This window comes from Ensifer sp. 22521 (assembly GCF_052044795.1).
Lineage (GTDB): Bacteria > Pseudomonadota > Alphaproteobacteria > Rhizobiales > Rhizobiaceae > Ensifer.
The window spans coordinates 195,971-253,037 of the sequence record NZ_JBQENM010000009.1 but is presented as its reverse complement, the minus strand read 5'-3'; the positions used below and the strand labels follow the sequence as shown (position 1 = coordinate 253,037).

Below are 57,067 nucleotides of genomic sequence, written 5' to 3'. Positions count from 1 at the left end.
CGAGCCTGCGCCTACCTGTCTTCGGCGGAATCCGGGCTGATGACCGGATCGGTGATCTGCTTCGACCAATCGGTCTGGGGCGGCTATGACGGTTCGCCCCATCCGGTGGCGCCGCTCTAGATCACGATGATTTTGGGTCGGATCGATCCAAAATCATAAACGTGATCGGTCCTTAGAAGTTAGAGCGGAATGCGGGCGGAAAACTGCGTGCACTTTTCCTCATCCCGCTCTGACGGGCGCTTGTCTTTCGCTAGTGGCTGTGCCCTTATGACGCCGTCAGGTGCCCGCGCAAGCGGGAGAATCGGGAATCCGGTGTCATTCCGGAACGTGCCCAACGCTGTGACGGGGACAGTCGCCTCTACAAGTGCCTTGAATTGATTCAAGGTTTTGCCACTGGATCTTAAATCGATCTGGGAAGGTGAGGCGACCGGTTGAACCGAAGTCAGAAGACCGGCCTGGCGAGATAGACCGAACCCCGCGCGGACGGCGGGAGGTTTTCGCATTGTTGGGGATCGAACGATGCTGACTGAACCGAAGGGCGGCCTTGCGGCTGCCGGTGCCTTCTCGCTGGATGAGCGGGAGGCTGTCTACCGCGCTATCGAAACACGCCGCGACGTGCGCGACGAATTCTTGGCAGAGCCTCTTCCCGACGATCTGGTGAAACGCCTGCTTACGGCGGCGCACAGTGCACCGTCGGTTGGCTTCATGCAGCCCTGGAATTTCGTACTGGTGCGGGGGGCAGAAACGCGCGAGCGCGTCTGGCAGGCGTTTCGTCGCGCCAATGATGAGGCGGCGCTGATGTTCGAGGTAGAGCAGCAGACCAAATACCGCTCGCTGAAACTCGAAGGCATTCGCAAGGCACCGCTCAGCATTTGCGTCACCTGTGACCGCACGCGCGGCGGCGCCGTCGTTCTCGGCCGCACGCACAATCCGCAGATGGATGTCTATTCGACGGTTTGCGCCGTGCAAAACCTGTGGCTTGCGGCCCGCGCCGAAGGAGTTGGCGTCGGCTGGGTCAGCATCTTTCACGAGGCCGAGATCAAGGCGATCCTCGGCATTCCCGATCATATCGAGATCGTCGCCTGGCTCTGCCTCGGTTATGTCGATCGCCTTTACCAGCAGCCCGAACTGGCGGTGAAGGGATGGCGGCAACGCCTGCCGCTGGAAGAGCTGGTGTTTGAGGAAGGCTGGGGGAACTGCGGCGAGAGTTCCTAAAACCCGTCTCGCAAAAGTGCGCAGCGGTTTTGCGATAACGACGTGCGAAGTATCAAAAACTTAAAGTGCAATGAGCGAATCTAAAAGATCGCGACGCGCTTTAAGGCGGCGCCAGGATCAGTTCTGGACCGGTTGATAGGCCGGTCCCTTCGGGTGCTTCAGGTCGATCGAGGTTTCTTCCTGCGGCAGGAAGGTCGGGCCGACGACGCGCACCTTGCTCTTGGACGGGTCGTAGGGCCGCTCCTCGGCCGGCGCCTTGGCGGTCGTGGTGTCCGCCGGTTTCTTGGTTTCGATCACGACGATGGACGACTGATCGTCGCCGATCTTGGTGCCGGTCGTCTTCGGCGAGGTTGCGGCAGTCTGCGGTATCTGGCAGCCGCACATGCCAGGCTTGCTGATGCCGCGGGTGCGATAGGCAAACGCATTGGGCATTTCGGTATAGGGTAGCCCGGTCACGGTCGAGACCATCTGTTCGCTCTCTTCCGTGTTGATATCGTGGAAGTAGAGTTCCGTTTCGGCGCCAGGGCAGCGCGCCCGGCAGGCCTGTTCGTCACGCGGGAAGTCGGCCGGCGTCGCATCCGAGGAGATCGGGAAGAAGGCGCCGTCGCAGGTGCGCACGCACATGGTCCGCAACGTTCCGCGGTAATAGCCATCCTGCGGCGCATAACTGTCTTCGTTATGCCCGAGCATCGGCCCGTAGGCGTCCTCAGGTGGCAGGTCGGCAATGATGTTGCGGTGCGTTTCGGGCTCTTCGGGCTCGACGCTGGCGAACTCCTCGCTGTCGCTGTAGCAGCCGTTGATTTCAAGCGCGGCAAGGATGCGGCGGCGGTTGTCTTCGCTGCCGCCGGCGAAGATCTGCTCGCGCTCCGACTTCAGCATGCGCAGATTGTCTTCCATCTCGGCGATGAGGCTGTCGAGCTCCCCGCAGCTGTCGGGGTCGCCGCCATCGAAGGTGACGACGCTGCCGCCACCGCAGCCCGCGCGGCGGCGGTCGTTCTTCGCCCGGCGCAGCTCGATATTCTGTCGTGAGATGGCGCTGGCATAGTCCCGGGCATCCGCAGTGGTGGCGACCATGTCGGGCAGTTGCGCAAGCCGGGTATTCAGCCGGTCGCACACGGTCGATGCCAGCGAAGGATCGGCACCGACCAGGGCCAGCGGCACAAGCACCACAGCGACGTGTTTCAAGCGCGGGAACACGGGCGAAGTCTCTTCCTGATGCCGCATGATGCCGGCCTTCTGATATGGGCGGCTGCCAGCGGCAATTCCTGTTTCACCTCCATCATAGAGCTTGTCGGTGATCGTGCAACGACAAGCGGCGGTTTGCGTTAACGGCTCCGGCCGGCGATGGCATTCAAGCGGCGCGGGCGGTTTCGAGCGACATCGGGCGTTCGAGAACGGTGCCTTCGATGGCGGCAATGGCCTTCATGCGCTGAAGCAGGTCGTTAGTCACTTCCCAGGCGACGGCAACGGCGAAGACCGAGCCGATGCGATGGGGTTCGGCAATGCGCTCGCCCGGGCATCCCATGCGGCGGAACATGCGCTCCAGGAACACGTCGGTGACCGTGACGATGTGGCTGATGCCGGAGGCGAGACCGAGTTCGCCGACACCGCACATCAACTCGGCGGCGGCGATCGTCACCTGATTGGAGGCGCGGTCCTGCGAAATCTCGGGCTCGATGCAGAAGCGGCTCGATTCCCACACCGAGGCGCTGCGGATTTCCGGATTGTCGCCGAGCAGGATCGGGAAGGTATCGTCCAGCATGTTGGGGCCGAGCGTCGGCAGCAGCCTCAGCGAGCCACGCAGCCGGCCGTCGGGAGCGTAGGATAGCACGTAGAGCGGGTTCGCCGTGTCGTAGTTGTCGATTTCCCATGCGCCGTCCGTCTGAACGTCCCACTTCAGGAAGTCGTGGAAGACGCGCTTGCGCAGCCGGAACATGTCGTCGACGGCCTGCAGGTGCTGTGCTCGGGTCTTTCCGTTCAGGATCCTGATCATCTTTTTCTCCATCCTTGTCTTGGGATGGGCGGATGCTGTCAGGCTGGCGGCGGTCGCGTAACTGTCGGTAGTGACAGTTTAAATCAGCGATATTTCCCACTAGATTTCGAGGGGTTTTGGGAGGGCCTTGGCGCGAGCTGCGTCAAACGGTGGGGATCAGTGCATGGCGGACGGCTTGGGCGACGGCCTGCGTGTTGGAGACGACATTCAGCTTGCGCCTCGCATTGGTCATGAAGAAGCGCACGGTGCGTTCGGAAATGCCGAGGATAGTGGCGATTTCCCAATAGCTCTTGCCGGCGGCGGCCCAGGTCAAAACCTCGGTTTCGCGACCGGTGAGGCGCATGTCACGCGCCGAAAGGCCGCCGGCCATTGCGCCGTGTTCCAGCATGGCCGCATGGAAGAGATTCGCGGCGAGCTGGAAATCGCGCAGATGTTGGCGCCGATAGGCCGTCCATTCGTCGGCCGGCATGTTGACGTTGATTGCCAGCAGCGCCGTCCGACCTGCGGGTGATGGCAGCGGCAAGGCAACGCCCTCGGTGGAAATGCCGATTTCCTGCGCGGCCTGAAACAAAGGCTCGCATTCCGGGAACCGATGTCGCGCCATCGTCCATTCCACCGGGCGCACGCCGCCAAGCGCGAGCTTCAGGATCGGATCGATTCGGTGAAGGCCGCGCGAACGGTAGATCTCGGCGGCATAGGCGCCGAAGGTGTGATGCAGGCGGCAGATCTTGAGCTCGTCCGCATAGGGCTCGGCTTCGAGGTACAGGAGATGGGCAATGCGGAACGTGCGGCGCATCAGCGTAAAGAAATGAGCGGGCTCGACACAGCCCCCGCCTTCCAGGATTTCCAGCATGTCGAGGACAGCCTGCTGCTCAGTCATGCCACAACACCGAATCTCGTCCGAAGCCACAGCATGGTTAGAGGTTCACCTTTTGTCCAGCGCAAACTTACCCGTTTGGTGTGTGATGCCAATTTTGCAATTTTCGATTGCCGGTTCTTGCGACCGGATCGCGCGAGCGGGCAGCAGAGGATGATTCCGCTGTGATTCTCGGGCGATAGAGCGTCGCGCTCAACAATTGCGCGACGTCTGGATATGGCATTGGGGGCGCCGGTCTGGCGCCTGATAGCTGCGAAGATCGAAGGCGATCTCCGCGGTATCATTTCAGCCCGGATGGCTGGCTTCGACGACCGCGAGGGCCGCCATGTTGACGACACCGCGCGATGTGACCGAAGGCGAAAGGATGTGCGCGGGAAGCGCCGAACCCAGCAGGATTGGACCGACATGCAGGCTGTCGGTCATGGTCTTGACGACGCCGAGCGTGATGTTGGCGGCATCGAGATTGGGGAAGACCAGGAGGTTGGCTTCGCCCGGCAGGCTGCTGTCCGGCATGACGCGTTGGCGCAGCGCTTCCGAGATCGCCGCATCGCCGTGCATTTCGCCGTCGACTTCGAGATCGGGTGCGAGTTCGCGCACGAGCTGAAGCGCCTTGCGCATCTTGGTGGCGCTTTCCGAATCGCGCGAACCGAAGTTCGAATGCGAGACGAGCGCTGCACGCGGCGTGATGCCGAAGCGGCGGATTTCCTGCGCGGCCATGACGGTTGTCTGCGCGATCTCCTCGGCGCTCGGGCAGTAGCTGACATAGGTGTCGGTGAAGAAGGTCGCGCCGCGCTGCGAGATCAGCAGGCTGAGCGCCGAGAAGTCGAGCACGCCTTCACGCTTGCCGATGATCTGCGAAACGTCGCGCATGTGCCTGGAGTACCGGCCTTCGACGCCGCAGATCAGCGCATCGGCTTCGCCGCGCTTGACTGCAAGCGCACCGATCACCGTCGTATTGGTGCGCACGATCGTACGGGCCGCTTCCGGGATGACGCCGAGGCGTCCGACAAGGGCGAAGTAATCCTCGACATAGTCGCGGTAGCGCGGATCGCCTTCGGGGTTCACCACTTCGAAATCGACATCCGGACGGATGCGCAGGCCATAACGGCGCAGGCGCGTCTCGATAATTTGCGGACGCCCGATCAGGATCGGCCGGGCCGTGCTTTCTTCCAGCAGCACCTGGGCGGCGCGAAGCACGCGCTCGTCTTCGCCCTCGGCAAAGATCACGCGGTTTTTCTGGGCGTTCTTCGCGGCGGCAAACACCGGCTTCATGATGAAGCCCGAGCGGAATACGAAGCGGTTCAGCTTGTCGAGATAGGCGTCATAATCCTGGATCGGGCGGGTGGCGACGCCGCTTTCCTCGGCCGCCTTGGCGACGGCCGGCGCGATCCTGAGGATCAGGCGCTGATCGAAGGGCGAGGGGATCAGGTAGTCGGGGCCGAAGACCGGGGTTTCGCCGGAATAGGCGCGGGCGGCAACGTCGGACGGCTCCTCGCGGGCAAGGCCGGCAATGGCGCGGACCGCCGCCATCTTCATTTCTTCGTTGATCGTGCTTGCGCCGCAATCGAGCGCGCCGCGGAAGATGTGCGGGAAGCACAGAACGTTGTTGACCTGGTTCGGGAAGTCCGAGCGGCCGGTGCAGATCATCGCATCCGGGCGGGCGGCACGGGCCTCTTCCGGCATGATTTCCGGCGTCGGGTTGGCAAGCGCCATGATCAGCGGCTTTTCGGCCATCTGAACCAGCAGCTCCGGCTTCAGGACGCCGGCAGCGGAAAGGCCGAGGAAGACGTCTGCGCCGCCGATGCTGTCGGCGAGCACGCGGTTGTCGCTCTCCTGGGCGTAGATGGACTTCCACTCGTCCATCAGCACCTCGCGGCCCTTGTAGACGAGGCCCTCGAGATCGTGCACCCAGATGTTCTCGCGCTTGGCGCCGAGGATGACGAGCAGGTTGAGGCAGGCGAGTGCTGCCGCACCGGCACCCGACGTCACGATCTTCGCCTTGGCGATATCCTTGCCGGCGAGTTCCAGGCCGTTGAGGATGGCGGCGGCGACGATGATCGCGGTTCCGTGCTGGTCGTCATGGAAGACCGGGATCTGCATCTTTTCACGCAGCTGGCGCTCAACCTCGAAACATTCCGGTGCCTTGATGTCTTCAAGGTTGATGCCGCCGAAGGTCGGCTCCAGCGCCGAGATCACGTCGACCATGCGCTCGATGGACGAAGCGTCGATCTCGATGTCGAAGACGTCAATGCCGGCGAACTTCTTGAAAAGGACGGCCTTGCCTTCCATCACCGGCTTGGAGGCGAGCGGCCCGATATTGCCGAGACCGAGCACGGCCGTGCCGTTGGAGATGACCGCGACCAGGTTGGCGCGCGCCGTGTAGTCGGCGGCCGTTTCCGGGTTGTCGCGGATGGCGATGCATGGCGCGGCCACGCCGGGCGAATAGGCGAGTGCCAGATCGCGCTGGTTGCCGAGCGGCTTGGTGGGCTGGATTTCGAGCTTTCCCGGGCGCGGGTAACGGTGGAAGAAAAGGGCCTGCTGGTCGATGTCGCCGCTGGCCGGACCGATGTGGGATTTCGTCTTGTCGCCCGTGTTCATGCTCTCACATTCCTCATTCGTGGTCGTGCCTTTTGGCATGAATTCGGAGCGAGGTACAGTTTTGCCGTGCTGATTTCGGCGGCCAGACCGGCGGCAAGGCGCTCATGTCATCTTCCTGAAACACGAGTCTGGTTTTCACGGGGGCAGGAAGCGTAATTAAAGACGAGGCTGGCATGACGGCGCAGCAAGACAACTCCGTACGAAAGCTCAGGACGTTGTTCATCTCCGACGTCCATCTCGGGTCGAAGGCCGCCAAGACGGACTTCCTGCTCGATTTCCTGCGGCATCACGAAGCGGAGACGATCGTGCTGGTCGGCGACATCGTCGACGGCTGGAGGCTGAAGCGCAGCTGGTACTGGCCGCAGAACTGCAACGACGTCGTCCAGAAGCTCTTGCGCAAGGCCCGCAAGGGCACCCGCATCGTCTACATCCCCGGCAATCACGACGAGTTCCTGCGCGATTTTCCCGGCGTGCACTTCGGCGGCATCGAGGTGGCGCAGCGCTACATGCACGAGGGTGCCGACGGCCGTAACTATCTGGTGCTGCACGGCGACGAATTCGACGTCGTGGTCCGCAATGCCCGCGTACTCGCCTATCTCGGCGACTGGGCCTATGACACGGCGATCGCCATCAACATCGGCCTGGCCGCCATTCGCCGCCGCCTCGGCATGCCCTATTGGTCGTTCTCCTCCTGGGCCAAGCTCCAGGTGAAGCACGCCGTCAACTTCATCGGCGAATTCCAGAAGGTGGTTGCCGAGGAAGCCCGCCGCCACGACGCTCAAGGGGTGATCTGCGGCCACATACACCATGCCGTCATCGAGGACATCGGCGATATCCGCTACATCAATACCGGTGACTGGGTGGAAAGCTGCACGGCGATCGCCGAGCACCATGATGGCACGATGGAACTCATCACCTGGCATCAGATGCGCGGTGGCGCGCTTGAGGGCGAAGCCTCTGGTGAAGCCGACAAGCTGCTTGCCCAATTGCTGACACAGCGCGCTGCGTAACCGGAGAGCGACAGGTCACCTCCTGTCGCGAAAACTAGGTTATGGCGAGGCATGCCAGGGCTGTGCTAGAGATTGAGCACAGCCATCAGGTCAGCCGATGATTCCCTCCTCAGCGCCCGCATCCGTGGGCCCTCCGCCGCGCCATTTCGCGCTTCGCATCGCCTTGCTCTTCTGCGCGCCGTTGATCGTCAACGGCTTCGCGATGCCGTATTTTCCGATGTGGCTCAGCACGCTCTCGATGAGCGACTTCGAGATCGGCGTCGTGCTGGCGCTGCCGATGTTCGTGCGCGTCATCACCGCGCCGATCGCCGGCGTCATCGCCGACCGCCTTGGCGAGCGGACGATCGTGCTGATCTGGTCCGGCTTCCTGTCGCTTGCAACCGCTCTGGTGTTGTTTTACTTTCGCGACTTCTGGCCGGTGCTGGTCATCTACACGCTGCAATCGGCGGTCTATTCGCCCTATGTGCCGATCGTCGAGGCGATCGCGCTTTCCGGCGTCCGCCGCTGGGGCTTCGACTACGCCCACATGCGGCTCTGGGGCTCGGTCGCCTTCATCGGTGCGACAATGCTCGGTGGCTGGATGGTCGGCATATTCGGCAGCGACATGGTGCTGCCGGCGATGGCGATCGGTTTCGGCCTGACAATTGCCATGGCCTATGCGGCGCCGCGCGTGGGAAAGCCGCGCCGGCCATCGCCGATCACTGCACTCACCGAGCCGCCGCCGAAGTCGCTCAAGCAGCTCGACCTGCAGCTGCTCCTGATCGGTGTGACGCTGGTCAATGCCAGCCACGCGATGCTTTTTGCTTTCTCGGCGATCTACTGGCAGCACATCGGCTACAGCGGCACCGAGATCGGCCTGCTCTGGAGCGCGGGCGTGGCCGCCGAAGTGACGATGTTCATCTTCGCCAAGGCGATCAGCCGCCGTTTCAGCGTCTGGGTGATGATCCTGTCGGGCTGTTCGCTCGCCGTGGTGCGCTGGATCATCTTCCCGATGGATCTCGGTTTCAGCGGCTACTTCATCCTCCAGTGCTTCCACGCCTTCACCTATGCGATCATGCACACCGGCATGCAGCACAAGCTCGTCGAGCGGGTGGTGGAATCCCAGGAAGCGTCCGCCCAGGGGCTCTACTTCTTCTACACCGGCATCTTCACCGCGATCTTGACGTTCCTATCGGGCTACTTCTACGCCTGGTACGGGGTGAAGGGGTTCTATTCGATGTCGGTCGTCGCCTTTGCCGGCTGCTGCTTTGCGGTCGCCGCCTGGTATCTTCAGCCCCAGAGGCGCGGCTCCGGCGGGAAGACCAGGGAAGCCTCGTAGCGCAGGCCGGGCGTGCGGTCTTCGGCGAGCAGCAGCGGTCCGTCGAGGTCGACGAAATCGGCGCCCTGGGCCACCAGGATCGCCGGCGCCATCGCCAGCGAACTGCCGACCATGCAGCCGACCATGACCTTAAGGCCGAGGGATACGGCTTCATCACGCATGCGCAACGCCTCGGTGAGGCCGCCGGTCTTGTCGAGCTTGATGTTGACCGCGTCGTAGCGGCCGACGAGCGCGGCGAGGTCCTCGGTCGCGTGCACGCTTTCATCCGCACAAATGGGTACGGGGCGGGCAATCGTCGCCAGTGCCTCGTCGCGCCCGGCGGGCAGCGGTTGTTCGATCAGGTCGATCCGTTCCTCGGCGCAGATTGCGAAGTGATAGGCGAGGGTTTCGGGCGTCCAACCCTCATTGGCATCGAGGATGATGTGGCTCTCAGGCGCGCCGGCCCGTACGGCGCGGATACGCGCGGCATCGTCCGGTGTGCCGACCTTGATCTTGAGGAGTGCGCGGTGGGCATATTTCGCCGCCTGTTCGCGCATGGCGTCTGGCTCGGCGAGCGATAACGTGTAGGCGGTGGTCAGTGCGTCGGGTGAGGCTATGCCCGCAAGCGCATGAACAGGCTTGTTTTTCTGTTTGGCCTCCAGGTCCCACAGTGCACAATCGACGGCATTTCGTGCGGCGCCTGGTTTCATTTGGCGCTGCAGTTCGACACGGGTCAGGCCAGCCTCGATGCGCGGGCGAATGGAAGCGATCTCGGCCAACACTGAATCGATCGTTTCACCGTAGCGGCCGTAGGGCACGCACTCGCCGGAACCGGTGTGGGTGCCGTCACTGATTCGGCAAGTAACGACGCTCGCCGTCGTCTTGGAGCCGCGCGAGATCGTAAAGGTGCCTGCGATCGGGAAATGTTCCACCGCTGCATCGAGAGAAAGTGACATGAAAACGTCTCCGGCCTGCATTCTGAAGGGCTGGTATCGCCACCGGTCGAAGGTTCGGGTGACAGCAACGATACGAGCGGTTATGACGGTGTAAGGATTTACGAATCTTTACGGCGACGTGCGTTGAGATGCGCAAAGTTCGCTGTAACACTTTAGGCCCGCTGCATAAATTTGTCCTGAGACCGACCCCGATCCAGGGAATTATGCAGTAGAAATTCGGGAAAACAGAAGCCACGTGTCGCAACCTGCCCGCAAGATGACCGCTGATGTCGCGCTGGCCGAAAGTGGTGGCGAGCGAAGCTATGTCTTCACCGGCGTCTGGCGGCATGAAACAGCCGAGGCGATGGCGGCGAAGCTGGACCAGCTCGCGCGCAAGGGTGACAGCGCCGCTCAGTTCGACCTGTCCGGCGTGACCGCGATGGATACGGCCGGGGCCTGGATCATCCGCCGCTTCGTGACCCGTGTCGTCGGGCCGTCCAGAGATGACGTTCACTTCGCCGACGGCGGGCAGCGTTATGTCGAGCTGATCGACGCCTTGCCGGCAGAACTGCGTTCGCCCGATGAAGGCAAGGAGCGGGTGCCGCTGTTCCAGCGCATATTCGCGCCGGTCGGCGAGGTCATGATCGCGACCTGGGAAGATATCGTCGCTGCCATGTACATTCTTGGCTCTGCGGTGCGCGGCGCCCAGCTGAAGCTTGGGCGGCACAGCGGTGTCTCGCCGGCGGCGATCGTTCATCAGATCGACCGGATGGGCGTGATGGCAGTGCCGATCATCATGCTGATGTCGTTCCTGATCGGTGCGATCATTGCGCAGCAGGGCGCGTTCCAGCTCCGCTACTTCGGTGCGGAAGTCTTCGTCGTCGATCTCGTCGGCATCCTGCAATTGCGTGAAATCGGCGTTCTTCTCACGGCGATCATGATCGCCGGCCGTTCCGGCAGTGCCATCACCGCCGAAATCGGTTCGATGAAGATGCGCGAGGAAGTGGACGCGCTGAAGGTGATGGGGCTGAGCCCGATCGGCGTTCTCGTCTTTCCGCGCCTCGTCGCGCTCACCGTCGCGCTGCCGCTCTTGACGATCATCGCGAACTTCGCGGCCTTGACCGGTGCCGCTCTGGTTGCCTGGGGCTATTCCGGCATCACTATCCCGACCTTCCTCGCCCGTCTGCAGGAAGCGGTCGATTTTTCGTCCGTCGCCGCCGGCATGATCAAGGCGCCGTTCATGGCGCTGATCATCGGGGTGGTGGCGGCCGTCGAGGGGTTGAAGGTCGGCGGCAGCGCGGAATCGCTTGGCCGCCACGTGACGTCCTCGGTGGTCAAATCGATCTTCGTCGTGATCCTGATCGACGGGCTCTTCGCCATGTTCTACGCGTCAATCGATTTTTGAGGCGGAGAACAGCGTGAACCCATTGGAAAAACAGCACGATGCGTACCAGGCGACCGAGGCGAACGGGCGGGAGTCCGTTCTTTCCGTCCGTGACCTGACGGTGGGCTTCGGCTCCAACATCGTGCTCGACAAGCTGAACCTCGAAATCTACCGCGGCGAGATCCTTGGTTTCGTCGGCGCTTCCGGCACGGGCAAGTCGGTGCTGATGCGCACCGTGCTCAGGTTGCTGGCGAAGCGTTCCGGCAAGATCGAGATCTTGGGCGCCGACTACGACAAGATCACCGAAGCCGAGCGCATCGCGCTCGACATGCGCCTCGGCGTTCTCTTCCAGCATGGCGCGCTCTTTTCGGCGCTGACGGTGCGCGAGAACATCCAGGTGCCGATGCGGGAATATCTCGATCTGCCGCAGAGCCTGATGGACGAACTGGCGCGGGTGAAGATCGAGTTGGTCGGCCTGGAGCCGGAAGCGGCGGAAAAATACCCGTCGGAGCTTTCGGGTGGCATGATCAAGCGCGCGGCTCTCGCACGCGCACTGGCGCTCGATCCCGACCTGGTCTTCCTGGACGAGCCGACCTCGGGCCTCGACCCGATCGGGGCTGCCGAGTTCGACGAGTTGATTGCCAAGCTGCGCGACACGCTGGGATTGACCGTGTATATGGTGACTCACGACCTCGACAGCCTGTTTTCCGTCTGTGACCGCATCGCGGTTCTCGGCAAGAAGAAGGTTCTGGTCGAAGGGACCGTGGAGGACATGCTGGCCTGCGACGACCCCTGGGTGCAGTCCTACTTCAGGGGCAAGCGGGCGCGTTCGATCGTGCGGAACGATCAATGATTCGAGAAGGCGGTTTTGACGCTCACGTGTCGAGATCGGAGCAAGAGCCGGTGAAGCGGCCACGAAGGTAGTCGGTACGAATGGAAACGAAAGCGAATTACGCCATTGTCGGTTTCTTCACGGTGTTCGTGATCGCGGCCGCATTCGGCTTCGTCTACTGGATGTCGCAATATGGCCGCAGCGGCGAGATGGTCGAGCTGGTGGTCAATATTCCGGGTTCCGCCAACGGTCTTTCCGTCGGTTCGCCGGTACGCTTCAACGGTATCCCCGTCGGCACGGTGCGCAATCTTGCGATCGACGCCAATGACCCGCGCTATTCGATTGCCGTCACCGAGGTTTCGATCGATGCGCCGGTACTGAAATCGACCAAGGCGACGCTGGAAGTGCAGGGCCTGACGGGCGCCGCCTATATCGAGCTCAGCGGCGGCCGCAAGGGCGACGAGAACATCCTGAGATCCGCGATCGAAAATGGCACACAGGCGCGCATCCTTGCGGATCAGTCGAGCGTTACCAGCCTGCTGGCGACTGCCGACCAGATCATGGACCGGGCCAACGACGCCATCACCGACATCCAGGGTTTTGTGACCGATGTGCGCGGCCCGCTGACGAAAACAATCGGCAATGCGGAGACGTTCTCGACGGCGCTTGCCAACAATTCCGGCGCGATTGACGATTTCCTCAGAAGCGTGACGGAGCTTTCCGGTTCGGTCAGCGCAGCCTCCAAGAAACTCGATTCGACCCTCGAGGCTGCCGAGACCCTGGTGAAGTCGGTGGATCCGAAGAAGATCGACCACATCGTTTCGAACGTCGAGCAGATCAGCAACGACCTGAAGGCGGCTTCGGGCGGAGTGACGGAGACGCTTGCTGCGCTGCGTCGAACGGTCGAGACCTATGACCAGTTCGGCAAGAACGCCCAGAAGACGCTGGAGCGGGTCGATACGCTGGTGGCCTCGGTGGACAAGGAGAAGGTCGAGCTCGTCGTCAACGACATCACAGCAGCGACCGCAGACGCCCGAAAGACGGTCGCCAACATTTCCGCATTTGCCGAAAAGATCACGGCGCGGCAGCAGGATATCGACCGTACCATCACCGATGTCACCCAGTTGGCAAGCAAGTTGAACGCCTCTGCCAACCGGGTCGACAGCATTCTCGTCAAGGTCGATGGTTTCCTTGGTGATGCGGATGCGCCTTCGCTTTCGGCTGACGCCCGCGCGACGCTCGCGTCATTCCGCAAGATGGCCGACAATCTCAATGCGCAGATCGGCCCGATCGCCGACAACCTCAAGCGCTTCTCGGGCTCGGGCCTGCGCGACGTCGAAGCACTCGTCACCGATACGCGGCGTACGGTCCAGAGCCTGGAGAACACCATCTCCACATTCGACAAGAACCCGCAGCGTCTTCTCTTTGGCGGCGAGACGGTGAAGCAATATGATGGCCGTACCCGGCGCTGATTCGGGGCGGCAGGACCGGTGTGGGGCCAAGCGGTGTGCTTTCGATCAAGGGCGCGCCAAGGTGTGTGGGACAAGGGTATTGGCAGTATGAGTTTTCCGGGGCTGGTGGGTGTGCGAGTAGCAGGAGCATGGCGCTCCGCCCTGATTTTCGTGCTGGCAGCCGGACTTGCCGGCTGCGGTACGAAAGCCGTCAACGACACGTACAGCCTTTCGGCTACACCTCTCGTTGAAGGACGGGCATCGACCGGCAAACAAATCCTGGTGCCCGAGCCGACGGCGCTGAAGGCGCTCGACAGCGACCAGGTCGTCATCCGCCTGTCCGGTTCCGAGCTGCAATTTCTCTCCAAGGCACAATGGAGCGACCGCCTGCCGAAGCTGGTGCAATCGAAGCTCGTGCAGGCCTTCGAAGACACCGGCAAGATCGGCGGCGTCGGCAAGCCGGGCCAGGGCCTTGCGATCGACTACCAGCTCATCACCGAAATCCGCGCCTTCGAGATCTCGACGGAAGGTGCAGATACGGCCGTTGTCGAAATCTTCGCGAAAATCCTCAACGACCGCAATGGCACGGTGCGGGTGCAAAAGGCGTTTCGCGCCACGGCCAGCGTGAAGGGTGCGGGCAACCCGGCCTTCATCAAGGCGATGGACCAGGCCTTTGCCAGCGTTTCCGCCGAGATCGTCAGCTGGACGCTGGGCTCTATCTGACGCCTTCTATTTTGCGCCGGCTATTTCGATCCGGTTGACCACTTCCGCGACGCCTTGCATGTGCCTTGCTGCCTCTTCGGCGCGGGCAACTTCGGCCGCGGTCGCGACGAAGCCGGCAAGGATGATCGTGTTGCCCTTGGCAGTCACCGTGAGATCGGCGGCATCGAGGCCGGGGGCTACCGCCAGAAAATGGGCAACGCGGCGCTCGAGCTCGGCCGGGTGATCCGCGGCCTGCCGCTCCGGCTCGTCGCCGTAGAATGTTCGCTTCTTGAAAATCATGACATCCACCTCGCTCAACGCAGAGGAAACGTTGGATGCCACGCTTTGTTCGCCTGTTTCATTCGAAACAGCGGGAAATCCTCAGTCGTGCCATGTGTCTCCTCAAGCGACGGGATCTGTCGCGGTCACGATCAGCATGCAGGGGACATATCGATGCGCGGCTCTTTTTTCGCCATGGCTCTGGCGATAGCGATGGCACTTGCCTTCGGCATACCGGCGCAGGCCGGGAACTACAGCTATGGCTACAGGCAGAGCTGCGTCGTCAAAACCGTCAAGACCTACGGCGCCTATGGCCGGGTCATCCCTAAGAAGGTGCGGATCTGCAGTTGAGGTGGCGAGAGCGTTCTTGCCTGGCGAAACGCTCTCTGTGCTTGTCTTAGGGCCAGCGCACCACCGGGGGCAGCGACGACAGGATCGACTCCACGTTGCCGCCGGTCTTCAGGCCGAAGATCGTGCCGCGGTCATAGAGCAGGTTGAACTCGACGTAGCGACCGCGCCGCACGAGCTGCTCATCCCGGTCTTCCTCGGTCCAGGGCATGTTGAAGTTGGTGCGGACGATCTTCGGGTAGACGAGGGCAAAGGCCTTGCCCACGTCGCGGGTGAAGGCGAAGTCCGCATCCCAGCCACCCTGTTCCTCCGACGAGCGCAGCCAGTCGTAGAAGATGCCGCCGGTGCCACGCGGCTCGTTGCGGTGCGGCAGGAAGAAGTAGTCATCGCACCACGTCTTGAACTTGGCGTGGTCGGCGACCGCATGGCGGCTGCAGGTGATTTCCATAGCGCGATGGAAGAGCTGCGTGTCCGCATCGGTCATGACGCGACGACGATCGAGCACCGGCGTCAGATCGGCGCCGCCGCCGAACCAGTTGCTCGTCGTCACCACCATGCGGGTGTTCATATGCACGGCGGGCACGTTGGGGTTCACGGGGTGGGCAATCAACGAAATGCCGGAGGCCCAGAAGCGCGGATCCTCGGCAGCACCCGGAATCTGGCCGCGGAATTCAGGCGAGAATTCACCAAAGACGGTCGAGGTGTGGACGCCCACCTTTTCGAAGACGCGGCCTTCCATCATCGACATGCGGCCACCGCCGCCCTTGCCATCGTCGCGGCTCCAATCCTTGGCGACGAACCGCCCTGGCGCGCGATCGGAGAGGGGACCCGTCAGTTCATCCTCGATGCCTTCAAAGGCAGCGCAGATGGTGTCGCGCAGCCCTTCGAACCACGCACGCGCCTCGGCCTTCTTCACTTCGATATCTGCGGGGAGGCCCGGGGGGAGCTGCGGTCGTTCCATGGAAAGTTGCGTCCTGTTGGCGGGTTTCCCGATGAAATGCCGCCGATTCGATTGAAGTCGCCACAGTTCACACTTTCGCGCCGATGGCAACGCCGGTCCAGCACCTCGGGGCGGTCTGTCGCACCAGAGCGCTGATGGGCAGCGCGAGCCTGCCGCAGAACAATCCTCTGGCAAAGCTCAAGCGCCGTCACTATCTTAGTTATCAGAGGTATAGCCCATGGCAAGAATACCTGCAGGCCCGCCGCTCGATGGATTGCGGCGGCAGATCGCCCGGCATCGCCGGGACAAACCGACACGAGGCGATGGCCTTTTCGTGCGGGAAACCTTTCGGCTCGATCGCAGTGCCGCCCGCGCGAAGGCACGGGAATGGTTCGACACCTGGCCGAAGGCCGCCTACTGGACCGAGGTCGAAAGCTGGCGGCAGCTCGATGGCGACGAGATCGAATTCACCATGCGCCGCCTGCCGAGTGCGGATTGACCCATTTCACTGCCCTCACGGGTGGCCATCGTCATCCATGAGCCGCGGTCCGGCGCCTTCCATCGACAGCACGTCGTGCGGGTTGCGCAGCGGACATTCACGCAGCGACAGGCAGCCGCAGCCGATACAGCCCGTCAGGTGATCGCGCAAAGCCATCAGGTTGGCGATGCGTTCGTTCAGCTGTTCGCGCCAATTTTCGGACAATCTGCCCCAATCTTCGACCGTAAGCGGACGATCGTCCGGAAGGACAGACAAAGCGTCCTGGATCTCCGACAGAGGGATGCCGGTGCGCTGGGCCACCTTGATGACGGCGACCCGTCGCAGCACGCTGCGCGGATAACGGCGCTGGTTGCCGCGGGTGCGGTTGCTGCGGATCAGCCCCTTGGCCTCGTAGAAGTGCAGGGTGGAGACGGCGACGCCGCTTCGCTCCGCCACTTCGCCGACCGTCAGTTCGCGGCGCAATTCGCTGCTTTTCACAATTGTCATGATGGCTATTGACCTCAACTATTGTTGAGGTTCTATAGCATTGGCTCCATAACGTCGACAACAGGAGCTTGATCCCATGACTGAGAAAATGACCCTTGCCGTGATCTATGGCAGTGCGCGCCAGGGTCGCTTCTGCGATACGGTCGCCAACTGGCTGATCCGGGAACTTTCGGCTTCTGATGTGTTCACCCTGACGGTCATCGATCCGGCGCGGCTGAGGACGTCACGTGGGCTGGGCGCTGCGGTCAATCCGGGCGAGTGGCTCGAGCGCAAGATCGCCGAGGCCGACGCCTTCATCATCGTCACGCCCGAATACAATCACGGCTATCCGGCGGCGCTCAAGGAACTGATCGATTCGGTCTACGAGCCCTGGCACGCAAAGCCTGTCTCCTTCGTCTCCTATGGCGGCGCCTCGGGCGGCATCCGGGCCGTCGAGCAATTGCGCCAGGTGTTCGGGGAGCTGCATACGGTGACGCTGCGCGATGGCATCACTTTCCCCAAGGCGTGGTCGAAGTTCGACGCTGCCGGCAACCTCTACAAGCCCGAGGAATTGCGTGCGCCGCTGTTCGTGATGATCGACCGGCTGACCTGGTGGGCACGTGTTCTGAAACAGGCGCGCAAGAGCGCACCCTACAACGAGGTGGCGGCGTAACGCGCCGACCACTGACGGTGGCCGGTTCGGCTTGCAGCGCCCCTCGATCGACAGCCAAGGAGGTAGCAATGTTTACACTGTCAGGCTGGAGAAACCTGCCGGATCGCTTCGCCGGCGATCATTGCGGCGGAGATTGCGATGTTCAGCGAGCGCTGGCCCTCCGCCATTGGAATGAGGATTCGGCCGTCGGCACGCTCGTGCACGTGGTCGGGCACGCCGGCGCTCTCCCGTCCGAAGAGCAGGATGTCGTCGGGGCGAAACTCGTAGCGCGTATAGGGCAGGGCAGCCTTGGTAGATGCGAGCACCAGTCGGCGTCCGCTCGCCGCTCGCCACTCTTCGAAGCGCTCCCAGTTGACATGGCGGGTGAGCGCCACCGAGGCGATATAGTCCATGCCGGCGCGCTTCAGGTTGCGGTCGGAGAGGTCGAAGCCAGCCGGTTCGATCACGTCGACGCAAAGCCCGAGGCAGGCGGCAAGGCGCAGGATCGTGCCGGTATTGCCGGGAATGTCGGGCTGGTAGAGGGCGATGCGCAGATTGCTCACGTCAGGTCACTCGTTTCCGGTAGCATCACGCCGCGCGTCAAATTCCGCGGCCAGGATGCCCATCATGATGTCGTCATGCCACTCGCCGTCGATCAGAGCCGACTCACGTTCGCGGCCCTCGATGGAGAAGCCGGACTTGCGATAGGCGGCAATCGCCCGCTCATTGAAGGCGAGAACCCTGAGCGACACCCGATGAAGGGCAAGTTCATCGAAGGCATAGGCCAATACCCGCTTGGTGACCGCCGTGCCAAGCCCCTTGCCGAGGCGTTCCGGATCGAAAATGCCGATGGCGAAGCTCGCACGCCGATCGACGTGATTGAGATTGTCGAGCCTCACTTCGCCGGTGAGGCCGTCCTGATCGATGATCCAGGCCGCCGGGTGTCCGGCAATCCGCGCAACCCTGGCGGCTGCCTCTCCGTAACTGAAGAGGCCGGGAAAGGACCGGCCCGCACCGAACATTCGGTAGATTTCCGGATGGCGGCCGAGCCTCAGGCGCGCATCCACATCACCGTCGCGGGGGCGGCGAAGGACGAAACCGACACCTTGAAGATCAGGAGGCGTATCCGATGAAGCATTCATCCGTGTTCTCCGCTGCGAAAAACTCGGCGCTGCTTGCTTTTGCGGTCGCTGATATTGCCGGCGCTAATCTGTGCCGAAACGGCAACAGATACCCGAACGGTGAAAAAATGTGCAAGAAACAGCCTGCGACAATCTGGCATGCCGGCGCGAATAAGGGTAGAGATCGAACCTCTTCAACGCGAACCGACGGAGGCAAACATGAATGTATTGATGTTGACACGCCTTCCTGGAGTAGTGGGCCACCGTTTGGCCTGACCGGTTCCGCGACCTATCTTTTAAAAGAGATCGACGCGCTTCCGGGACTCCGGAAGACGAAGCCCTCTTTCGGGCTGCATTTCCGGACTGACCTTTTCATCATAAGAATGCGGGGAAACCCCGCTTTCCTTCAAAATACTCTGAAGGAGCAATGCAATGTTCGGCTGGTTTGAATCCCGCCTCAATCCCTATCCGGCGGAGGAGCCGACGCTCCCGCCGAAAAGCCTTTTCGGCTTCTGCTGGCATTATTCCAAGCCGGCCGTGCCGTGGCTGCTCATCATGTCCGTCTGCACGATGCTGATCGCCGTCGGCGAAGTGGCGCTGTTCCAGTTCCTCGGCAACATGGTCGACTGGCTGTCGAGCGCCAACCGCGACACGTTCCTGGAAGCCGAGGGCGGCAGGCTCTTCTGGATGGGCGCGCTCGTCCTCATCGGCCTGCCTGGCCTGGTGGCGATCGACTCGCTGATCATGCACCAGGTGCTGCTCGGCAACTATCCGATGATCGCCCGCTGGCAGATGCACCGCTACCTGCTGCGTCAGAGCATGACCTTCTTTGCCAACGAGTTCGCTGGACGCGTGGCGACGAAGGTGATGCAGACGTCGCTTGCGGTGCGCGAAACGGTGATGAAGATCCTCGACGTCTTCGTCTATGTCGTCAGCTACTTCGTCACCATGCTCGCGGTCGTGGCGACAGCCGACTGGCGCCTCGTTATCCCGCTCACCATCTGGCTCGCGATCTACATCTGCATCGTCAGCTATTTCGTGCCGCGCCTGCAGAAGATCTCCAAGGAGCAGGCCGACGCGCGCTCGATGATGACGGGCCGGATCGTCGACAGCTACACCAATATCGGCACGGTCAAGCTGTTCTCCCATGCCGGCCGCGAGGAAGGCTATGCGCGTGACGGCATGGACGGTTTCCTCGACACCGTACATCGCCAGATGCGCAAGGTGACGCTGTTCCACATCCTCGTTTATGCCAACAACAGCATCGCACTCTTTGCCATCGCCACGCTTGGCATCCATCTCTGGCTGACGAGTGCCATCTCGGTCGGCGCGATCGCGATTGCGGTCGGTCTGGCGATGCGCATCAACGGTATGTCGCAGTGGATCATGTGGGAAGTCTCGGCGCTCTTCGAGAACATCGGTACGGTCTATGACGGCATCGGCATGATGACAAAGGCACACGATATCGTCGATGAACCGGATGCCAAGGCGCTGAAGGCGGACAAGGGGGCGATTGCCTTCGACAACATCCGCTTCCACTACGGCAAGGCCAAGGGCGTCATCGATCACCTGTCGCTCGACATCGAGCCGGGCGAGAAGATCGGTCTCGTTGGTCGCTCAGGCGCCGGCAAGACGACGCTGATGAACCTGCTATTGCGCTTCTACGATCTCGAGGACGGCGCAATTCGGATCGACGGCAAGGATATCTCCACCGTCACGCAGGACAGCCTGCGCGCCCAAATCGGCGTCGTCACGCAGGACACCTCGCTGCTGCACCGCTCCATTCGCGATAATATCGCCTATGGACATCCGGAGGCGGACGACGAGGCGATCATTACCGCGGCGAAGAAGGCGAACGCCTGGGACTTCATCCAGGGGCTCGAGGACAACCAGGGCCGCAAGGCGCTGGACGCCCAGGTCGGCGAACGTGGCGTCAAGCTTTCCGGCGGCCAGCGGCAGCGCGTCGCGATCGCGCGCGTTTTCCTCAAGGACGCGCCGATCCTGATCCTCGACGAGGCGACCTCGGCGCTCGATTCCGAAGTCGAAGCGGCGATCCAGGAAAACCTCTTCGCGCTGATGTCCGGCAAGACGGTGATCGCGATCGCCCACCGCCTGTCGACGCTGACGGAGATGGACCGGCTGGTGATCCTCGAAGCGGGCCGGATCGTCGAGACCGGCTCGCACGGCGAACTCGTCGCCAAGGGCGGCCTTTATGCCGACCTCTGGTCGCGCCAGTCCGGCGGCTTCATCGCCGACGACGTCGAGAAGGAAGAGGCGGCGGAGTAAGATGCTGTCGGCCCGCCGTTCGAAAGAGCGGTGGGCCGCTCTCTTAGACGTTACGCATTTGTAATCTGCAATTGTGCGGAAACCGATTGCTGTTCCCGCCGAACCGCCTATATCGGAACCATGCTCAGCGCCATCGTCCGCCTCTTCGAGAACTGGATCAAGCCGTTCGCGCCGCGCGAGCGCCTGCAGCCGCCCAAATCGCTCTGGGGTTTCGCCTGGTTCTACGCCAGACAGGCGAAGGGACCGTTCATCGCGATGGCCGTGCTAGGCGGTCTCGTCGCCATGCTCGAAGCCGGGCTGTTCTATTTCGTCGGGCGACTGGTCGACGTTCTCGACACGGTGAAGCCGGAAGCCGGCTGGAGCGGTCTCATCGCCGCGAACGGCCCCGAACTTTTGTTCATGCTGCTGACGGTGATGGTGTTCCGCTTTGTTGCGGTGTCGCTGGCAGCGCTCGTCGAAGAACAATCGATCATCACCGGCTTTCTCAATCTGGTGCGCTGGCAGTCCTATGTGCATGTGGCACGCCAGTCGCTGACTTTCTTCCAGAACGATTTCTCCGGCCGCATCGTCACCAAGGTCTGGGCAGGCGCCCAGGCGACGAGCGATCTGATCGTCTCGCTGCTGCAGGTCGTCTGGTTCATCGTCATCTATACGGCGTCCACCATGGCGCTGGTGGCGCAACTCGACTGGCGTCTGGCGGCGATGGTCGCCTTCTGGATCGTCGTCTTCCTGACGCTCGCCCGCTACTTCGTACCGCGCATCCGCAAGCATGCCCGCGATACGGCCGAGATGGCCTCGATGCTGAATGGCCGCATGGTCGATGCCTATTCCAATATCCAGACGCTGAAGCTCTTCGGTCGCGACGACGAGAACGACCGCTATATCCGCTCCGGCTTCGATCGGTTCCAGCACGCGGTCATTCCGTTCACGCGGCTTCTGACGGCTGTGCGCGCTTCGCTGGCGCTGCTTTCCGGCATGATGATCACGGCCATCGCCATCTATGCGATCCATCTCTGGCTCGGCGGCGCGATCAGTTCCGGCGCCGTCGCGTTCACGCTGGCGCTGGTGCTCCGACTCAACATGCTGCTCGGCCGCATGATGACCCAGTTCAATTCGATCATGCGCAACATCGGCACGATCCAGAACTCGGCCGAACTCGTGTCGCAGCCGATCGGTCTCGTCGATCGGCCCGATGCCGCAGAGCTCGCCGTCAGCCAGCCGGAAATCCGCTTCGAACACGTCCGTTTCCACTACGGCAAGGGCGAGCGCGTCATCGACGATTTCTCGCTGATCGTTCGCCCGGGTGAGAAGGTGGGCATCGTCGGCCGTTCCGGGGCCGGCAAGTCGACGCTCGTCAATCTGCTGCTGCGCTTCTATGACCTCGAGGGCGGCCGGATCCGTATCGACGGGCAGGATATCGCGTCCGTCACGCAGGAGTCACTGCGCGCCCAGGTGGGCATGGTCAGCCAGGATACCTCGCTGCTGCACCGCTCGATCCGGGACAACATCCTCTTCGGCCGGCCGGATGCGAGCGAGGAGCAACTGATTGCCGCCGCGCGCAAGGCCGAAGCCTACGACTTCATCCTCGGCCTGCAGGACCAGCGCGGCCGCAAGGGGTTCGATGCCCATGTCGGCGAGCGCGGCGTCAAGCTTTCGGGCGGTCAGCGCCAGCGCATCGCCATTGCCCGGGTGATGCTGAAGGATGCGCCGATCCTCGTGCTCGACGAGGCGACCTCGGCGCTCGATTCTGAGGTCGAAGCGGCGATCCAGTCCAATCTCGACCGGCTGATGCAGGGCAAGACGGTGCTTGCGATCGCGCACCGGCTGTCGACGATCGCGGCGCTCGACCGGCTCGTGGTGATGGACAAGGGGCGGATCGTCGAGGAGGGAACCCACGCGGAGCTCGTCGCCCGCGGCGGACTTTACGCCGGGCTCTGGTCGCGTCAGTCGGGCGGATTTCTCGCCCGCGAGGAAGCGGCGGAGTAGGGCGGTACAAGACTGCTTCAACGCCCGCTCGACCGGCCCGAATTCAGCCTAACTGGCGACCGTCAAGTCCTTGTGCCGATTGGCCGCGCTTTTCCCCGCGACAATCTGCCCACATCCCCTTGTCAAGGCTGGACATAATTTGCGATCAAGCATAGAACGCGCCGGATTGACGGGGAATCTGTGTGCCGTGGGTGCGCAGAATTTTTTTCGGATTCTGGTGCCGATGTCGTGTTTGCAGGCGCAAAACGGCGGGGGCGTTAGCACTATGAATAGGGCGTGGTTCCTTGACCTGGATCAAACCGCAAGGGGCAGGAATTTCGCCGGGGGCGGATGCGGTTTCCGCAACATTGCGTGAGAGGATGGTTTAGCCGTGAGCGAACACGACACTTCAAGCGAGGCCTTGGGCGAGCCCACTCGCCGCGATTTCCTTTATCTGGCTACCGGTATGGCAGGCGTCGTCGGCGCCGGTGCTGTCGCTTGGCCGTTCATCGACCAGATGCGTCCGGATGCATCGACGCTCGCGCTCGCCTCGATCGAGGTTGATGTTTCGAGCCTGCAGCCCGGCATGTCGCTGACGGCGAAATGGCGCGGCAAGCCGATCTTCATCCGCAACCGTACTGAGAAGGAAGTCGAAGAGGCAAAGGCCGTCAAGCTCGACGACCTGAAGGATCCGGTTGCGCGCAATGCCAACCTTCCGGCCGACGCATCGGCAAGCGACGTCGATCGCTCTGCCGGCGAAGGCAAGGAAAACTGGATCGTCATGATCGGTTCCTGCACCCATCTCGGCTGCGTGCCGCTTGGTCAGGCCGGTGACTTCGGTGGCTGGTTCTGTCCCTGCCACGGTTCGCACTACGATACGGCCGGCCGCATCCGTAAGGGTCCGGCGCCGGAGAACCTTCACGTGCCGACCTTCACGTTCGTTTCCGACACAGTTATCAAGATCGGTTGAGGGGACTACTGATAATGAGTGCTGAACATTCAACCTACACGCCGACGACTGGCATTGAGAAATGGGTTGATTCCCGTCTGCCGTTGCCGCGTATGATTCACGACAGCTTCATCACCTATCCGGTTCCGCGGAACCTGAACTACGCATACACCTTCGGTGCCATGCTTTCGGTGATGCTGATCGTCCAGATCCTCACCGGTATCGTTCTGGCGATGCACTATGCCGCCGAAACGACCGTTGCGTTCAACTCGGTCGAAAAGATCATGCGCGACGTCAACCAGGGTTGGCTGCTGCGCTACATGCACGCCAACGGCGCATCCTTCTTCTTCATCGCCGTTTACCTGCACATCGCCCGTGGTCTCTACTACGGTTCCTACAAGGCTCCGCGCGAAATCCTCTGGATCCTCGGCGTGGTCATCTACCTGCTGATGATGGCGACCGGCTTCATGGGCTACGTTCTGCCCTGGGGTCAGATGTCCTTCTGGGGCGCGACCGTTATCACCGGCTTCTTCACCGCCTTCCCGCTGGTGGGTGAGTGGATCCAGCAGTTCCTGCTTGGCGGCTTTGCCGTTGACCAGCCGACGCTGAACCGCTTCTTCTCGCTGCACTACCTGCTGCCCTTCATGATCGCCGGCGTTGTCGTGCTGCACATCTGGGCGCTGCACGTCGTCGGCCAGACCAACCCGACCGGCGTTGAAGTGAAGTCCAAGACCGATACCGTTGCCTTCACGCCCTATGCGACGCTGAAGGATGCGCTCGGCGTCTCCGTTTTCCTGCTCGTCTATGCCTGGTTCGTCTTCTACATGCCGAACTTCCTCGGCCACCCGGACAACTACATCCCGGCTGACGCGCTGAAGACGCCCGCTCACATCGTTCCGGAATGGTACTACCTGCCGTTCTACGCGATGCTGCGCGCCATCACCTTCAACATCGGCCCGATCGACTCCAAGCTCGGCGGCGTTCTGGTGATGTTCGGCTCGATCATCGTCCTGTTCTTCCTGCCCTGGCTCGATACGTCCAAGGTCCGTTCGGCCGTCTATCGTCCGTGGTACAAGCTGTTCTTCTGGATCTTCGTCGTCAACGCCATCATGCTCGGCTGGCTCGGCTCGCGCCCTGCAGAAGGCCTCTACGTCGTGATGTCGCAGATCGGCACGCTCTACTACTTCGGCTTCTTCTTCGTCGTCATGCCGGTTCTCGGTCTGATCGAAACGCCGAAGCGCATTCCGAACTCCATCACCGAAGCGGTGCTGGAAAAGCAGAATGCCAAGGCGCAGCCGGCCGCCGCGCGCGCCTGATCAGAACAGCGATTGATAAGGAACCCACAACAATGAAAAAGCTTGTTACAGGCATTCTGTCACTCGCTGTCGTCGCTGGTCTCGGTCTCGGTGCAGCTATCGCCGAAGAGGCGAAGGGCGGCGAGGAGCACGGCGGCGGTACGCCTCACTATCCGATCCACAAGCCGGAACAGCAGGAATGGAGCTTTGCCGGCCCCTTCGGCCACTATGACAAGGGCCAGCTTCAGCGCGGCCTGAAGGTCTACGCCGAAGTCTGTTCGGCCTGCCATTCGATGAACCTGGTGCCCTTCCGTACGCTCGAGGGCCTCGGCTATTCGGAAGCTCAGGTGAAGGCGTTTGCGGCCAACTACGAAGTTCAGGACGGCCCGAATGCCGATGGGGAGATGTTCACCCGCAAGGCTCTGCCGTCCGACCACTTCCCGTCGCCTTACGCGAACAAGGAAGCGGCTGCGGCATCGAACAACGGTGCAGCTCCGCCGGACTTCTCGCTGATCGCCAAGGCACGCGGCATCGAACGCGGCTTCCCGCAGTTCGTCTTCGACATGTTCTGGCCCTACCAGGAAGGCGGCCCGGACTACATCCACGCGCTGCTGACTGGCTACCAGGAGCCGCCGCAGGGCGTCGAAGTCGCCGAAGGCACGCATTACAACCCGTACTTCGCGAACGCTGCCGCTCTGGCAATGGCGCAGCCGATCTCCAACGATCAGGTCACCTACGATGACGGCACGCCGCAGACGGTCGACCAGTACGCCAAGGACGTTGCGTCGTTCCTGATGTGGGCGGCCGAGCCGCACCTCGAAGACCGCAAGCGCACCGGCTTCATGGTCATGGTGTTCCTGCTGATCTTCACCGGCCTCATCTACCTCACGAAGAAGTCGGTCTACGCCAACAAGGAACATTGATCGTCTGCCGGCTTAAGCCGGCTCTGATTAAGATCCAAAGAAAAGGCCCCGGTTCGTCCGGGGCCTTTTGTTTTGGAAGTCCGGCCGCGACGGGATGCAGGCCCTGCAGGGGGCCGGCCTACCTGGCACTGGCCGCAGAGTGCTCGCGCTCGCTGTGGCGCGTGCGGTCAAGCGTCGGACGGGCCCGGCGCCAGCCGGTTTGGGCCGCCCAGCGATCTGCACGATGGATAATTGTCCAGAGTGTTCGGACTTGGCCTCGGTGTAAGGCCACTCGATCATTCTGGTATCGCGCCGCCAAGGCGCGCTTGAGTTCTGCATAGGGCGCGTGCTCTTGGGCGTGGGCACGCATGTAATCCCGGAACAGCAAGGACCATTGCTCGCTCCAGCTTCCGCGCCCGCGCACATGAACATGCGTACGCTCGTTGCCTGGCGCCTCTCGGAAATAGCGCTTGGTCAGGTCAGCATTCGATGGTCGCCACACGTATCCAATGGCCGTCATCCTCTCCCTCAGGACTTCGACGGATTGCAGATCGGCCACCGAAATTTGAATGTCGATGATCGGCTTTGCCGCCAGACCTCGGATCGCCGTCGAGCCAATGTGGTCGATGCGCATAGCGCGCGCGTCCAACACGCTTCGGATGAGCTTTGCCTTGACGGCGAACTGAGTTGGCCATTCGGGACACCAGGCGCAGATTTCAATCGGTTGCATGGTCTTTGTCGGCGCTGTGTTTATTGGCGTTGAGAGATCAAGCTCCTGCAGGGCTCTATGCTGGCGGATTGACTCCGGCTGGTTTGGAGACGACGGCGTAAATAGGTTCGTCGTCCGCAATCGGCAAGCCGGCCAAGGCCGCGGTCCAACGGAGGCCGATCATCTCGCAAGAATGCACAGCGCTTGGTTGTGATTTCGCGCACAAGTCTCTAAATGTGCCCAAGCTCAAACTTCTGCTCCCGAAGGCTCCTTGAACAGGATCGCGCTAATGAAGCTGGTGACCGGTAACTCCAACCGCGCCCTTGCCGAAGCCATTGCCAACCACTTAGATCTTTCCCTCACAGATTGTACGGTCAAGCGCTTCGCCGACCAGGAAATCCACGTTCAACTTCATGAAAATGTACGCGGGGAGGACGTCTATGTTCTCCAGTCGACAAGTGCCCCCGCCGACGGCAATCTTATGGAGTTGCTTCTCCTGGCCGATACGCTGCGCCGCTCATCCGCTCGCCGTATCACCGCCGTTATCCCTTACTTCGGCTATGCCCGTCAGGATCGCCGTGCCACTGGCCGTACACCGATCTCGGCGAAGTTGGTAGCCAATATGATTGCCGCTGCAGGCGTCAACCGCGTGATAACGCTCGATCTCCACACTGACCAGATACAGGGGTTTTTCGATATCCCCACCGATAATCTTTATTCAGCACCCGTGATGACCCGTGACATTGAGCAGCACTACGACATCGAGAACTTAATGGTCGTTTCGCCTGATGTGGGCGGCGTGGCGCGCGCTCGTGCCATCGCCAAGCGCATTGGTACCGATCTTGCGATCGTCGACAAACGGCGACCCCGTGCTGGCGTGTCCGAAGTGATGAACATTATTGGCGATGTTTCCGGGAAGAGATGTCTTCTGGTCGACGACATCGTAGATAGCGGCGGCACGTTGATCAACGCGGCTGAAGCGTTGTTGATGTCTGGCGCCAAGGACGTTTCGGCCTATATCACCCATGGCGTTCTTTCCGAAGGTGCCTGCGAACGCATTGGTGCCAGCCAGCTCAAGGAATTGGTCGTGATCGACTCCATTCACGAAACCGAAGCGCAACGTGAGACCCCCAACATCAGACGCATCACCATCGCGCCGTTGATAGGCGAAGCGCTAGCTCGCACGGCGAGAGAGCAAAGCGTTTCAAGCCTTTTCAACTAAGCCGACACAAGCCGCGACGACCCCGCGACTGAGGATCGCCCCTCCACAAGGGCATCTTCGAAGGAACGTGGCAGCGGAAGCTACCAGCAGGTTTGCTTCGTGATGATCGCGCAAATGAAAACGCCCCCGTCTTGCGACGGGCCGTTGTGTTTTCTAACACCGCCGGCCGCTTTGTTGATCGTAGCGGGCGCCACCCGAGCCTTTCAATCCGCGACAGTCCATTGCGGGTTCCAGGCGATCTCCCAAAGGTGGCCGTCGGGATCCTGGAAGTAGCCGGAATAGCCGCCCCAGAAGCGGTCGTGTGGGCGATCGGTGATGGTCGCGCCGGCGTCTTCGGCCTGTTTCATGACCACATCGACCTCCTCCTTTGATTTGACGATGTGCCCGATCGACACTGCGCCGAGCCGCGTCTGCGTCGCGGTTATTTTTGCATCTTTGGCAAGTGACGGCGCGGGATAGAGCGCCAGTATCAGGTCGTCGCCCATATGGAAGAAGACCACTGCGCCGTCTTCGAACTCCCGGCCGATAATTCCTTTCGTCGGCAGCTCCATGCCGTCGCGATAGAAGGCCAGAGACTTTTCGAGATCGTTTACCGCGAGCGTAAGGACTTTCAACCGTGGTTTCATGTCCGCCTCCTGATCTGAAAACGGAGAGACGCTGCCAGATGGGCCGCGCTGCTTCCAATACATTATAACGGAGGACGCCTGCTTTTTGAGCGGTAGTAATGGCGGTCGGCGTGACGGCCGAGCCCATGCACGAAGGTAGCACTGCCCCTGCTACCGGTCCCGGTTGGTCTTGGCGGGTTTGCATAAGCGAAAACGGCCCCGTCTTGCGACGGGGCCGTTTCTTTATCATATGCCAGCGCCGCTTAGCTGAAGCGGCCGGCGGCGTGGGCGAGCATCGTGTAGACCTTGCCGGTATCCGACGTCAGATAGGTCTGGGTGATGCGCTTGTCCGGATCGTTGCGGGCAACATCGGCGAGCAGCTTCTCGAAGTCGGCGATGTAGCGGTCGACGGCAGTGCGGAACTCCGGTTCGCGATCATACTTGCGCTTGATCTCGTCGAAGGTCTGCTGACCCTTCAGCGTATAGAGGCGACGGGTGAAGACGTCGCGCTCGCCGCGCTGGTAACGGCGCCACAGTTCGACCGAGGCATCGTGATCGATGGCGCGGGCGATGTCGACCGAGAGCGAGTTCAGCGACTCGACGACGTGGCGCGGGTTGCGGCTGTCGCCGGTACGCGCCGCAGGCTGTGCTTCGGCCGGGCGCTGTGGCGTCGGCGAGGGGGCCTCTTCGCGCGATGCCGCACGCAGCAGATCGCGCATCCAGCCACCACCTTCTGCAACCTCGCTGGTCACCGCCTGCGACGGAGCGGGCTGGCGAACGGCCGGCTGTTCGATGCCGAGGCTGCCGCGCAGCGCCGGGGCCGGTTCCTGCCGGCGCGGCTGCTCGATCGGCTGCTGCACCACGGGCTGCTGGGCTACGGGCGGTTGGGCTACGGGTTGCTGGGCAACAGGCTGCGGCTGGACGACCGGCTGCGGCGCCGGCTGCTGCTGCACCGGACGAGCGACCGGAGCGGCGGCAGGCTGCTGACGCAGCGGCTGGGCGACCTCGAGCTGCGTCGAGGACTTGCCGATGATGTCGGACAGTTCCTGCAGCGCCTTGATCTGTTCGCCCACGGCGCGACGCATGACCGCCGCATTTTCCTTGGCCTCTTCCGGCAGGTCGAAGGCACCGCGCTTCAGTTCTTCGCGGGTCATATCGAGTTCCTTGCGGATCTCGCCGGCCGAGCGACGGATTTCGTCGGTCGCACCGCTGAAGCGGCCGATGGCCTCGTCGATCGCGACGCGAACCGCTTCGCGCAGTTGCCCTGCGACGCCGTCGGACTTCTTGCCGCTTTCGGCGAGCATGCGCTCGATGTCGGACACCGAGGCTGCGACGCTGCCGCGCAGACGCGAGGCGACTTCCTTGGAGCGCTCCTCGGCATTGGCAAATGCGCCTTCGATCGATGCACCGGCATCCTCGCCGACCTTGGCGATCGCCTGGCGCAGCGCTTCGGAGGCGCCGAGCGCACGGCCCTCGACCGAGGAGAGCGTCTTGTTGACGTCGGCAAACGAGGTCTCGACGCCGGAGCGGAGCGTGTCGGCGATCTGGCGCGAGCGCTCCTCGGCTCGGCTGAAGACCTGCTCGACCGAGGCGCCTGCTTCGTCGCCGGCCTGGGCCAGCGTGTTTCGCATCGCTTCGGCTGCTTCGGCTGCGCGCTGTTCGGCGCTGGTCAGCAGGCGGCCAACATCCGAGAAGGACTGCTGGATGCCGCTGCGCAGGTTGCCGGCGACAAGGCCCGAGCGTTCTTCGGCCCGCTGGAAGGCGCCATCGACGAAGCCTTCGAGCGCACGCATCGTCCGTTCGATCTCTTCCGAGCGCTGAACGAGCCCGACCGACAGGGTGCGCAATGCATCCTGGCGTTCTTCGAGCGTGCTGACGAGGTTCGACTGGGCGGCGCCGAGCAGGTCGGACGCCTGGCCGAGCACCTTCGAATGGTCCTCGAAGCGGCCGACGATGCCGCCGATCTTCGACAGGGTGGAGGCGGAAATGTCGGACAGCTTGTCGACCTTGCCTTCGATGAGGCGGGTCGAGGTCGAGAGCATGTCGGAGGCCTGACGGGTCGATTCCGACACGCGGGCTATCGTCGATTCCAGACGCTGGTCCATTTCGCCGAGGTTGTTGCTTGCCTGGTCGATGACCGTGGCGATCGCAGCGTTGTTGTTGGCGAGCTGGTCGATCAGGCCCATGGCGGTCGACTGCAGACGGTTCTCGACCATCTTCATCGCCTTCGCCGTTTCCTCGGCGCGGTGCGAGATCGCGTTCAGCGTTTCACCCGCGCGCTCGGCAATGGCATTGACCAGGGCTGCATTTTCCGCGCGCAGGCGATCGGCGCTTTCCTGGGTCACGGCGGCGATGCGTTCGGCGGCCTCGCGGCCAGTGGCGGCATATTGGTCGATGACCGGGCGGGCCTGCTCGTCGATCAGGCGCGACAGCTCCAGCGAGCGGCCGGCGAGCATCGAGTTGAGCTCGCGGGTGCGGTCGTCGAGTGTGTTGCGGATCGCTTCGCCGCGCGCTTCCAGTGCCTTCTCGGTGTTGGCAAGGCCCTGGTGGATGTTGTCGGCGTGGCTGGCGATCTGGCTGTGCGTGGCAGCAAGCCGTGCCGTTGCCGTATCGGCCGCGTCGGCGATCGACCGGGCAAGATCGGCGTGACGCGCTGCGCTGGCAGCAGCCTTCTGCTCGATCGTATTGGCAAGGTCCGCATGGCGGGCGGCGGTTGCCGCTGCCGTCTGGTCGATCGTGTTGGCGAACTCAGCCTGACGGGCCGCGAGCGCCGAAGCGAAGTCGTCGCCGGCCCTGGAGAGGAGTTCGGCCGAGCGTGCCGCTTCCGCGTCGATCTCCCGGGCAACGTCGCTGACGGCGCCACGAAGGGTGGTGGCGAGGCCAGCAGCCTTGTCCTCAATGCGGATGGCTTCTGCGCCGAGTTCCTGAGCGACATCGCCGACAACGCCGCGAAGTGTGGTGACGAGGCCGGCAGCCTGGTCCTCGATGCGAGCGGTTTCTGCATCGAACTCCTGGGCCACGTTGCCGACAGCGCCGCGAAGCGTGGTGACGAGGCTGGCGGCCTGGTCCTCGATGCGGACGGCTTCTGCATCGAACTCCTTGGCCACGTTGCCGACTGCGCCGCGAAGCGTTGTGATGAGGCCGGAAGCCTTGTCCTCGATGCGGACGGTCTCTGCATCGAACTCCTGAGCCACGTCGCCGACTGCGCTGCGCAGATTGCTGACGAGATCGGTGGTCTTGCCTTCGAGGCGGGAGGCTTCCGCGTCCAGATCCTGCGTCGCTTCGCTGACCGCACCACGCAGGCTGCTGACGAGAACGGCAGCCTTGCCTTCGATTGTCCGGTTGACGTTTTCAAGGCCGATGTTCAGGGCACGATCCATGGTGCCGAGGCGTTCGGCGATGCGTTCCGCACCAGCCTCGATGGCGCCGGAGATCCGGCTTGCCGCCGTCTCGCTCATGCGATCGATGTCGCCCGCCCGGTCGCCGAGGCTGTCGGCGATGCGCTGGCCGGCGCCGTCGACGACCTCGTTGACGCTGCCGACGCTGTCACGGACGCGTTCTTCAAGCGAGCTGAGGCTGACTTCCAGGCGGAGGCCGGTATCGTCGACCAGGGCGTTGACGTCGTTGACGCTGCCGCGGATGCGGTCCTGCAGGGCGCCGAGGCTGTTTTCGATGAGGGTGCCGGTATCGCCGACAACCGAACCGACGCTGGTGACGCTGCCGCGGATCCGATCTTCCAGCGCACTGAGGCCGCCTTCGACACGGGCAGCGGCATCGTCGACGACGGAGCCGACATTGGCAACGCTGCCACGGATGCGGTTTTCAAGCGCGCCGAGGTTGCTTTCGATGCGGGCGCCGGTGTCGTCGACGACCGTGCCGACATTGCCGACGGTGTTGCGAATGCGATCTTCGAGCACACCGACGCGGGTTTCGATATGCATGCCCGTTTCATCGACGATCGAGCCGATGTTGCCCGCGCTTTCGCGCATGCGCTCCTCAAGGGAGCCAAGGCTCGTCTCGATGCGCAGGCCGGTATCGTCGAGGCGGTCGTTGATGCCGTTGATCGACATGTCGACGCGGTTGGTGAGGCTGTCGGCCGCGAGGCTGATCTGGTTGGCGGTCTCGGCCAGCCGGTCTGCGATGTGCCCCGTCGTCGAACGCATGCGCGTGTCGAGCGTTTCGCCGCTGCGGTCGATGACGCCGGCAAGCGCGGACTGGCGCTCTTCCAGCGACATTTCCAGCATGCTGGCGCTGGTGGCGAGCGTGGTGGCGATAGCGGTCGACTGATCGGCCAGCATGCCTTCGAGCTGATCGCGACCCTGGCCGACGGCGAGATTGATCGCGTTGATCCGGTCGTCGAGCGTGGCGCGGATCTGTTCGTGCGTCGACGACAGCGTATCGCGCAGATGCTCGGCGCGGCCGCTCAGCGTCTGCTCGATTTCGGCTGCCTTGCCGGCGAGCGAGGCGGTCGCCTCGGTCGTGCGTGCGGTCAGGGCATCGGCGATGTGAGCGCTGGTCTCGGTCAGCGTGTCGGAAATCTTGCCGACGCGGCCACTGAGATCCTCGGCGATGCGGGCGCTCGTCTGGGTGAGGGTATCGGAAATCAGGCTGACGCGGCCGCCGAGGTTTTCTGCGATCGAATTGACGCTCTCGGAGAGCTTCTGCTCGATATCGCCGACGCGGTCGGTCATGGTTTCGGCGACGGCCGTTGCGCGGAACGTCAGGCTGTCGGCCACGTCTTCGGCGTGGCGGCTCAGCGTGTTGGCCATTTCATTGGCGCGCGACGACATCGTCGAGGTAATGGCGGCGGCACGTTCGGCGAGGACGCCATCGAGGGCCGACGTCTGGGTCGTGAGCGCTTCGGAGATCGCTTCGCCACGCTCGGACAGAACGCGCTCCAGCCGGTCGGCCGTGCCGCTGACGGCGTTGTCGATCGAGTCTGCGCCCATGGACAGAATGGTCGAAAGGGTGAGCGTGCGCTCGGAGAGCGTGTTGTCCAGGCGGTGCTGGCTGGCAGCGATCGCGCTGGTGATTTCGTCGGTCGAGCCGCTGAGCGTCTGTTCGATGCGGGCATGGGCGGCGTGCAGGCCGTCGACGAAGGCGGCGGTGCGGGTGTCGAGCCCCTCGGTCAGGCGCTGTTCGCTGGTGGTGAGCGCGCTTGCAAGGGCGTCGGCGCGCTGGCCGAAGCCGCTTTCGATGCGCTCCTGCGCCTGGGAGAGCGCGCCCATGAGGCCGCTGGTCTTCTCGGAAAGGACGCTGTCGATGCGGCTGTGCGCATCGCCGACCAGGTTGCCGAGCTCCGAGGTCCGGCTGGTGATCGTTTCCTCGATGAAGTCCTGGGTCGCGCCGAGCGTCGCGGCCAGCGTCAACGACTGGTCGGAGAGGGCGGAGCCGATCTTCTCGATGCTGCTGTCGAGCGCGCCGCCGATCGCTTCCGATCCGCCGGAGACGGTCTCGTTGATGCGGTGCAGGCTTTCCATGAGCTTGGTGTCGAGCATGCTTGCGCGCTTGTCGAAGGCCGAGGCAAACTCGTGGAAGCGCTCGTCGAAGGCGGTCGCGAGCTGGCCGACGGTGGTCTGCAGCTTTTCTTCGAAGAAGCCGCCGCGCAGGTCAAGATCCATGATCGCATCGTCGGCGCTGGAACGCAGGCTCTGACGGAAGCTTGCGCCTTTCTCGTCGAGCGTGGCGTTGAGCGAGGCGAGGACATGATCGAGGCCGCCGGTGATCGCCTGCTGGCCGACGCTGAGACTTTCGTTCAGGTCACGCGTGCGGGCGATCAGCGTCTCGTTGAGCTGGCGTGCGCGGTCGTTCAATGCCGCGTTCAGCCTTTCGGTGCTGGCGTCGAGCGAGGAGGCGCGCGTTTCGAACTGGCTGAGCAGGTCGTCGCCGCGCTTCGTCAGCGTCTCGCTCAACTGGTCGAGCCGGGTATCGAATTCGGTGCTGAGGCCAAGGCCGGCCGCCGTCAGCCCGGAAAGCAGCGCATCCGTGCGGGATGACAGCATGGTGCCGATCGACTGCAGGGCGGTGTCCGACTTTTCGCTAAGGGCTGCGGCGCGCGTGTCGATCAGCGAGGCGAAGGCTTCGCCCGAAATCGCGATGCGCGAGGCGATGTCATCGCTCGCCTGTTCCAGGTCATCCTTCAGCTTGCCGTGGGCGCCGGATATCGCCGAACGGATACGCTCCGAATGACCGATGATCGCTTCGCGCTCGAGGCCGAGTTCTTGGACCAGCGTGCGGACGCGCAGTTCGTTTTCGCTATAGCTGCGCTCAAGCGCGTTGACTTCGGAATGAACAAGCGTTTCGAGTTCGGTGGCGCGCGCGATGGTGCGCTCGATACCCTCGTTCATCGCCGAGACTTCGCGGCGAACGGCCTGGCCGACAGTCATGACGCGATCGGCTGCGGCCGTTTCGGGCTCGGCAAGGCGCAGCGCGACCTCAGCCATGGAGCGGGCTGCGTTGCGCAATTCCTGCGCACGGGCGATCATGATGGCGAAGGAGAAGAAAAGCATGACCGGCAGCAGGATGCCGATCGCAACGCCAATGGCGCCGGGCGTCGCAGCCAGATCGCTCAGGGAGCGGATCTGCCAGATCTGCGGGCCATAGAGCAGGTTGGCAATGCCGAGGCCGGCGATGGCCCAGATGATCGACACCAGCGCGGCAACCCGGATCGCGGCGCGATTGGAGCGCACGTCGAGTGCGCGCAGCATCGCAGCCGGCGAACGGCGCCCATCGTCGTTGGCGGCGGAAAGGGAAGGGGATTTGGGCGCAGGTTCCGGGGCGAGCGTCTTGGCGGCTTCGGCAGCACGCGCCGCGCGGGATGGCTCCGGTTGAGTCTTTGCTCTTTTATTCTGATCGGGCGCGGGCGCCTGATTGCCGGGCTGAGACACATTTTCCTCCGGATCATCCAAGGAAGTCTTGTCGTTCGGGCTCGAGTTAAGCTCGTCGAAATCGATCGTCAGGGCAGCTTCCAAAGCCTGGAAGGCCTTCTCGTCGATTGACTCATTGCTCTTTTTCGTCGCCATAGGGATACGCCTCATTACCTTTTGCCAGCGACAAAGCTGCCAGCGCTCGCGCACAACGGGCGGGCCGGCTTCTTCCTCGCGGGCTGTGACGGCAAGATACGCGCATCGGATCTACGCAATACCCTACTGATCACACACTGCATTGCCTCGACGGATAGTCACATTTGTGGCCGAAAGGGACCACGAGTTGAGCTTATCCACCGGAACGGTTGCCATTTTCGTACGCAGGCAAGTTCCTAAGCGTATCGTAGTGACACATTAGCTGGGTTCTTACAATTATGAGCGCTCGGGCTTGATTAAAATCCTAATGAAATCTTAATGTGATAACGGTGCCAAAGCCAGAAAATACAAGGAAATCAGACGGTTTAACAGCCGTTAACCATTTCCCCAGATTCCTGCCCATATTGCGCCCCGATTTAAGCTGATAGCAGCCCGCACACGCAAAGGATGTGTATCTGAGTTTGCGCGTGTAGGTGTGGGCGATATGGCGACACCGAAACAAGACCAACATACAATAAACAATAGGGAATTTGGCTCATGGCGGCCCTCAGGATTGCCTTCGAAGCTCCGGACACCCCGGGAAACTCTGCAGCTACCGGCAAGAAGCCGATCGACTTCGCCCACCTTGCGGCACAGACGATGGGTGACAAGGCTTTGGAAATCGAAGTGCTGCAACTCTTCGCGCGCCAGGCGCGCCAGGTCATGAAAGAGATCGTCGAGGGAGAGAGCACGCTTCGCGCTCAGGCTGCCCACCGGCTGAAGGGCGCTGCACTTGCAGTCGGCGCCGTCGACGTTGCCAGCATTGCCGGCGCGATCGAGCAAAACCCGGCAGACGCATCGCTCTCCGACACGCTTTCGGCCGCTGTGCTCGAGGCCGAGCTCTTCATATTGAAGCTCAGCCGCTAAATCGCGGCCCGACGGCGCCGGAAACGGCCAACGCTTTCCCGCCGTCCCACATTTCAAGATAGTGGCCTCGCGCTTGCTGTGCGCGAGGCACGCAGCGATTGCCGTTGTTGACTGGCCGGCGGATTTGTTGGAAGAACTTCCACTGAATTTGCGCCCGAGCGGCGTGCGTTCTGAACAGGCTTTGCGCCTTGCCAGTCCCAGCAGTTCATTCCGGAAAGAGACATGACAAAACTTACGATCGTTGCCTTTGATGGCGCGCGCCATGAACTTGATGTCGAAAACGGCTCGACGGTCATGGAAAATGCCGTTCGCAATTCGGTTCCCGGCATCGAAGCCGAATGCGGCGGAGCCTGCGCCTGTGCGACCTGTCATGTCTATGTCGACGACGCCTGGTCGGCTGCGGTCGGCGCTCCGGAAGCCATGGAAGAAGACATGCTGGACTTTGCCTACGATGTCCGGCCGACGTCGCGGCTTTCCTGTCAGATCAAGATGAGCGACGCACTCGACGGTCTCGTCGTGCATGTGCCGGAGCGCCAGGCCTAAAGCGCGCCGCGAGTTCTCAAATTCGCTCCTTGCGCCTTAAGTTATTGGTATTTCGCATGTCGTTGTCGCAGAACCGCTGCACGGTTTTTTGCGCGACATGCTCAGGCACCCTCCAATTCGTAGCTGACCCATAAAAAAAGCGCCTCGCCAGTCGTTGGACAAGCGAGGCGAGGAGGGCGCATCGCTGACAGATGAGGGAGGGGACATCTGCAGCACCAAGACACGCCAGGAGAACCCACTTTGGCCTCGCTGTTCAATTTCTTCTTTTTAATATTGAACAACGCCGCCTAAACTAAAGTAATGGCAACATTTAAGCTCTTCGCACAACTACTGCGCCGCGCTTAACCCGCTCATTCGGCGGAGGCTAGTCTTGACCCTGGCCCCTCGCTCTATGGTTTCAATATAGATGAGTCGGCGGCTGCCAGCCATCGTTATATTTCACCAATAAAATACTGTGGGTATTGGCGCTGAAATCGCGCCGAGCCGGACTATAGTCAGGCTCTTCTTCAGGGTATGGCCCCCGCTACCTATTGTTGCGTTTTCTTCAGCGCTTCGAGCCGGTATTGCAGGAGCCGGATCATGCGTTTGTCGAAATTGGCGGCTTCGGTGCGATCGAAGCGCGCCTGATCCTTGTCGTGCGCTTCGATCGCCGTGATGCTGACCCGCGCGACGCTTGCCTGCATGCGTTCGCAATCCGCTTCCGGCTTCAGGGCGAGGAACATCTTTTCCATGCGGCGGGCGTGGTTGCGGGCAATTTCAGCGTGCCGCTCCTCATGGCGCTTGATGTCGCTCGAGAGTGTGTCCCAGACCAGAGCCAGGTCACGACCGGCCTGACGGCGGTATTTCCAGCGCGGCAGGATGATGCGGGTGCTGAGCGTTACGCGCGCCGAGCCGACCGCGCAGCGGCCGCCACGGTTGACGTAGGTGATGGAGCCGCCGAACTTTATCCGGGTGGCGCCCGGGTGGCGCGCGCCGGTGGATTTCATCATCGGGCCGCCGGCAGAAAGCGCCTTGTCGAGTTCCTCCGCAGTCCGTCCACCGATCGTGAAATAGGAAAAGCTCTTGTTGATCACGGTTTCGCCCGACGCAGCGCTCAAGGGGGCGGCGACCAGGAGAGCGAGGAGGGCGGCTTTGAACGGGACGCGTACTCGGGACATCAATGCGTGGTTCTCTTCAGTTGAACTTCGATCAAGCTTGGGGCATAGCCACGACCGGCGCAACAGCAAATCGAGGGCTCTCGGCCGAATGCGGATCGTGAGGGAAAATGACTTACAATCCATTTCAGAAAATTAGCTGGAAGCTGGCGCATGGGCGCAGCCTGGAACTCGGGCCGCGTGGCGTTTTGATGGCGATCGTCAATGTTACCCCGGATTCTTTTTCCGATGGCGGACGTTTCATCGATGCTGTTGCAGCGGCGGCGCAGGGCGTGCGGTGCCTTGAGGAGGGCGCATTGATCCTCGATATCGGCGGTGAATCGACCCGGCCGGATGCGGCGACAGTGAGCGCCGAGGAGGAGCAGGCGCGCATCCTGCCGGTGATCTCCGCGCTCAGCCGCGACACCGATGCACTGATCTCCGTCGATACCTACCGCGCTTCGACGGCGCGGCTGGCGGTCGAGGCAGGCGCGCACATCGTCAATGACGTGCACGGCCTGCAGCGCGAGCCGGACATCGCGACCGTTGCCGCGGATACCGGAGCAGGGCTCTGCATCATGCATACGGGCCGCGACCGGCAAAAGCTCGCCGACGTGATCGACGATCAGTTCCATTTCCTCGAACGATCCCTCGAAATCGCCGAAGCCGCCGGTGTCACGCGCGACCATATCGTCTTGGATCCGGGCTTCGGCTTTGCCAAGGATACGGATGAAAACCTCGAACTCATGGCGCGATTTGCCGAGTTGCACCGTTTCGAGCTTCCGTTCCTGGTCGGAACGTCCCGGAAGCGCTTCGTTGGGGCGGTGAGCGGCCGCGAGGCGGGCGACAGGGATGTGGCGACGGCGGCGACCACCGCGCTGCTGCGTGCTGCCGGCGCCTCGATTTTCCGCGTACACGATGTCGCAAACAGCAGGGATGCGCTGGCCATGGCCGATGCTATGCTCAAGGCCAGGGCGGAATGAGGAAAAGCGCGTGCGGCTCTTTTCCCGCATCCGACTGCAACTGACCAGAATCGATCACGTCATGAATTAGGTCGGCCTGACCCAATATCAGCGTGATCCCAGAAAAGCCGACGGGACGGAGAAGCATGAGCCCGACTTACACAATCACTCTCAAGAACTGTGCCTTCTTCGCGCGCCATGGCGTCTTCGACGAAGAAGAGCTCCTCGGGCAGCGCTTTTTTGTGGATGCCGAGCTCGAAGTCGAGCAGGGAACGGCGCTCGTCGATGATTCGATCGAAGACACCGTCCATTATGGCATTGCCTTTCAGGAGATCGAGCGCATCGTCACGGGGCGCCGCCGTTACCTGATCGAGGCTCTGGCGCTGGAAGTCGCCAAGACGCTCTGTGTGCGATTTCCGCAGATCAAGCGCGCCAAGGTCTCGATCCGCAAGCCGAACGCGCCCGTGCCCGGCGTGCTTGACTATGTCGAAGTGACGGTCGAGCATGTCGTCTGAGGCGGGCTGGCGGGTCGCCACACTCGGCCTCGGCGGCAACCTCGGCGATCCGCGCAAGGCGATGGCCGAGGCGCTGCGGGCTCTCGATGCGCGCGACGACTGCGTCGTCGAGGCTGTGTCGCGGCTCTATCGCACACCACCGTGGGGAAAGACCGATCAGGCCTGGTTCTTCAACGCCTGTGCTCAGGTCAGGACGACTTTGAAGCCCGAGGCTTTGCTCGATACGTGTCTCGACATCGAACGTTCGATGAAGCGGGTGCGTGACGAGCGCTGGGGACCGCGCACGCTGGATATCGACGTTCTGACCTATGAAGAGGTGGCCCAGGCTGAAACACGGCTGGAACTGCCGCACCCGAGAATGACGGACCGGGGCTTCGTGCTGATGCCGCTTGCCGACATCGCCGCCGATTTGCCGGTGCGCGGGCGCACGGTCGGCGACTGGTTGGGTGGGGCGGATGTAGCAGGCATAGAGGTTGCCGATGGCGACATGACCTGGTGGCGCGCAGACACCTGACCTCTCCCATCAAGTCGATGAGACCTTTTTAAAACGATAAAGCCCCGGCAAATACTGCCGGGGCTTTATTGTTTGACTGTGCTTTGGAGTTACTTGATCGAGCCGACGGCAATCGCATCGAGCTGGCGGTTGAGGCTGACGCCGATGACCGGAACCATCGTCTCCTCGACCTTGACCGAAATGGTGATGTTCATCGTCTGATCGTCCTGAAGGCGGGCGATCATGGCGCCGTTCAGCTTCTTGCGGTTGATGCCGACGACGACCTTGTCCTTGGCGACATTGCCGGAAACGACATCGAGGCCCTTGCCTTCGGCGCCGTCGAGGAACTTGCCGCTGTAGCTGTTGCCCTTGCGGGTGATCACCGCCGACATCGGCTGCTTGAACACGCCGACGCGGCAGAAGCCGTCGAGCTTGATGCCCGTGTCGTCACCGGCAACCGGTTCGCCGGAGAGATCGCAGGTGAACTTGGTACCCTTGTACTTGCCAGCGACGATCTCGCCCGGGCCTTTCCACTGGCCGGCAACCTTCTCGAAGAAGGCCTTGTCCTTGGCGCCGGAAAGGGCTGGCGTCGCAACGCCGACGGTAGCCGCAAGCGCGATGGCGGCAGTGCCGCGAGCGATCAAAGAGGGGCGCGAGAACATAAACGATCCTTGATGGGTCAACGTCCGAAACTGGAAGCCACATTTGCGCGCAAATGGTTAACGGACGGTTTCCGGGCGCCTGATGTTGTGGCTTCTTTGTGGCCGTCGGGGCGATTGTTCACAGGGTCTCCGGCGTGTCGGAGCCACCGGCCGGAAGTGCTCTGCCGGACGCAGCGGACGCGTGTGAAACTTGTCCCGACCGCCCTACGTATAGTCATGGGAAACGGGAGATTTCCCATGAACACGACGGAATATGATCCCCAGACGATCACGACACGCGCGCAGGCAAGACTGACGATCCGGCGGCACCGACTTGTCACGCGTCTTACCCATTGGACGTGGGCGGTGGCCCTGTTCTTGCTGCTGCTCAGCGGCCTGCAAATCTTCAACGCGCATCCGGCGCTCTATATTGGCCAGCAATCCGGCTTCGCCTTCGACAACGGCGTCTTTTCAATCCAGCCGAGTCGCGACCGGAATGGCGAGGTCCGGGGTATAACGACCGTGTTGGGGCGAAACTTCGATACCACCGGCGTCCTCGGCGTCAGCGGGGCCAAGCAGGTACGCGCCTACAGGGCCTTTCCCGCCTGGCTGACCGTGCCATCTTACCAGGACCTTGCTACGGGACGGGTCGTGCATTTCTTCTTCGCCTGGGTCTTTGCGACGGTCTACGCCATCTGGTTCATGGCAAGCGTGATCAATGGGCACCTGAGGCGCGATATCCTTCCCGGCTGGGGCGATATCCGCGCGTTGCCGCACACCTTGACCGAGCACATTCGCTTTCACTTCGACCACGATGGGCGCTACAACAGCTTGCAGAAACTCTCCTACGCGCTTGTTCTCCTGTTGTTTTTCCCGCTGATGATCCTGACGGGCCTGACGATGTCACCGGGCATGAACGCTGCCTGGCCGTGGCTGCTCGACCTCTTCGGCGGGAGGCAGACGGCCCGCACGATCCACTTCGTCGTTATGCTCCTTCTCGTCGGGTTCTTCGTCGTGCACCTGTTCATGGTGTTTGCCGCCGGGCCGATCAACGAGATGCGGTCGATGATTACCGGCCGCTACCGTCTCGACGATCGACACAAGGGAGGGAATGCGAGATGACGCGCTTGTTCGTCAGTCGCCGTCGTTTCATGGGCATCGCCGGGGTGGCTGCATCCACCGTTCCGCTTGCCGGCTGCGATATGCTCGATGGGTTGCTTGCGGGCGACGATCCGGTGCGTGGCTTTCTCGCATCGGCCAACACACTGACCTACCGGTTGCAGCGACTTTTGATCCCCGTGGATCGGCTCGCACCGGAGTTCTCGGAAAGCGAGATCCGTCAGGGGCAGCGGCCGAACGGCTCGACGGACCCGACCGACCCGGCTTATCTCGCGCTGAAGGACGCGGAGTTTGCTGCCTATCGGCTCAATGTCTCGGGGCTCGTGGAGCGACCGATGCAACTGACGCTCGACGAACTCCGCAACATGCCGTCACGCACGCAGATCACACGGCATGACTGCGTCGAAGGTTGGAGTTGCGTCGCCAAGTGGACGGGCGTGCCGCTGGCCCGAGTGCTGGATGAGGCAGGCGTGAAGAGCGACGCACGTTACGTTGTCTTCCATTGCTTCGACAGCATGTCGCTCGGGCTTGCGGGCTCGGCAGCCTACTATGAATCGATCGACATGATCGACGCCCGCCATCCGCAGACGATTCTGGCCCATGGCCTGAATGGAACGCTGCTTCCAGTCGCCAACGGCGCGCCGTTGCGTGTGCGCATCGAACGCCAGCTCGGCTACAAGATGGCGAAGTACATCCGGGCGATCGAAGTGGTCTCCGATCTCTCGAAGATTGGCGGAGGACGCGGCGGCTATTGGGAAGATCTCGGCTACGACTGGTATGCCGGTATCTAGAGCGCCGTGCGTTCAGATGAACGCACTAACGCCGCTCTGGCACTTTGTTTCTGGAGCATCTTTCCGCGTTTCTGGAGCATCTTTCCGCTTTCACGTGATTCGACTTGAAAGCGGGATGCTCCAGTGCCAACCGAACATGCCCTATTTCTCGCCGCCTTCGCTGCCGGCGCGCCCGGCACCCGGACTTAAGTCGGCCAGAAAATCGCCGATACCAGGGCGTTTCAACGCGCGGAACGGCATAGGACGGCAGAGGTCCATCGCCGCGATGCCGATACGCGCTGTCATCAGGCCGTTGATCACGCCTTCGCCAAGACGCGCCGAGAGCTTCGAGGCGAGGCCGTGACCAAGCACCTGCTGGATGAGGCTGTCACCGGCGGCGATCGAGCCGGTAACGGCAAGATGGGCGATGACGTCGCGCATCAGCCTCAGCAGACCGAGCGTGCCGGGGCGGCCGCCGTAGAGTTCGGCCATGGAGCGGATCAGGCGGGCGGATTCATAGAGCACATAACCGAGGTCGACCAAGGCACGCGGGCTGACGGCTGTGACGATCGATACGCGCTTCGAGGCGGCAAGAATGAGGCGGCGGGCCTCGCGGTCGAGCGGGCTCAGGAGTTCGCGTTCGGTGAGTTCGATCAGATGCGGCCCATCGATGATCTCGCCCTCGGTTTCCTTCAGCCGCGTGCGGCCGCGTGCCGTTCGTGGATTGCTGGCCAGCAGATGGACGAGCTTCGTCTGCGCCGACCGCGCGCGCTTGGTGTTGCCCGAGGTCGCTGCAGCCTCCGTTTCCGATTTCAGCTTCTGGATGGCGGTAAGCTGCATCATCCCGGAGAGCTCGCGGGCAACGACGATCAGCAGCGCCAGCAGTCCGATCGCGACGACGGCAAGGGCGGTGTAACCGAGCCAATCGGCGCGGGTGAAGAGATCGCGCAGCAGGCGGTCGACCCAAAGGCCGGCGGCCAGCGAGAGAATGATGCCGAGAGCGCCGATCGCGATCTTGCCGACCGACAGGCGACGCTTGCGCGGGCTTGCTTCCGGCAACGCGAGCGCCTCGACCGCCAGCGTGGTCTCGCGGAACGGATCTTCCGCATCCGGCGTCAGCACCACATTGTCATCGAAGCTCGCGGGCGAACGCGGGACGCGCGACTGTGGGGCGGCCTGGACAGGATTCTCCTCTCCAACCGAAAAGGCGCCGGGTCGGCGGCTGCGGCCGTTACTATCGTCACTCATGCGAGCCGGTCTCCGAACAGAAATTGCATGGCTCGGTCGAGACGGATATGCGGTACCGACAGTTTTAAGCCGCCGCCGGTTTCTTCGAGATGCGGCGGGCGGAAGCGGACGAAGCTGAGCTCTGGCAGAGGGTGGGCGCTTTCGACGAAGGTCGTTCCGCCCGACTGCATCTCGATCGCCTTGAAGAGCACTTCAGGATCTTCCGGCAAGTCACCGGGAAATATTGCGGTTTTCTTCTCGCCGTCAAAGATTTCGCCGTTGATCTCCTCGCCGGCGATCGGGGTGCCGACGATCACCGGCAGCGCATGGCCGTCGTGGTTGACGGTCGCTTCGCGGGTCGCCCTGACGGATGCAAGCGCCATGACCTCGAGGCCGGCGCCGCTCATGCCGATGCTCTGCGCGGCGCGATCGACCAGGCGCGCGGCGATGCGCTCCAACCGGTCGTGGCTTTCGTGATGCAGATGATCCGCCTTCGTCGCGGCGATCAGCACCTTGTCGATCCGGCGTGTCAGGAAGGAGGAGAGCCAGCTGTTGGTTCCCGGGCGGAAGCAGGCGAGCACGTCGGCAAGCGCCTGCTCGAGATCGAGCAGCGCTTCGGGGCCATTGTTGATCGCCTGGAGCGCATCGACCAGCACGATCTGGCGGTCGAGCCGTGCGAAGTGTTCGCGAAAGAACGGGCTGACCACATGCTTCTTGTAGGCCTCGTAGCGCCGCTCCATCATCGCCCAGAGCGAACCTTTCGGTGCGCGGCCATCCGGGAGATCGGGAAGCGGCGAGAAGGTGAGTGCCGGCGACCCCTCGAGATCGCCCGGCATCAGGAAGCGGCCAGGCGGGAGGGTCGAAGGAGAGCGTTCGTCCGCCTTGCAGGCCCTCAGATAGCCCGTGAAACTTTCGGCAAGCCTGCGGGCGCTCGCCTCGTCGGCAACGGCCGTCGGTCCGGCCGAAGCGGCCAGCGTCAGCCACTCCGCCGAAAAGGTGCTCCGGCTGGCGGCATGGGCGCGTGCCACGGCGTTGTTGCTGAACGCGCGGAAATCCTGTGCCAGCAGGGGCAGATCGAGCAACCACTCACCGGGGTAATCGACGATATCGAGCGACAGGCGGCCGGGAGAGAACAGCCGGTTCCAGCCGCTGGCACTCTCATAGTCGATCGTGATGCGCAGTTGCGAAATGGCGCGGGTCGAATCCGGCCAGATGCGATCGCGCACCAGGGCAGCGATGTGGTCCTCGTATTGGAAGCGCGGTACGGCATCGTCCGGCTGCGGTTGAAGCCTGACCTTCGAGACCCGCCCGGAACGCACCGGCTCGAACACCGGCAGGCGTCCGCCGTTCAGGAGATTGTGCACCAGCGACGAGATGAAAACCGTCTTGCCGGAGCGCGACAGACCGGTGACACCGAGGCGGATGGAGGGATTGACGAGGCCGGAGGCTCGGTCGGTCAGATTGTCGAGCGCAATCAGGGCGTCGTCTTTGAAGCTGGTCAGGTTGGGCGCCAAATCTTGCTCTTTCTTGCGGCGTAGTTCCGTGGGGCGTTCTGCTGGCGTCGTCCGGCAGAACTGTCGCACGCAGGCAGCCACCGCGATATAGGCAATATTTCCCCGGTCGCAACGAGGATCCGGCAATTCTTCTATTGGTTGGGCAGCAGGATCGAGACCAATGTCGCGACCGCTGCGCCATCTTTCGGCGCGACGACGGGCAGGTCGAGGATCGAAAGCCCCCCCGGCGGATAACCGTAGGCAAACGCCTCACGCGCTGCGTCGTCTCCGATCAGCCGGTGAAGCAATTGCTCGATCATCGGGTTGTGCCCGACCAGCATCAGCGAATTCAGATGCCGATGGGCGTCGATGAGATCGAAGTAGACCGTTGCCGGTCCCGAATAGAGTGCATCGATGTAACGGATATCGAGACTTTCACTGACGGTGCGAAAGAACGGTTCGGCGGTTTCGCGGCAGCGCACGGCGGTGGAACAGAGGATGCGCTCGGGGCGGATGCCGCGGTCGGCAGCCATCTGCGCGAGCCGTTCCGCATCGACATAACCGACCTCGTCCAGCGCCCGGTCGAAGTCGCGNAACGCCCAACCGGAGCGTGCGTGCCGCAGAAGGTAAAGGCGAAGGGCCTTGGGGGCGCTGTCTTGCATCGAGCGGTTTCCGGTGGCTGCCTGTCGCTTGTGGCGGCAGGGTCGAATGGTGTTGTCCGGGCACAGCTTGCGCGTCGCCCGGCAGACCTCCACCTTTTCCCTCGGGAGCCGCAAAGATCAAGCTGCCGGCTGCTTTTTTCCGGGGATCGGCAAGCTGCTGCGCTTTGCCGCGGTCGCGATCAGGCGATCCAATGACGCAAACACATCAGTGTCACTTTTCAGCGAGGACGGCCGGACGCAGCGGTACGTACAAGCAGGAATTCAAGTTCCAATGTGTAATTTTGATGAAATATTCGTCAGTTAGCCTGAATCGCGAGCAATATTAAAATACGGTTGAGTGCCTGTTCCGAGGCTTGAATCGAGGCTTCCATAGGTCTATACAGCGCCGCAATGAGATGTTCTTCAGGAGAATCGCGTTGAGTGAGAAGATCGATCTTAGTACCTTCGTCCTATCCGAGGACGATGAATTCATGAATGCCAACCACCGGGCGTATTTCCGGGCCAAGTTGAATGCTTGGAAAAATGACATCCTTCGTGAGGCACGCGAGACACTGGATCACTTGGCAGAGGAGAGCGCCAATCATCCCGATCTCGCGGACAGGGCTTCTTCCGAAACGGATCGGGCAATTGAGCTCAGAGCCCGAGACCGTCAGCGCAAGCTGATCTCCAAGATCGACGCGGCGCTGCAACGGCTCGATGAAGGCACCTACGGCTACTGCGAAGAGACCGGTGAGCCAATCGGCCTGAAGCGGCTGGACGCACGGCCAATCGCAACCCTGTCGATCGAGGCGCAAGAGCGTCACGAGCGTCGGGAAAAGGTCTACCGGGACGAATAAGATATCCGACTATCGGAACTGTCTGAAAAAAGGCGCGGCTCAAACCGCGCCTTTTTCTTTTGGACCGATTGCTTACCAAGGCTGGACCGCTTCGCGATGCTCAGCGGCGTCACCCGTGAGCGGGGAAGCTATGGCTTCCGGCCGGCCGAGATATCGGCCAGCATGCGGTTCATTTCTTCTTCGATGGTCGGTTCCTTGCGGCCGCCTTCAGCGCCGGGCGCGCCAAGCGTCGGCTCCTGACGGCCGGATGGTGCCAGGGAGCGGCTCTCCGGTGCCACCATGTTCGTGGAGGCAACGGTGCCTGGGCTCGGTACTGTGGCCGGGCCAAGACGCTGCAGGTCGCCGCTGATCTCCGCATCGAGCAGGCGCTCGAAATCCGTGAGAGCAGTGGCCGGCGCCGGCTGGGGCTGCTGGATGGTGGGGGCCGGGCGCTGCAACTGCACGGGTTGTACGGGGATTGGCTGCGCCTGGACTTGCTGGACCGCCGGTGCGGACCTGTTTATGGCGATTTCGAAGTTCGACTGGGGCGCCGAAGCGGCCGTGACAGCCGGGATTTCCGGAGCCTGCTGCACGGACGGACGGACAGGCGGACGTTGTTCGGCCGCAAGGACGGGTGCGGCGACCGGGCGCTGCTCCACGACAACGCGCGGCGGCGCGGCCGGCTCGATACGGGTGACCGGTTGTTCCTCCGGTTGGGCAACGGGGCGGATTGGCGTGACGGCGGCGACGGTTTCAGCTTCAAGTGAAGGTGCGGCTTGTTGCGGCAGCTCCCGCGTTGCTGGCCGGCTGTCCACTGCCAGCGGTTCCTCAATCTTGCGCTCCGCGACGGCCGCGCGCTCCTCGGGCGCACCGATCCGGCTCTCGATGACGATATCCGTCGGGCCGCCGATCATGATCAGATGTTCGACATCATCGCGGCGCACGAGCACCAGGCGGCGACGGGTGTCGACGGCAGCGGCATCGAGCACGGCAAGGCGCGGCTGGCGGTTCTTGCCGCCGCGAATGAAGGGCGAGGAGGGGCGATTGCGCATGATCCAGAGCACGGCCACGAGGCAGAGAAGTCCGATCGCGACGGCTGCGGCGGCGATGACGAACCGGCTGCCATTGTCTGCGATGATCGTTTCCATCATAGGCTGAACTCCTTCTGCCTTTCGAGTGCCAGTATTTGACGGCTTTTTTCGGGCCCGGACAAGGACTTCGCCGACATTCCCTGTGAATTGGCTGCAATGCTTCCGCAGAGGTGCTTTTTGCTGTTATCTCTGATTGTTAAAGATGATTCTTGTCCGAATGATCGAGGGCGTATCGGGAATGAACGATTTCGCTCGGTGGATTACGCGGATACCGGCCGGAAGTGCCGGCCCGCGCGCGCGGTGCCGGCCGCATAAGAGGATCCGATGACGAAATTGCGGCAGTCAGGCGACTACCAGATGCCGGTTGTTGACCGTGGCGTCAGGCCAGGCACCGTGCTGCGGATCGTTCTGCTCGCGATCGTCCTCACCGTGTCAGCCATCGCCTTCGTGATCTTCAAGAACGAGATGGAAAACGAGATCGTTCTCGGCATCCTCGGCGTTCTTGCCATGGTCGGCATCTTCTTCCTCGTCTCCTCCGTCATCGGCTTCATCGAGGTCATGCCGCAGTCGCGCCCGGACGAACTGGCGCGCGCCTTTCTCGATGCCCATGAGGACGGCACGATCGTCACCGACCGCAAGGGCCGGATCATCTACGCCAACGCCGCCTATGGCGCGCTGACGGGTGCCAAGAGCGCCGCCGGCATCCAGTCGCTGGAAACCATCCTGTCGCGCAATCGCGAGGCGACGGAAGCGATCTATCGGCTGACGAACGGTCTACACGAGGGCAAGCAGGGGCATGAGGAATTCCGCCTGCTGAAGCCGCTCGCGACCAGCACCTCCAGCGGCTCCGGCGCCCATTGGTTCCGGCTGAAGGCGCGGGTGCTGCCGCTCGAAGACAGCGAGCGCAATCCGCTTTATCTCTGGCAGATTGCCGACATTACGGCGGAGCGCGACGACCAGGAGCGCTTCTTCAAGGAACTGCAGAACGCCATCGACTATCTCGACCACGCGCCGGCCGGCTTCTTCTCCGCCGGGCGCAAGGGCGAGATCTTCTACATCAACGCCACGCTCGCCGATTGGCTCGGCATCGACCTGACCAAGTTCCAGCCGGGGTCGATCAGCATCGGCGACCTGGTGGCCGGCGAGGGGTTGACGCTCGTTCAGGCCGTGCAGGCGGAGCCTGGCCTGAAGAAAACCAAGATGCTCGACCTCGATCTGCGCAAGCTGAACGGCCAGAGCCTGCCGGTGCGCATGATCCACCGGGTCTCCTCGACGCGCGACGGGGCACCCGGCGAAAGCCGCACCATCGTCATGTCGCGCGAAGGCGGCGAGGACAACGAGCAATCGGCGTCGAGCGCGGCAATGCGCTTTACCCGCTTCTTCAACAATACGCCGATGGCGATCGCCTCCGTCGATGGCAATGGCCGGATTCTGCGCACCAACGCGCCGTTCCTGAAGCTCTTCTCCGGCCTCGTCTCGCAGGACGAGGTCGAGCGCGGAGCGCTGATCGAAGCCGTGGTGCACGAAACCGAAAAGGGCCGTCTGCACGAGGCGCTGGCGGCAGCCAAGGACCGGCAGGGTGACATCGCGCCGATCGATGCGCTGCACCCGAAGGATGGTGAGCGCCACTTCCGCTTCTATATCAACGCCGTAATCGACCAGAGCGATCAGTCGCCAGAGGAAGCGGCAATCATCCATGCGCTTGAAATCACCGAGCAGAAGGCGCTCGAGAACCAGATGGCGCAGACCCAGAAGATGAACGCTGTGGGCACGCTCGCCGGCGGCATCGCGCACGACTTCAACAACGTACTGACGGCGATCCTGCTGTCGTCCGACCACCTGCTCCTGTCGGCCCGTACGGCAGATCCGAGCTTTGCCGATCTCATGGAGATCAAGCGCAACGCCAACCGCGCTGCAGTGCTTGTGCGCCAATTGCTCGCCTTCTCGCGCAAGCAGACGATGCGGCCGACGGTGCTCAATATGACGGATGTGATCGGCGACCTGCGCATGCTGGTCGACCGCATGACCGGAACCAACGTCAAGGTCGAGGTGGACTATGGCCGCGATCTTTGGCCGGTCAAGACCGATCTCGGCCAGTTCGAACAGGTGCTGCTGAACCTGGCGGTCAATGCCCGCGACGCAATGCCGGAGGGCGGCACGATCACCCTTCGGACGCGCAACCTGCCTGCCGCCGAGGTTGCCGCCTTCGGACGACGCGAGTTGCCGGACGACGATTTCGTGATGGTCGAGGTCGCCGACCAGGGGACCGGCATACCGCCGGAGATCCTCGACAAGATTTTCGAACCGTTCTTCACCACCAAGGAAGTCGGCAAGGGCACTGGCCTCGGCCTGTCGATGGTCTATGGCATCGTCAAGCAGTCGGGCGGTTACATCTATCCGGAATCGGAAGTCGGCAAGGGCACCACCTTCCGCATCCTGCTGCCGCGCCACATCGAGGTGCCGGTAGTGGCCGAAGAGACCAATCTGGCGGCGACAACAACGGCGGAGGCGGCTCCGGCGCGGGTAGCGCAGGCGATTGCAGCACCGGCGGCAAAGACCGAGGAGCCGGCCGATCTCACCGGGGATTCAGCCGTCGTCCTGCTTGTCGAGGACGAGGAGGCGGTACGCCGCGGCGGCAAGCGCATGCTGGAAACGCGCGGCTACACAGTCTACGAGGCGGGCTCCGGCGTCGAGGCGCTCGATATCATGGACGAGCTCGACGGTGCGGTCGATATCGTCGTTTCGGACGTGGTGATGCCGGAGATGGACGGACCGACGCTGCTGACCGAGCTGCGCAAAAAGTACCCGGACCTGAAGTTCATCTTCGTTTCCGGCTATGCCGAAGACGCCTTTGCCCGCAACCTGCCGGCCGACGCGAAGTTCGGCTTCCTGCCGAAGCCGTTCTCGCTGAAGCAGCTCGCAGTCTCCGTGCGCGAAATGCTCGACTCCTAGATCAGCGATCTGACACTGAAATCATCAGCCGGTGGAAGTCGGACATGAAAAAGCCCGGCGCTTGCGTGCCGGGCTTTTTCGTCTGTTATCCTATAGGAATTACTTGGCGTTGAGCGCGACCGCGATCTCGCCGGCAAGGCGCGCATTGTTCTCGACCAGCGCGATGTTGGTCTCGAGGCTGCGGCCTTCGGTCATGTGGAAGAGATTGTCGAGCAGGTAAGGCGTGACGGCCTTGCCGGTGATCTCGTCGCTCTCGGCATTGTCGAGCGCGCGGGTGATGTAGATTTCCATCTCTTCGCGCGGGATTTCGCTTTCTTCCGGCACCGGATTGGCTACCAGCATGCCGCCGTCGACGCCGAGCAGTTCGCGCATGTTCTGGAAGTTGGCGATCGCCGCCGGGCTGTTCAGCATCAGCGGGCTCTTGAGGCCGCTGTCGCGCGACCAGAAGGCCGGGAAGACTTCGCTGTCGTAGGTGACGACAGGGACACCGCGGGTTTCGAGCACTTCGAGCGTCTTCGGAATGTCGAGGATCGCCTTGGCGCCGGCGCAGACGACGATGACGCCGGTGCGGGCAAGTTCGTCGAGGTCGGCGGAGACGTCGAAGCTGAGTTCGGCGCCGCGGTGCACGCCACCGATGCCGCCGGTCGCAAAGACGCGAATGCCGGCGCGGGCAGCGGCAATCATCGTCGCGGCAACGGTCGTTGCGCCCGTGCGGCGCTCGGCGATCGCGAACGCGAGGTCGGCGCGCGAGACCTTCATCGCACCTTCCGTCTTCGCCAACTCCTCGAGCTTGGCGTCATCAAGGCCGATATGCAGCACGCCATGGATGACGGCGATCGTTGCCGGCACGGCACCCTGTTCGCGGATGATCGCTTCGACGCTGCGGGCCATGTTCAGATTGCCGGGATAGGGCATGCCATGGGTGATGATGGTCGATTCCAGCGCCACGATCGGCGCGCCACGCGCCTTGGCGGCTGCGACCTCGTCGGAATATGCCATCGGCAGGGAGGGAGAAGCGGGTTTGGTCATGGTCTTTCCTTGGGAGTTCTGCTGGCAATTGTCATGACAGCATTTGGGGCGTGGGCACAAGAGCCAGCGCCTGTTCGAGATTGGCCGCGGACATCTCTTCGGATGCGGCCAAGGGAGAGCGCAATGTGATTCCGGCGGCTGCGATGCCGTGCCGCAGGCACTCGGTCAGATTGCAGCCGGCGAGGCGCGCGGAGAGGAAGCCGGAGGCAAGCGCATCACCGGCGCCGGTGACGTCGGCCAGTGCCGGGAGCGCCGGCGGAACGGCAACGCAGATGCTGTCGCCATCGAAGGCGACGACCGCGCGGCCGCCGCGTGTGACCACGCCGCCATTGAGGCCCGCGCTTCTCAAAAGCGCCGGCCATGCTTCCGCCTCGGCCGCGTCCTTGCCGGTCAGCGCCCGTGCCTCGGATTCATTCATGAACAGGAAGGAGAGATGCTGGAGGCACGGCCGGTAGCGGATGACCTTGGCGGGCGAAACGGCAATGCCGGCGACGAGGCGCCCGTTGCCCGCGGCCGACTGGACCAGCGCGGCGATCGTTTCCTCCGGCAGGTTGGCGTCCGTCAGCACGAGCCTGCTCGTGGCGACGACATCGCGGAGCGCCCGGCGTTGCAATTGTCGCGGCGAGAACAGCCGGTAGAGTTCCATGTCGGCGAGCGCGATCACCAGATTGCCGTCGTTTTCGAGGATCGCGGTGTAGCTCGGCGTCTGGCGATCGAGAAAAGTGAGGGGGCTGTCGATGACCCCTGCTGCGGCCGCCGCCGCCGTCACCATCTCGCCGGCGGCATCGCCGCCGCGAGTGCTGATCATGCGCACGCCATGGCCAAGGCGCGCAAGGTTGCGGGCCGCGTTGAAGCCGCCACCGCCAGCCTCTTCGAACCAGGTGCCGGGATTGCTGGAACCCGGTGCGGTCGTCCCCGATATGCGGCCGCGCCTGTCGATATGCGCTCCGCCGAAGACGGCGATTTCAGCTTCCGTCATGAATGTTCCTCTGCTTGGCCCATCGGCCGAAATATCTGTTGGCTTTCTGCAATGGCCGAGGTCCAAATTCCAAGGACCCATGCGCCCGATCTCTTCGTCTCAGGCGAATCGGCCAAGCCCTGAGGGGCAGGTTTGAAGACGTACTGCGCGCATTTGAGAACCTATGGTTTCAATCCCGTGAACATGAAAAGAACGAAACCAAGATAATCATTGTTTTTCAATATATTGTCCTGCTCTTGCAAATACGGAACAAAACATGTACAAAAACTCCTGCGGCGGCTTCATTGCCTCGGTAGCTTCAATAACCTAAAGGTGGACCAAATGGCACAAAACTCTTTGCGGCTCGTAGAGGACAAATCGGTGGATAAAAGCAAGGCACTTGAAGCGGCACTTTCCCAGATCGAACGGTCGTTCGGCAAGGGATCGATCATGAAGCTCGGTGGGAAGGACAGCATCATCGAGATCGAAACCGTCTCGACGGGTTCTCTCAGCCTCGACATCGCGCTCGGCATCGGCGGCCTGCCGAAGGGCCGCATCGTTGAAATTTACGGCCCGGAAAGCTCGGGTAAGACGACGCTGGCGCTGCAGACGATCGCCGAAGCACAGAAGAAGGGCGGCATCTGCGCCTTCGTCGACGCCGAACACGCGCTCGATCCGATCTATGCGCGCAAGCTCGGTGTCGATCTCGAAAACCTCCTGATCTCGCAGCCGGACACCGGCGAGCAGGCGCTTGAGATCACCGACACGCTGGTGCGCTCCGGTGCGATCGACGTTCTCGTCGTCGACTCCGTCGCAGCGCTTGTGCCGCGCGCCGAAATCGAAGGCGAAATGGGCGACAGCCTGCCGGGCATGCAGGCACGCCTGATGAGCCAGGCGCTGCGCAAGCTGACCGCGTCGATCTCCAAGTCGAACTGCATGGTCATCTTCATCAACCAGATCCGCATGAAGATCGGCGTCATGTTCGGTTCGCCGGAAACCACCACCGGCGGCAACGCGCTGAAGTTCTACGCCTCGGTCCGCCTCGACATCCGCCGCATCGGTTCGGTCAAGGAGCGCGAAGAGGTCGTCGGCAACCAGACCCGTGTCAAGGTCGTCAAGAACAAGATGGCGCCGCCCTTCAAGCAGGTCGAGTTCGACATCATGTATGGCGAAGGCGTTTCCAAGACCGGCGAACTCGTCGATCTCGGCGTCAAGGCCGGCATCGTCGAGAAATCCGGTGCCTGGTTCTCCTATAACAGCCAGCGCCTCGGCCAGGGCCGCGAGAACGCCAAGACGTTCCTGCGCGACAACCCGGACCTGGCGCGTGAGATCGAGACGGCGCTGCGCCAGAACGCCGGCCTGATCGCCGACCGGTTCCTCGAAAACGGCGGCCCGGAACCCGACGACGGCAGCGACGACGCCGCCGAGGCGTGAAACACCAGGAACTGAAGCTTCCGGAGAACCGGTCGTCCTATGACGGCCGGTTTTTTGCTGCCGTCTGGACAGTATGATACGTGAACGATAAAAGCCTTTGGTTCCGGCGACCGAGGGCGTTGGAGGGCGTGGCCATCATGGATGGCCACGGGGTTTAAGGACAATGGCTTAGTGGCGCGGCAGATGCCGGATCCGGGCCGGAATCGGTGCTTTAGAATAGGACGCAAGATGAGCGGCGTGAATGAAATCCGGTCGACCTTTCTCGACTATTTCCGCAGGAACGGTCATGAGGTCGTGTCGTCGAGCCCGTTGGTGCCGCGCAACGACCCGACATTGATGTTCACCAATGCCGGCATGGTGCAGTTCAAGAACGTCTTCACCGGCCTGGAACAGCGTCCCTATTCGACGGCCGTGACCGCGCAGAAATGCGTGCGCGCCGGCGGCAAGCACAACGACCTCGACAATGTCGGCTACACCGCGCGCCATCACACCTTCTTCGAAATGCTCGGCAACTTCTCCTTTGGCGATTACTTCAAGGAGAACGCCATCGAGCTTGCCTGGAACCTGATCACTAGGGAATACGGCCTCGACGCCAAGCGCCTGCTGGTCACGGTCTACCACACCGACGACGAAGCCTTCGATCTCTGGAAGAAGATCGCCGGCTTCTCCGACGACCGCATCATCCGCATTCCGACGAGCGACAACTTCTGGGCCATGGGCGATACCGGGCCCTGCGGCCCATGCTCGGAAATCTTCTACGACCATGGCGACCATATCTGGGGTGGACCGCCCGGTTCGGCCGACGAGGACGGTGACCGTTTCATCGAGATCTGGAACCTCGTCTTCATGCAGTACGAGCAGATCACCAAGGAAGAGCGGGTCAACCTGCCGCGTCCTTCGATCGACACCGGCATGGGCCTCGAGCGCCTGGCAGCGGTGCTGCAGGGCCAGCACGACAACTACGACATCGACCTTTTCCGCGCCCTGATCGCCGCTTCCGAGGAAGCAACCGGCGTCAAGGCCGAGGGCGACCAGCGCGCCAGCCATCGTGTCATTGCCGACCATCTGCGTTCGTCCGCGTTCCTGATTGCCGACGGCGTGCTGCCGTCGAACGAAGGCCGCGGTTACGTGCTGCGCCGCATCATGCGCCGCGCCATGCGCCACGCGCAATTGCTCGGTGCCCGGGATCCGTTGATGTGGAAGCTCTTGCCGGCGCTGGTCGGCCAGATGGGCCGCGCCTATCCGGAACTGATGCGCGCAGAAGCGCTGATCTCCGAGACGCTGAAGCTTGAGGAAACCCGCTTCCGCAAGACGCTGGAGCGCGGTCTGAACTTGCTTTCGGACGCATCTGCCGATCTCTCGGAAGGCGACCAGTTCAACGGCGAAACCGCCTTCAAGCTCTACGACACCTACGGCTTCCCGCTCGACCTGACCCAGGACGCCCTGCGCGCCAAGGGCATCACCGTCGATACCGACGCCTTCTCTGTCGCCATGGAGCGCCAGAAGGCCGAAGCCCGCGCCAACTGGGCCGGCTCGGGCGAAGCGGCGACCGAGACGATCTGGTTCGAGCTCAAGGAAAAGCACGGCGCCACCGACTTCCTCGGCTATGACACCGAGACCGCCGAAGGCGTGATCCAGGCGATCGTGCGCGACGGCGCCGTCGTCGCTTCGGCAGCCAAGGGCGACACGGTCCAGGTGGTGCTCAACCAGACGCCGTTCTACGGCGAATCGGGCGGCCAGATGGGCGACACCGGCACGATCACCACCGAAACCGGCAAGCTTGTCGTGACCGACACGCAGAAGCGCGGCGAGGGGCTCTTCGTTCATTTCGCGACCGTTGCTGAAGGTACGGTGAAGACCGGCGACGCCGCGCAGCTCGACGTCGACCATGCGCGCCGCTCGCGCCTGCGCGCCAACCACTCGGCAACCCACCTGCTGCATGAGGCGCTGCGCGAAGTGCTCGGCACCCATGTCGCCCAGAAGGGCTCGCTGGTAGCCCCGGAACGCCTGCGCTTCGACGTTTCGCATCCGAAGCCGATGACGGCGGAAGAGCTGAAGATCGTGGAGGAAATGGCCAACGAGATCATCGTGCAGAACACGCCGGTGACCACGCGCCTGATGAGCGTCGACGATGCGATCGCCGAAGGCGCGATGGCACTCTTTGGCGAGAAGTATGGCGACGAAGTGCGCGTCGTCTCGATGGGCCGCGGCATTCACGGTTCCAAGGCCAACCGCGCCTATTCCGTCGAGCTTTGCGGCGGTACCCACGTGTCGGCCACCGGTGACATCGGTCTCGTCCGTGTCGTTTCGGAAAGCGCAGTCGGCGCCGGCGTTCGCCGCATCGAGGCGCTGACCGGCGAAGCCGCACGCGCCTATCTCAACGAGCAGGACGAGCGCGTGAAGACACTCGCCAACACGCTGAAGGTTCAGCCGGGCGACGTGCTCGGCCGCGTCGAGGCGCTGCTCGACGAACGCCGCAAGCTGGAACGCGAACTGACCGAAGCCAAGAAGAAGCTGGCGCTCGGCGGTGGCGGCGAGGCGGGTTCCGCCGACGCAGCCCGCGACATCGCTGGCGTTCGTTTCCTCGGCAAGGTCGTCTCGGGCGTCGAGCCCAAGGATCTGAAGAGCCTTGCCGATGACGGCAAGAAGAGCCTCGGCTCTGGCGTCGTCGCTTTCGTCGGCGTGTCCGGCGATGGCAAGGCGAGTGCGGTCGTGGCCGTCACCGACGATCTGACCTCGAAGCTCAGCGCCGTCGACCTCGTTCGCGTCGC

Annotated in this window: 50 protein-coding genes and 1 riboswitch (2 of these 51 cut by a window edge); of the genes, 29 read left to right on the top strand and 21 right to left on the bottom strand. The window is 62.6% G+C overall.

Annotation, left to right across the window (positions count from 1 at the left end; translation table 11 throughout):
* Together ACTJKE_RS16240 and bluB are read left to right on the top strand one after the other, a co-directional pair.
* Positions 1-120, top strand: partial view of an SDR family oxidoreductase gene (locus ACTJKE_RS16240; RefSeq protein ID WP_093233008.1) — the end only. Its footprint begins 693 nt before the window's first position; the window shows 120 of its 813 coding nt (coding positions 694-813); the start codon falls outside the window, past its left edge; it ends in the stop codon at positions 118-120.
* Positions 121-261: 141 nt separating this feature from the next.
* Positions 262-473, top strand: a riboswitch (cobalamin riboswitch).
* A 46-nt stretch (positions 474-519) separates the two neighbouring features.
* Positions 520-1,215 (top strand): 5,6-dimethylbenzimidazole synthase, encoded by a 696-nt coding sequence (gene bluB / locus ACTJKE_RS16235; RefSeq protein WP_093233009.1) that lies wholly within the window; start codon positions 520-522, stop codon positions 1,213-1,215.
* A 117-nt stretch (positions 1,216-1,332) separates the two neighbouring features.
* Here bluB and ACTJKE_RS16230 read toward each other — a convergent pair whose 3' ends face one another.
* The 4 genes from ACTJKE_RS16230 to ACTJKE_RS16215 form a co-directional block, all read right to left on the bottom strand.
* The gene (locus ACTJKE_RS16230) at positions 1,333-2,439 is read right to left on the bottom strand and encodes a DUF2865 domain-containing protein (protein WP_113514095.1); all 1,107 of its coding nucleotides are present in this window, start codon (positions 2,437-2,439) and stop codon (positions 1,333-1,335) included.
* A gap of 127 nt (positions 2,440-2,566) precedes the next feature.
* Complete coding sequence (locus ACTJKE_RS16225) at positions 2,567-3,208, bottom strand: acyl-homoserine-lactone synthase (protein ID WP_440692007.1); 642 nt, start codon at positions 3,206-3,208, stop codon at positions 2,567-2,569.
* Positions 3,209-3,350: 142 nt separating this feature from the next.
* Entirely contained in the window at positions 3,351-4,088 is a 738-nt protein-coding gene (locus ACTJKE_RS16220; protein ID WP_057248881.1) for a helix-turn-helix transcriptional regulator, read from the bottom strand.
* 282 nt (positions 4,089-4,370) lie between these two features.
* Entirely contained in the window at positions 4,371-6,683 is a 2,313-nt protein-coding gene (locus ACTJKE_RS16215; RefSeq protein ID WP_057248882.1) for an NADP-dependent malic enzyme, read from the bottom strand.
* A 173-nt stretch (positions 6,684-6,856) separates the two neighbouring features.
* On the opposite strand from ACTJKE_RS16215, the gene ACTJKE_RS16210 reads away from it, so the two are divergent.
* Complete coding sequence (locus ACTJKE_RS16210) at positions 6,857-7,693, top strand: UDP-2,3-diacylglucosamine diphosphatase (RefSeq protein WP_058324085.1); 837 nt, start codon at positions 6,857-6,859, stop codon at positions 7,691-7,693.
* 97 nt (positions 7,694-7,790) lie between these two features.
* Positions 7,791-9,011 carry an MFS transporter gene (locus tag ACTJKE_RS16205; RefSeq protein WP_093233011.1) on the top strand — a complete coding sequence of 407 codons (1,221 nt, stop codon included), beginning with the start codon at positions 7,791-7,793 and terminating at the stop codon, positions 9,009-9,011.
* Here ACTJKE_RS16205 and dgcA read toward each other — a convergent pair.
* Positions 8,963-9,946, bottom strand: a complete 984-nt coding sequence (gene dgcA, locus ACTJKE_RS16200) for an N-acetyl-D-Glu racemase DgcA (RefSeq protein WP_113514091.1) — start codon at positions 9,944-9,946, stop codon at positions 8,963-8,965. The two genes, ACTJKE_RS16205 and dgcA, sit on opposite strands and share 49 nt — an antisense overlap.
* 256 nt (positions 9,947-10,202) lie before the next feature.
* On the opposite strand from dgcA, the gene ACTJKE_RS16195 reads away from it, so the two are divergent.
* From ACTJKE_RS16195 to ACTJKE_RS16180, 4 genes are all read left to right on the top strand, one after another.
* Positions 10,203-11,330, top strand: coding sequence for an ABC transporter permease (locus tag ACTJKE_RS16195; protein ID WP_082641105.1), 1,128 nt, complete (start codon positions 10,203-10,205; stop codon positions 11,328-11,330).
* Between the two features lie 22 nt (positions 11,331-11,352).
* A complete protein-coding gene (locus ACTJKE_RS16190) occupies positions 11,353-12,162 on the top strand; it encodes an ABC transporter ATP-binding protein (protein ID WP_058324089.1) in 810 nt (269 codons plus the stop codon).
* Positions 12,163-12,242: 80 nt separating this feature from the next.
* Entirely contained in the window at positions 12,243-13,613 is a 1,371-nt protein-coding gene (locus ACTJKE_RS16185) for an MlaD family protein (protein WP_057248888.1), read from the top strand.
* An 87-nt stretch (positions 13,614-13,700) separates the two neighbouring features.
* Positions 13,701-14,315: an ABC-type transport auxiliary lipoprotein family protein gene (locus ACTJKE_RS16180; RefSeq protein ID WP_058324090.1), complete on the top strand. Its 615-nt coding sequence runs from the start codon at positions 13,701-13,703 to the stop codon at positions 14,313-14,315.
* A 6-nt stretch (positions 14,316-14,321) separates the two neighbouring features.
* Here ACTJKE_RS16180 and ACTJKE_RS16175 read toward each other — a convergent pair whose 3' ends face one another.
* On the bottom strand, positions 14,322-14,594 hold the full coding sequence (locus tag ACTJKE_RS16175; protein WP_058324195.1) for a BON domain-containing protein: 273 nt from the start codon (positions 14,592-14,594) through the stop codon (positions 14,322-14,324).
* A 153-nt stretch (positions 14,595-14,747) separates the two neighbouring features.
* Here ACTJKE_RS16175 and ACTJKE_RS16170 point away from each other — a divergent pair, with 153 nt between their 5' ends.
* Positions 14,748-14,924: a hypothetical protein gene (locus ACTJKE_RS16170; protein ID WP_156433193.1), complete on the top strand. Its 177-nt coding sequence runs from the start codon at positions 14,748-14,750 to the stop codon at positions 14,922-14,924.
* 46 nt (positions 14,925-14,970) lie between these two features.
* Here the strand turns inward: ACTJKE_RS16170 and hemF are convergent, their stop codons facing one another.
* Positions 14,971-15,882: an oxygen-dependent coproporphyrinogen oxidase gene (gene hemF, locus ACTJKE_RS16165; RefSeq protein ID WP_058324091.1), complete on the bottom strand. Its 912-nt coding sequence runs from the start codon at positions 15,880-15,882 to the stop codon at positions 14,971-14,973.
* Positions 15,883-16,099: 217 nt separating this feature from the next.
* On the opposite strand from hemF, the gene ACTJKE_RS16160 reads away from it, so the two are divergent.
* Positions 16,100-16,360, top strand: a complete 261-nt coding sequence (locus ACTJKE_RS16160) for a hypothetical protein (RefSeq protein WP_057248891.1) — start codon at positions 16,100-16,102, stop codon at positions 16,358-16,360.
* Between the two features lie 15 nt (positions 16,361-16,375).
* On the opposite strand, the gene soxR is transcribed toward ACTJKE_RS16160, so the two are convergent.
* Positions 16,376-16,846, bottom strand: coding sequence for a redox-sensitive transcriptional activator SoxR (gene soxR / locus ACTJKE_RS16155; RefSeq protein ID WP_058328278.1), 471 nt, complete (start codon positions 16,844-16,846; stop codon positions 16,376-16,378).
* Between the two features lie 76 nt (positions 16,847-16,922).
* On the opposite strand from soxR, the gene ACTJKE_RS16150 reads away from it, so the two are divergent.
* Positions 16,923-17,498, top strand: coding sequence for an NADPH-dependent FMN reductase (locus ACTJKE_RS16150; protein ID WP_058324092.1), 576 nt, complete (start codon positions 16,923-16,925; stop codon positions 17,496-17,498).
* 80 nt (positions 17,499-17,578) lie between these two features.
* Here ACTJKE_RS16150 and ACTJKE_RS16145 read toward each other — a convergent pair whose 3' ends face one another.
* Together ACTJKE_RS16145 and ACTJKE_RS16140 are read right to left on the bottom strand one after the other, a co-directional pair.
* A complete protein-coding gene (locus ACTJKE_RS16145; RefSeq protein ID WP_057248894.1) occupies positions 17,579-18,040 on the bottom strand; it encodes a tRNA (cytidine(34)-2'-O)-methyltransferase in 462 nt (153 codons plus the stop codon).
* Between the two features lie 6 nt (positions 18,041-18,046).
* On the bottom strand, positions 18,047-18,619 hold the full coding sequence (locus tag ACTJKE_RS16140) for a GNAT family N-acetyltransferase (RefSeq protein WP_113514089.1): 573 nt from the start codon (positions 18,617-18,619) through the stop codon (positions 18,047-18,049).
* On the opposite strand from ACTJKE_RS16140, the gene ACTJKE_RS16135 reads away from it, so the two are divergent.
* The 6 genes from ACTJKE_RS16135 (at position 18,607) to ACTJKE_RS16110 (ending at position 26,016) form a co-directional block, all read left to right on the top strand.
* Positions 18,607-19,047 (top strand): hypothetical protein, encoded by a 441-nt coding sequence (locus ACTJKE_RS16135; protein WP_143032916.1) that lies wholly within the window; start codon positions 18,607-18,609, stop codon positions 19,045-19,047. The genes ACTJKE_RS16140 and ACTJKE_RS16135 overlap by 13 nt on opposite strands.
* Positions 19,031-20,884 carry an ABC transporter ATP-binding protein gene (locus ACTJKE_RS16130; RefSeq protein WP_113514088.1) on the top strand — a complete coding sequence of 618 codons (1,854 nt, stop codon included), beginning with the start codon at positions 19,031-19,033 and terminating at the stop codon, positions 20,882-20,884. Before ACTJKE_RS16135 ends, ACTJKE_RS16130 begins: the two co-directional genes overlap by 17 nt.
* Positions 20,885-21,004: 120 nt before the next feature.
* A complete protein-coding gene (locus ACTJKE_RS16125) occupies positions 21,005-22,870 on the top strand; it encodes an ABC transporter ATP-binding protein (RefSeq protein WP_112946807.1) in 1,866 nt (621 codons plus the stop codon).
* A gap of 370 nt (positions 22,871-23,240) precedes the next feature.
* Positions 23,241-23,819 (top strand): ubiquinol-cytochrome c reductase iron-sulfur subunit, encoded by a 579-nt coding sequence (gene petA / locus ACTJKE_RS16120; protein WP_057248898.1) that lies wholly within the window; start codon positions 23,241-23,243, stop codon positions 23,817-23,819.
* Between the two features lie 14 nt (positions 23,820-23,833).
* Positions 23,834-25,114: a cytochrome b gene (locus ACTJKE_RS16115; RefSeq protein WP_057248899.1), complete on the top strand. Its 1,281-nt coding sequence runs from the start codon at positions 23,834-23,836 to the stop codon at positions 25,112-25,114.
* Between the two features lie 32 nt (positions 25,115-25,146).
* Complete coding sequence (locus tag ACTJKE_RS16110; protein ID WP_110878678.1) at positions 25,147-26,016, top strand: cytochrome c1; 870 nt, start codon at positions 25,147-25,149, stop codon at positions 26,014-26,016.
* A gap of 118 nt (positions 26,017-26,134) precedes the next feature.
* On the opposite strand, the gene ACTJKE_RS16105 is transcribed toward ACTJKE_RS16110, so the two are convergent.
* Entirely contained in the window at positions 26,135-26,725 is a 591-nt protein-coding gene (locus ACTJKE_RS16105; protein WP_440692001.1) for a GrpB family protein, read from the bottom strand.
* A gap of 268 nt (positions 26,726-26,993) precedes the next feature.
* Here ACTJKE_RS16105 and ACTJKE_RS16100 point away from each other — a divergent pair, with 268 nt between their 5' ends.
* Entirely contained in the window at positions 26,994-27,926 is a 933-nt protein-coding gene (locus tag ACTJKE_RS16100) for a ribose-phosphate pyrophosphokinase (protein WP_440691999.1), read from the top strand.
* 203 nt (positions 27,927-28,129) lie between these two features.
* Here ACTJKE_RS16100 and ACTJKE_RS16095 read toward each other — a convergent pair whose 3' ends face one another.
* Complete coding sequence (locus ACTJKE_RS16095) at positions 28,130-28,552, bottom strand: VOC family protein (protein WP_440691997.1); 423 nt, start codon at positions 28,550-28,552, stop codon at positions 28,130-28,132.
* 242 nt (positions 28,553-28,794) lie between these two features.
* Positions 28,795-35,553 (bottom strand): kinesin, encoded by a 6,759-nt coding sequence (locus ACTJKE_RS16090; RefSeq protein ID WP_440691995.1) that lies wholly within the window; start codon positions 35,551-35,553, stop codon positions 28,795-28,797.
* 537 nt (positions 35,554-36,090) lie between these two features.
* Here ACTJKE_RS16090 and ACTJKE_RS16085 point away from each other — a divergent pair.
* Entirely contained in the window at positions 36,091-36,459 is a 369-nt protein-coding gene (locus ACTJKE_RS16085) for an Hpt domain-containing protein (protein WP_058328273.1), read from the top strand.
* Positions 36,460-36,681: 222 nt separating this feature from the next.
* The gene (locus ACTJKE_RS16080) at positions 36,682-37,002 is read left to right on the top strand and encodes a 2Fe-2S iron-sulfur cluster-binding protein (RefSeq protein ID WP_058324100.1); all 321 of its coding nucleotides are present in this window, start codon (positions 36,682-36,684) and stop codon (positions 37,000-37,002) included.
* Positions 37,003-37,529: 527 nt separating this feature from the next.
* Here the strand turns inward: ACTJKE_RS16080 and ACTJKE_RS16075 are convergent.
* Positions 37,530-38,159, bottom strand: coding sequence for a DUF922 domain-containing Zn-dependent protease (locus tag ACTJKE_RS16075; protein ID WP_058324101.1), 630 nt, complete (start codon positions 38,157-38,159; stop codon positions 37,530-37,532).
* A 107-nt stretch (positions 38,160-38,266) separates the two neighbouring features.
* On the opposite strand from ACTJKE_RS16075, the gene folP reads away from it, so the two are divergent.
* The 3 genes from folP (at position 38,267) to folK (ending at position 40,126) form a co-directional block, all read left to right on the top strand.
* Complete coding sequence (gene folP / locus ACTJKE_RS16070; RefSeq protein ID WP_058324102.1) at positions 38,267-39,118, top strand: dihydropteroate synthase; 852 nt, start codon at positions 38,267-38,269, stop codon at positions 39,116-39,118.
* A 125-nt stretch (positions 39,119-39,243) separates the two neighbouring features.
* Positions 39,244-39,612 carry a dihydroneopterin aldolase gene (gene folB, locus ACTJKE_RS16065; protein ID WP_057248908.1) on the top strand — a complete coding sequence of 123 codons (369 nt, stop codon included), beginning with the start codon at positions 39,244-39,246 and terminating at the stop codon, positions 39,610-39,612.
* Positions 39,602-40,126: a 2-amino-4-hydroxy-6-hydroxymethyldihydropteridine diphosphokinase gene (gene folK, locus ACTJKE_RS16060; protein WP_058324103.1), complete on the top strand. Its 525-nt coding sequence runs from the start codon at positions 39,602-39,604 to the stop codon at positions 40,124-40,126. The genes folB and folK overlap by 11 nt, the downstream gene beginning before the upstream one ends.
* A gap of 89 nt (positions 40,127-40,215) precedes the next feature.
* On the opposite strand, the gene ACTJKE_RS16055 is transcribed toward folK, so the two are convergent.
* The gene (locus tag ACTJKE_RS16055; protein ID WP_057248910.1) at positions 40,216-40,767 is read right to left on the bottom strand and encodes a hypothetical protein; all 552 of its coding nucleotides are present in this window, start codon (positions 40,765-40,767) and stop codon (positions 40,216-40,218) included.
* 237 nt (positions 40,768-41,004) lie between these two features.
* On the opposite strand from ACTJKE_RS16055, the gene ACTJKE_RS16050 reads away from it, so the two are divergent.
* Positions 41,005-41,868, top strand: coding sequence for a cytochrome b/b6 domain-containing protein (locus ACTJKE_RS16050; RefSeq protein WP_440691993.1), 864 nt, complete (start codon positions 41,005-41,007; stop codon positions 41,866-41,868).
* Positions 41,865-42,656 (top strand): molybdopterin-binding protein, encoded by a 792-nt coding sequence (locus tag ACTJKE_RS16045; RefSeq protein WP_058324104.1) that lies wholly within the window; start codon positions 41,865-41,867, stop codon positions 42,654-42,656. The genes ACTJKE_RS16050 and ACTJKE_RS16045 overlap by 4 nt, the downstream gene beginning before the upstream one ends.
* A 141-nt stretch (positions 42,657-42,797) precedes the next feature.
* Here ACTJKE_RS16045 and ACTJKE_RS16040 read toward each other — a convergent pair whose 3' ends face one another.
* From ACTJKE_RS16040 to ACTJKE_RS16030, 3 genes are all read right to left on the bottom strand, one after another.
* Positions 42,798-43,883, bottom strand: coding sequence for a YcjF family protein (locus ACTJKE_RS16040; protein WP_192494724.1), 1,086 nt, complete (start codon positions 43,881-43,883; stop codon positions 42,798-42,800).
* Entirely contained in the window at positions 43,880-45,376 is a 1,497-nt protein-coding gene (locus tag ACTJKE_RS16035; RefSeq protein ID WP_112946810.1) for a YcjX family protein, read from the bottom strand. The genes ACTJKE_RS16040 and ACTJKE_RS16035 overlap by 4 nt, the downstream gene beginning before the upstream one ends.
* 131 nt (positions 45,377-45,507) lie before the next feature.
* Positions 45,508-46,017: a SixA phosphatase family protein gene (locus ACTJKE_RS16030; RefSeq protein ID WP_440691991.1), complete on the bottom strand. Its 510-nt coding sequence runs from the start codon at positions 46,015-46,017 to the stop codon at positions 45,508-45,510.
* Positions 46,018-46,433: 416 nt separating this feature from the next.
* On the opposite strand from ACTJKE_RS16030, the gene dksA reads away from it, so the two are divergent.
* On the top strand, positions 46,434-46,853 hold the full coding sequence (gene dksA / locus ACTJKE_RS16025; RefSeq protein ID WP_034794589.1) for an RNA polymerase-binding protein DksA: 420 nt from the start codon (positions 46,434-46,436) through the stop codon (positions 46,851-46,853).
* A gap of 128 nt (positions 46,854-46,981) precedes the next feature.
* On the opposite strand, the gene ACTJKE_RS16020 is transcribed toward dksA, so the two are convergent.
* Positions 46,982-47,983 carry a flagellar biosynthetic protein FliO gene (locus ACTJKE_RS16020; RefSeq protein ID WP_113737230.1) on the bottom strand — a complete coding sequence of 334 codons (1,002 nt, stop codon included), beginning with the start codon at positions 47,981-47,983 and terminating at the stop codon, positions 46,982-46,984.
* Between the two features lie 264 nt (positions 47,984-48,247).
* Between ACTJKE_RS16020 and cckA the strand changes: the two genes are divergently transcribed.
* On the top strand, positions 48,248-50,875 hold the full coding sequence (gene cckA / locus ACTJKE_RS16015) for a cell cycle histidine kinase CckA (RefSeq protein ID WP_110878670.1): 2,628 nt from the start codon (positions 48,248-48,250) through the stop codon (positions 50,873-50,875).
* Positions 50,876-50,974: 99 nt separating this feature from the next.
* Here cckA and ACTJKE_RS16010 read toward each other — a convergent pair whose 3' ends face one another.
* Positions 50,975-51,904: a pseudouridine-5'-phosphate glycosidase gene (locus ACTJKE_RS16010; protein WP_057248919.1), complete on the bottom strand. Its 930-nt coding sequence runs from the start codon at positions 51,902-51,904 to the stop codon at positions 50,975-50,977.
* A gap of 31 nt (positions 51,905-51,935) precedes the next feature.
* On the bottom strand, positions 51,936-52,883 hold the full coding sequence (locus tag ACTJKE_RS16005) for a carbohydrate kinase family protein (protein ID WP_093233027.1): 948 nt from the start codon (positions 52,881-52,883) through the stop codon (positions 51,936-51,938).
* A gap of 321 nt (positions 52,884-53,204) precedes the next feature.
* On the opposite strand from ACTJKE_RS16005, the gene recA reads away from it, so the two are divergent.
* On the top strand, positions 53,205-54,296 hold the full coding sequence (recA, locus tag ACTJKE_RS16000; RefSeq protein WP_057248921.1) for a recombinase RecA: 1,092 nt from the start codon (positions 53,205-53,207) through the stop codon (positions 54,294-54,296).
* 228 nt (positions 54,297-54,524) lie between these two features.
* Positions 54,525-57,067, top strand: the 5' portion of a protein-coding gene (gene alaS / locus ACTJKE_RS15995; protein WP_057248922.1) for an alanine--tRNA ligase. It continues 121 nt past the right edge of the window; the window shows 2,543 of its 2,664 coding nt (coding positions 1-2,543); its start codon is at positions 54,525-54,527; its stop codon lies beyond the right edge, outside the window.

Excerpts from the sequence above, each read along its gene's own strand:
- ACTJKE_RS16095 (WP_440691997.1), bottom strand. The coding sequence starts at position 28,552 with ATGAAACCACGGTTGAAAGTCCTTACGCTCGCGGTAAACGATCTCGAA.
- ACTJKE_RS16005 (WP_093233027.1), bottom strand. The coding sequence starts at position 52,883 with ATGACGGAAGCTGAAATCGCCGTCTTCGGCGGAGCGCATATCGACAGG.
- ACTJKE_RS16080 (WP_058324100.1), top strand. The coding sequence starts at position 36,682 with ATGACAAAACTTACGATCGTTGCCTTTGATGGCGCGCGCCATGAACTT.
- ACTJKE_RS16140 (WP_113514089.1), bottom strand. The coding sequence starts at position 18,619 with ATGAATGCTTCATCGGATACGCCTCCTGATCTTCAAGGTGTCGGTTTC.
- recA (WP_057248921.1), top strand. The coding sequence starts at position 53,205 with ATGGCACAAAACTCTTTGCGGCTCGTAGAGGACAAATCGGTGGATAAA.
- ACTJKE_RS16040 (WP_192494724.1), bottom strand. The coding sequence starts at position 43,883 with ATGAGTGACGATAGTAACGGCCGCAGCCGCCGACCCGGCGCCTTTTCG.
- ACTJKE_RS16130 (WP_113514088.1), top strand. The coding sequence starts at position 19,031 with ATGTTCGGCTGGTTTGAATCCCGCCTCAATCCCTATCCGGCGGAGGAG.
- ACTJKE_RS16170 (WP_156433193.1), top strand. The coding sequence starts at position 14,748 with ATGCGCGGCTCTTTTTTCGCCATGGCTCTGGCGATAGCGATGGCACTT.
- ACTJKE_RS16020 (WP_113737230.1), bottom strand. The coding sequence starts at position 47,983 with ATGATGGAAACGATCATCGCAGACAATGGCAGCCGGTTCGTCATCGCC.
- ACTJKE_RS16125 (WP_112946807.1), top strand. The coding sequence starts at position 21,005 with ATGCTCAGCGCCATCGTCCGCCTCTTCGAGAACTGGATCAAGCCGTTC.
- dgcA (WP_113514091.1), bottom strand. The coding sequence starts at position 9,946 with ATGTCACTTTCTCTCGATGCAGCGGTGGAACATTTCCCGATCGCAGGC.
- ACTJKE_RS16225 (WP_440692007.1), bottom strand. The coding sequence starts at position 3,208 with ATGATCAGGATCCTGAACGGAAAGACCCGAGCACAGCACCTGCAGGCC.
- ACTJKE_RS16205 (WP_093233011.1), top strand. The coding sequence starts at position 7,791 with ATGATTCCCTCCTCAGCGCCCGCATCCGTGGGCCCTCCGCCGCGCCAT.
- hemF (WP_058324091.1), bottom strand. The coding sequence starts at position 15,882 with ATGGAACGACCGCAGCTCCCCCCGGGCCTCCCCGCAGATATCGAAGTG.
- ACTJKE_RS16055 (WP_057248910.1), bottom strand. The coding sequence starts at position 40,767 with ATGTTCTCGCGCCCCTCTTTGATCGCTCGCGGCACTGCCGCCATCGCG.
- bluB (WP_093233009.1), top strand. The coding sequence starts at position 520 with ATGCTGACTGAACCGAAGGGCGGCCTTGCGGCTGCCGGTGCCTTCTCG.
- ACTJKE_RS16150 (WP_058324092.1), top strand. The coding sequence starts at position 16,923 with ATGACTGAGAAAATGACCCTTGCCGTGATCTATGGCAGTGCGCGCCAG.
- ACTJKE_RS16175 (WP_058324195.1), bottom strand. The coding sequence starts at position 14,594 with ATGATTTTCAAGAAGCGAACATTCTACGGCGACGAGCCGGAGCGGCAG.
- ACTJKE_RS16050 (WP_440691993.1), top strand. The coding sequence starts at position 41,005 with ATGAACACGACGGAATATGATCCCCAGACGATCACGACACGCGCGCAG.
- ACTJKE_RS16105 (WP_440692001.1), bottom strand. The coding sequence starts at position 26,725 with ATGCAACCGATTGAAATCTGCGCCTGGTGTCCCGAATGGCCAACTCAG.
- ACTJKE_RS16045 (WP_058324104.1), top strand. The coding sequence starts at position 41,865 with ATGACGCGCTTGTTCGTCAGTCGCCGTCGTTTCATGGGCATCGCCGGG.
- ACTJKE_RS16075 (WP_058324101.1), bottom strand. The coding sequence starts at position 38,159 with ATGTCCCGAGTACGCGTCCCGTTCAAAGCCGCCCTCCTCGCTCTCCTG.
- ACTJKE_RS16100 (WP_440691999.1), top strand. The coding sequence starts at position 26,994 with ATGAAGCTGGTGACCGGTAACTCCAACCGCGCCCTTGCCGAAGCCATT.
- ACTJKE_RS16010 (WP_057248919.1), bottom strand. The coding sequence starts at position 51,904 with ATGACCAAACCCGCTTCTCCCTCCCTGCCGATGGCATATTCCGACGAG.
- ACTJKE_RS16115 (WP_057248899.1), top strand. The coding sequence starts at position 23,834 with ATGAGTGCTGAACATTCAACCTACACGCCGACGACTGGCATTGAGAAA.
- folB (WP_057248908.1), top strand. The coding sequence starts at position 39,244 with ATGAGCCCGACTTACACAATCACTCTCAAGAACTGTGCCTTCTTCGCG.
- ACTJKE_RS16220 (WP_057248881.1), bottom strand. The coding sequence starts at position 4,088 with ATGACTGAGCAGCAGGCTGTCCTCGACATGCTGGAAATCCTGGAAGGC.
- ACTJKE_RS16180 (WP_058324090.1), top strand. The coding sequence starts at position 13,701 with ATGAGTTTTCCGGGGCTGGTGGGTGTGCGAGTAGCAGGAGCATGGCGC.
- ACTJKE_RS16090 (WP_440691995.1), bottom strand. The coding sequence starts at position 35,553 with ATGGCGACGAAAAAGAGCAATGAGTCAATCGACGAGAAGGCCTTCCAG.
- ACTJKE_RS16185 (WP_057248888.1), top strand. The coding sequence starts at position 12,243 with ATGGAAACGAAAGCGAATTACGCCATTGTCGGTTTCTTCACGGTGTTC.
- soxR (WP_058328278.1), bottom strand. The coding sequence starts at position 16,846 with ATGACAATTGTGAAAAGCAGCGAATTGCGCCGCGAACTGACGGTCGGC.
- cckA (WP_110878670.1), top strand. The coding sequence starts at position 48,248 with ATGACGAAATTGCGGCAGTCAGGCGACTACCAGATGCCGGTTGTTGAC.
- ACTJKE_RS16085 (WP_058328273.1), top strand. The coding sequence starts at position 36,091 with ATGGCGGCCCTCAGGATTGCCTTCGAAGCTCCGGACACCCCGGGAAAC.
- ACTJKE_RS16230 (WP_113514095.1), bottom strand. The coding sequence starts at position 2,439 with ATGCGGCATCAGGAAGAGACTTCGCCCGTGTTCCCGCGCTTGAAACAC.
- ACTJKE_RS16110 (WP_110878678.1), top strand. The coding sequence starts at position 25,147 with ATGAAAAAGCTTGTTACAGGCATTCTGTCACTCGCTGTCGTCGCTGGT.
- folK (WP_058324103.1), top strand. The coding sequence starts at position 39,602 with ATGTCGTCTGAGGCGGGCTGGCGGGTCGCCACACTCGGCCTCGGCGGC.
- ACTJKE_RS16210 (WP_058324085.1), top strand. The coding sequence starts at position 6,857 with ATGACGGCGCAGCAAGACAACTCCGTACGAAAGCTCAGGACGTTGTTC.
- ACTJKE_RS16160 (WP_057248891.1), top strand. The coding sequence starts at position 16,100 with ATGGCAAGAATACCTGCAGGCCCGCCGCTCGATGGATTGCGGCGGCAG.
- ACTJKE_RS16135 (WP_143032916.1), top strand. The coding sequence starts at position 18,607 with ATGAAGCATTCATCCGTGTTCTCCGCTGCGAAAAACTCGGCGCTGCTT.
- folP (WP_058324102.1), top strand. The coding sequence starts at position 38,267 with ATGACTTACAATCCATTTCAGAAAATTAGCTGGAAGCTGGCGCATGGG.
- ACTJKE_RS16215 (WP_057248882.1), bottom strand. The coding sequence starts at position 6,683 with ATGAACACGGGCGACAAGACGAAATCCCACATCGGTCCGGCCAGCGGC.
- ACTJKE_RS16195 (WP_082641105.1), top strand. The coding sequence starts at position 10,203 with ATGACCGCTGATGTCGCGCTGGCCGAAAGTGGTGGCGAGCGAAGCTAT.